The 56,126-nt window shown below is 63.9% G+C and carries 51 protein-coding genes (2 of these 51 only partly in view); 13 read left to right on the top strand and 38 right to left on the bottom strand.

Annotated elements, in window-relative coordinates; all coding sequences use genetic code 11:
- On the bottom strand, positions 1-16 hold the 5' end (the start) of the coding sequence (gene lpxO, locus J3B00_RS18455; RefSeq protein WP_209869897.1) for a lipid A hydroxylase LpxO. The gene continues 884 nt to the left of window position 1, outside the view; only the first 16 of its 900 coding nucleotides appear in the window; its start codon is at positions 14-16; the stop codon falls past the left edge of the window.
- A 215-nt stretch (positions 17-231) separates the two neighbouring features.
- Here lpxO and thpR point away from each other — a divergent pair, with 215 nt between their 5' ends.
- The gene (thpR, locus tag J3B00_RS18450) at positions 232-777 is read left to right on the top strand and encodes an RNA 2',3'-cyclic phosphodiesterase (protein WP_209869893.1); all 546 of its coding nucleotides are present in this window, start codon (positions 232-234) and stop codon (positions 775-777) included.
- A 6-nt stretch (positions 778-783) separates the two neighbouring features.
- On the opposite strand, the gene J3B00_RS18445 is transcribed toward thpR, so the two are convergent.
- The 4 genes from J3B00_RS18445 to J3B00_RS18430 all read right to left on the bottom strand — a co-directional run bounded on the left by J3B00_RS18445 (position 784) and on the right by J3B00_RS18430 (position 5,832).
- A complete protein-coding gene (locus J3B00_RS18445) occupies positions 784-3,219 on the bottom strand; it encodes a TonB-dependent receptor (RefSeq protein ID WP_209869890.1) in 2,436 nt (811 codons plus the stop codon).
- 92 nt (positions 3,220-3,311) lie between these two features.
- Positions 3,312-4,289: a FecR domain-containing protein gene (locus J3B00_RS18440; RefSeq protein WP_209869887.1), complete on the bottom strand. Its 978-nt coding sequence runs from the start codon at positions 4,287-4,289 to the stop codon at positions 3,312-3,314.
- Positions 4,286-4,792 carry a sigma-70 family RNA polymerase sigma factor gene (locus J3B00_RS18435; RefSeq protein WP_209869884.1) on the bottom strand — a complete coding sequence of 169 codons (507 nt, stop codon included), beginning with the start codon at positions 4,790-4,792 and terminating at the stop codon, positions 4,286-4,288. The genes J3B00_RS18440 and J3B00_RS18435 overlap by 4 nt, the downstream gene beginning before the upstream one ends.
- A gap of 134 nt (positions 4,793-4,926) precedes the next feature.
- Positions 4,927-5,832: an AraC family transcriptional regulator gene (locus J3B00_RS18430; RefSeq protein ID WP_209869881.1), complete on the bottom strand. Its 906-nt coding sequence runs from the start codon at positions 5,830-5,832 to the stop codon at positions 4,927-4,929.
- 180 nt (positions 5,833-6,012) lie between these two features.
- Between J3B00_RS18430 and J3B00_RS18425 the strand changes: the two genes are divergently transcribed.
- Entirely contained in the window at positions 6,013-7,065 is a 1,053-nt protein-coding gene (locus J3B00_RS18425) for an NAD(P)-dependent alcohol dehydrogenase (RefSeq protein WP_209869879.1), read from the top strand.
- Positions 7,066-7,263: 198 nt separating this feature from the next.
- Here J3B00_RS18425 and J3B00_RS18420 read toward each other — a convergent pair whose 3' ends face one another.
- Positions 7,264-8,580 carry a hypothetical protein gene (locus tag J3B00_RS18420; RefSeq protein WP_209869875.1) on the bottom strand — a complete coding sequence of 439 codons (1,317 nt, stop codon included), beginning with the start codon at positions 8,578-8,580 and terminating at the stop codon, positions 7,264-7,266.
- A gap of 209 nt (positions 8,581-8,789) precedes the next feature.
- Here J3B00_RS18420 and J3B00_RS18415 point away from each other — a divergent pair, with 209 nt between their 5' ends.
- Complete coding sequence (locus J3B00_RS18415; protein WP_209869872.1) at positions 8,790-10,004, top strand: sugar transporter; 1,215 nt, start codon at positions 8,790-8,792, stop codon at positions 10,002-10,004.
- A gap of 26 nt (positions 10,005-10,030) precedes the next feature.
- Here J3B00_RS18415 and J3B00_RS18410 read toward each other — a convergent pair whose 3' ends face one another.
- From J3B00_RS18410 to J3B00_RS18400, 3 genes are all read right to left on the bottom strand, one after another.
- Positions 10,031-10,615, bottom strand: a complete 585-nt coding sequence (locus J3B00_RS18410) for a LysE family translocator (RefSeq protein WP_209869869.1) — start codon at positions 10,613-10,615, stop codon at positions 10,031-10,033.
- Positions 10,616-10,665: 50 nt separating this feature from the next.
- Positions 10,666-11,496, bottom strand: a complete 831-nt coding sequence (locus J3B00_RS18405) for an AraC family transcriptional regulator (RefSeq protein ID WP_209869867.1) — start codon at positions 11,494-11,496, stop codon at positions 10,666-10,668.
- Positions 11,497-12,015: 519 nt separating this feature from the next.
- Positions 12,016-12,948: a LysR family transcriptional regulator gene (locus tag J3B00_RS18400; RefSeq protein WP_209869865.1), complete on the bottom strand. Its 933-nt coding sequence runs from the start codon at positions 12,946-12,948 to the stop codon at positions 12,016-12,018.
- A 128-nt stretch (positions 12,949-13,076) separates the two neighbouring features.
- Here J3B00_RS18400 and J3B00_RS18395 point away from each other — a divergent pair, with 128 nt between their 5' ends.
- Positions 13,077-14,261 (top strand): MFS transporter, encoded by a 1,185-nt coding sequence (locus tag J3B00_RS18395; RefSeq protein ID WP_245362584.1) that lies wholly within the window; start codon positions 13,077-13,079, stop codon positions 14,259-14,261.
- A 36-nt stretch (positions 14,262-14,297) separates the two neighbouring features.
- Here the strand turns inward: J3B00_RS18395 and J3B00_RS18390 are convergent, their stop codons facing one another.
- Both J3B00_RS18390 and J3B00_RS18385 read right to left on the bottom strand, forming a co-directional pair.
- Positions 14,298-15,452: an aminotransferase class V-fold PLP-dependent enzyme gene (locus tag J3B00_RS18390; protein WP_209869860.1), complete on the bottom strand. Its 1,155-nt coding sequence runs from the start codon at positions 15,450-15,452 to the stop codon at positions 14,298-14,300.
- A gap of 208 nt (positions 15,453-15,660) precedes the next feature.
- Positions 15,661-16,587 (bottom strand): LysR family transcriptional regulator, encoded by a 927-nt coding sequence (locus tag J3B00_RS18385; RefSeq protein WP_209869857.1) that lies wholly within the window; start codon positions 16,585-16,587, stop codon positions 15,661-15,663.
- A 140-nt stretch (positions 16,588-16,727) separates the two neighbouring features.
- Here J3B00_RS18385 and J3B00_RS18380 point away from each other — a divergent pair, with 140 nt between their 5' ends.
- Both J3B00_RS18380 and J3B00_RS18375 read left to right on the top strand, forming a co-directional pair.
- On the top strand, positions 16,728-17,957 hold the full coding sequence (locus tag J3B00_RS18380) for an acyl-CoA dehydrogenase (RefSeq protein WP_209869854.1): 1,230 nt from the start codon (positions 16,728-16,730) through the stop codon (positions 17,955-17,957).
- A 191-nt stretch (positions 17,958-18,148) separates the two neighbouring features.
- Positions 18,149-18,628, top strand: a complete 480-nt coding sequence (locus J3B00_RS18375; RefSeq protein WP_209869851.1) for a GNAT family N-acetyltransferase — start codon at positions 18,149-18,151, stop codon at positions 18,626-18,628.
- Between the two features lie 37 nt (positions 18,629-18,665).
- Here the strand turns inward: J3B00_RS18375 and J3B00_RS18370 are convergent, their stop codons facing one another.
- The 4 genes from J3B00_RS18370 to J3B00_RS18355 all read right to left on the bottom strand — a co-directional run bounded on the left by J3B00_RS18370 (position 18,666) and on the right by J3B00_RS18355 (position 23,893).
- Positions 18,666-19,757, bottom strand: a complete 1,092-nt coding sequence (locus tag J3B00_RS18370; RefSeq protein WP_209869848.1) for a TerC family protein — start codon at positions 19,755-19,757, stop codon at positions 18,666-18,668.
- A gap of 154 nt (positions 19,758-19,911) precedes the next feature.
- Positions 19,912-21,219: a substrate-binding domain-containing protein gene (locus J3B00_RS18365; protein ID WP_209869845.1), complete on the bottom strand. Its 1,308-nt coding sequence runs from the start codon at positions 21,217-21,219 to the stop codon at positions 19,912-19,914.
- 84 nt (positions 21,220-21,303) lie between these two features.
- Positions 21,304-21,900 (bottom strand): cupin domain-containing protein, encoded by a 597-nt coding sequence (locus J3B00_RS18360; protein WP_209869842.1) that lies wholly within the window; start codon positions 21,898-21,900, stop codon positions 21,304-21,306.
- Between the two features lie 40 nt (positions 21,901-21,940).
- Positions 21,941-23,893 carry an FAD-dependent oxidoreductase gene (locus J3B00_RS18355; protein WP_209869839.1) on the bottom strand — a complete coding sequence of 651 codons (1,953 nt, stop codon included), beginning with the start codon at positions 23,891-23,893 and terminating at the stop codon, positions 21,941-21,943.
- Between the two features lie 191 nt (positions 23,894-24,084).
- Between J3B00_RS18355 and J3B00_RS18350 the strand changes: the two genes are divergently transcribed.
- The 6 genes from J3B00_RS18350 (at position 24,085) to J3B00_RS18325 (ending at position 28,115) form a co-directional block, all read left to right on the top strand.
- Complete coding sequence (locus J3B00_RS18350; protein ID WP_209869836.1) at positions 24,085-25,128, top strand: ABC transporter substrate-binding protein; 1,044 nt, start codon at positions 24,085-24,087, stop codon at positions 25,126-25,128.
- A 59-nt stretch (positions 25,129-25,187) separates the two neighbouring features.
- Complete coding sequence (locus tag J3B00_RS18345; protein ID WP_209874973.1) at positions 25,188-25,943, top strand: class II aldolase/adducin family protein; 756 nt, start codon at positions 25,188-25,190, stop codon at positions 25,941-25,943.
- Between the two features lie 138 nt (positions 25,944-26,081).
- Entirely contained in the window at positions 26,082-26,966 is an 885-nt protein-coding gene (locus J3B00_RS18340; protein ID WP_209869833.1) for an EamA family transporter, read from the top strand.
- A gap of 54 nt (positions 26,967-27,020) precedes the next feature.
- Positions 27,021-27,341 (top strand): YbjQ family protein, encoded by a 321-nt coding sequence (locus J3B00_RS18335; RefSeq protein WP_209869829.1) that lies wholly within the window; start codon positions 27,021-27,023, stop codon positions 27,339-27,341.
- Positions 27,342-27,477: 136 nt separating this feature from the next.
- Positions 27,478-27,666 carry a hypothetical protein gene (locus J3B00_RS18330; RefSeq protein ID WP_209869826.1) on the top strand — a complete coding sequence of 63 codons (189 nt, stop codon included), beginning with the start codon at positions 27,478-27,480 and terminating at the stop codon, positions 27,664-27,666.
- A gap of 143 nt (positions 27,667-27,809) precedes the next feature.
- A complete protein-coding gene (locus J3B00_RS18325) occupies positions 27,810-28,115 on the top strand; it encodes a hypothetical protein (protein WP_209869823.1) in 306 nt (101 codons plus the stop codon).
- Positions 28,116-28,905: 790 nt separating this feature from the next.
- Here the strand turns inward: J3B00_RS18325 and J3B00_RS18320 are convergent.
- On the bottom strand, positions 28,906-29,238 hold the full coding sequence (locus J3B00_RS18320; RefSeq protein WP_209869819.1) for a hypothetical protein: 333 nt from the start codon (positions 29,236-29,238) through the stop codon (positions 28,906-28,908).
- A gap of 285 nt (positions 29,239-29,523) precedes the next feature.
- Entirely contained in the window at positions 29,524-30,663 is a 1,140-nt protein-coding gene (ampC, locus tag J3B00_RS18315) for a class C beta-lactamase (RefSeq protein WP_209869816.1), read from the bottom strand.
- 114 nt (positions 30,664-30,777) lie between these two features.
- On the opposite strand from ampC, the gene J3B00_RS18310 reads away from it, so the two are divergent.
- On the top strand, positions 30,778-31,788 hold the full coding sequence (locus J3B00_RS18310) for a bile acid:sodium symporter family protein (RefSeq protein WP_209869813.1): 1,011 nt from the start codon (positions 30,778-30,780) through the stop codon (positions 31,786-31,788).
- Positions 31,789-32,034: 246 nt separating this feature from the next.
- On the opposite strand, the gene J3B00_RS18305 is transcribed toward J3B00_RS18310, so the two are convergent.
- From J3B00_RS18305 to J3B00_RS18205, 21 genes are all read right to left on the bottom strand, one after another.
- The gene (locus J3B00_RS18305; protein ID WP_209869810.1) at positions 32,035-34,458 is read right to left on the bottom strand and encodes a TonB-dependent receptor; all 2,424 of its coding nucleotides are present in this window, start codon (positions 34,456-34,458) and stop codon (positions 32,035-32,037) included.
- A gap of 33 nt (positions 34,459-34,491) precedes the next feature.
- Entirely contained in the window at positions 34,492-34,986 is a 495-nt protein-coding gene (locus J3B00_RS18300) for a RidA family protein (RefSeq protein WP_209869807.1), read from the bottom strand.
- Positions 34,987-35,005: 19 nt separating this feature from the next.
- On the bottom strand, positions 35,006-36,568 hold the full coding sequence (locus J3B00_RS18295; RefSeq protein ID WP_209869804.1) for an FAD-dependent oxidoreductase: 1,563 nt from the start codon (positions 36,566-36,568) through the stop codon (positions 35,006-35,008).
- A gap of 475 nt (positions 36,569-37,043) precedes the next feature.
- On the bottom strand, positions 37,044-38,144 hold the full coding sequence (locus J3B00_RS18290; protein WP_209869801.1) for an LLM class flavin-dependent oxidoreductase: 1,101 nt from the start codon (positions 38,142-38,144) through the stop codon (positions 37,044-37,046).
- 30 nt (positions 38,145-38,174) lie between these two features.
- Entirely contained in the window at positions 38,175-39,509 is a 1,335-nt protein-coding gene (locus J3B00_RS18285; protein WP_209869798.1) for an LLM class flavin-dependent oxidoreductase, read from the bottom strand.
- Between the two features lie 219 nt (positions 39,510-39,728).
- A complete protein-coding gene (locus J3B00_RS18280) occupies positions 39,729-41,351 on the bottom strand; it encodes an ABC transporter ATP-binding protein (RefSeq protein WP_209869795.1) in 1,623 nt (540 codons plus the stop codon).
- Positions 41,348-42,247: an ABC transporter permease gene (locus tag J3B00_RS18275; protein ID WP_209869792.1), complete on the bottom strand. Its 900-nt coding sequence runs from the start codon at positions 42,245-42,247 to the stop codon at positions 41,348-41,350. The genes J3B00_RS18280 and J3B00_RS18275 overlap by 4 nt, the downstream gene beginning before the upstream one ends.
- A gap of 3 nt (positions 42,248-42,250) precedes the next feature.
- Positions 42,251-43,201: an ABC transporter permease gene (locus tag J3B00_RS18270; protein WP_209869789.1), complete on the bottom strand. Its 951-nt coding sequence runs from the start codon at positions 43,199-43,201 to the stop codon at positions 42,251-42,253.
- On the bottom strand, positions 43,198-44,826 hold the full coding sequence (locus tag J3B00_RS18265) for an ABC transporter substrate-binding protein (protein ID WP_209869786.1): 1,629 nt from the start codon (positions 44,824-44,826) through the stop codon (positions 43,198-43,200). The genes J3B00_RS18270 and J3B00_RS18265 overlap by 4 nt, the downstream gene beginning before the upstream one ends.
- Before the next feature lie 161 nt (positions 44,827-44,987).
- Complete coding sequence (locus tag J3B00_RS18260; RefSeq protein WP_209869783.1) at positions 44,988-45,782, bottom strand: class II aldolase/adducin family protein; 795 nt, start codon at positions 45,780-45,782, stop codon at positions 44,988-44,990.
- A 26-nt stretch (positions 45,783-45,808) separates the two neighbouring features.
- The gene (locus J3B00_RS18255) at positions 45,809-46,753 is read right to left on the bottom strand and encodes a D-isomer specific 2-hydroxyacid dehydrogenase family protein (protein WP_209869780.1); all 945 of its coding nucleotides are present in this window, start codon (positions 46,751-46,753) and stop codon (positions 45,809-45,811) included.
- Entirely contained in the window at positions 46,750-47,886 is a 1,137-nt protein-coding gene (locus J3B00_RS18250) for an acyl-CoA dehydrogenase family protein (protein WP_209869777.1), read from the bottom strand. The genes J3B00_RS18255 and J3B00_RS18250 overlap by 4 nt, the downstream gene beginning before the upstream one ends.
- Positions 47,887-48,065: 179 nt before the next feature.
- The gene (locus tag J3B00_RS18245; RefSeq protein WP_209869774.1) at positions 48,066-48,956 is read right to left on the bottom strand and encodes a LysR family transcriptional regulator; all 891 of its coding nucleotides are present in this window, start codon (positions 48,954-48,956) and stop codon (positions 48,066-48,068) included.
- 106 nt (positions 48,957-49,062) lie between these two features.
- Positions 49,063-49,626, bottom strand: a complete 564-nt coding sequence (locus J3B00_RS18240) for an NUDIX hydrolase (protein WP_209869771.1) — start codon at positions 49,624-49,626, stop codon at positions 49,063-49,065.
- A 2-nt stretch (positions 49,627-49,628) separates the two neighbouring features.
- Complete coding sequence (locus tag J3B00_RS18235) at positions 49,629-50,381, bottom strand: GntR family transcriptional regulator (RefSeq protein ID WP_209869767.1); 753 nt, start codon at positions 50,379-50,381, stop codon at positions 49,629-49,631.
- Between the two features lie 91 nt (positions 50,382-50,472).
- A complete protein-coding gene (locus J3B00_RS18230; protein ID WP_119141404.1) occupies positions 50,473-50,862 on the bottom strand; it encodes a carboxymuconolactone decarboxylase family protein in 390 nt (129 codons plus the stop codon).
- Positions 50,863-51,088: 226 nt separating this feature from the next.
- The gene (locus tag J3B00_RS18225) at positions 51,089-51,574 is read right to left on the bottom strand and encodes a flavin reductase family protein (protein ID WP_209869764.1); all 486 of its coding nucleotides are present in this window, start codon (positions 51,572-51,574) and stop codon (positions 51,089-51,091) included.
- Positions 51,575-51,588: 14 nt separating this feature from the next.
- The gene (locus J3B00_RS18220) at positions 51,589-53,070 is read right to left on the bottom strand and encodes an aldehyde dehydrogenase (protein ID WP_209869761.1); all 1,482 of its coding nucleotides are present in this window, start codon (positions 53,068-53,070) and stop codon (positions 51,589-51,591) included.
- Positions 53,067-53,900: an alpha/beta fold hydrolase gene (locus J3B00_RS18215; protein ID WP_209869758.1), complete on the bottom strand. Its 834-nt coding sequence runs from the start codon at positions 53,898-53,900 to the stop codon at positions 53,067-53,069. Before J3B00_RS18215 ends, J3B00_RS18220 begins: the two co-directional genes overlap by 4 nt.
- Before the next feature lie 66 nt (positions 53,901-53,966).
- A complete protein-coding gene (locus J3B00_RS18210) occupies positions 53,967-54,557 on the bottom strand; it encodes an amino acid synthesis family protein (RefSeq protein WP_119141396.1) in 591 nt (196 codons plus the stop codon).
- Between the two features lie 1,013 nt (positions 54,558-55,570).
- Positions 55,571-56,126, bottom strand: partial view of an LLM class flavin-dependent oxidoreductase gene (locus J3B00_RS18205; RefSeq protein ID WP_209869755.1) — the 3' portion only. Its footprint extends 488 nt past the window's final position; 556 of the gene's 1,044 nt are visible here — the last part of the coding sequence; the start codon falls outside the window, past its right edge; its stop codon occupies positions 55,571-55,573.

The raw sequence follows: 56,126 nt of genomic DNA, 5'->3' as shown, positions 1-56,126 counted from the left end.
CGAGTGCAATTTTCATGAACGGATACTTGTCGAAAATGGCCATGCGCCATGGCGTAAGCCCGCCAGCATAAACAATCGTGATACGACTTTGTACTTCTTGTTACTTCGAATCCGGTGGACTTTGGTGTAATGGGCTACAGCTTGCGCAAACGTTTCAACTGGCTTTTTGGCCCTTGAACGGGTAGGCAAACGGTACACTCAGGCAGTCATTTCAATCTTCGAGGAGCGCCCATGGCCAAGGAAGCCCGCCCCAGCGGCACCCTTTTCAAGCGACTGTTCTTCGCTTTGCCAGTCAGTGATGCCCAGCGCCGTGACATCGGCCAATGGCGGCGCGACCTGGCGCTGCGCAGCGGCAAGCCGGTGCCGGCGGATAATTTCCACCTGACCCTGCTGTTTCTTGGCAATGTCGACGTCGCACAGGTGCCCGCGTTGTGCGCCGCAGTCGACGCTATCAAGCGACCCGCGGCGCCCTTGCGCGTTGTCCTCGATCAACTGCAAGTGTGGCCGCGGCCTGGGATCCTGGTGCTGGAAGCGCAACAGACACCGCCGGCGTTGCGCCAGCTGGTGTATGCCCTTGAGCAGGCCGCACTGGCGCTGGGCATTGCCCAGGAAAAGCGCGAGTACCGCCCGCACCTGACCCTGTCCCGGGATTTTCCCGGGCAGGTACCTGAGGCCGCGACTGCAGCCGACTTCTACCTGACGGCCCGCCACTTCACCCTCTACGAGTCGCGCAAGGGCCGCTACTGGCCGCTGGCGCAGTGGCCCCTGGCGGACTGATCAGGCTCAGAACTGCGGCGTGTACTTGACCGTCAGCATGAAGTTGCGCGGCTCGCCATAGTTGTTGCTGCCGTTGAGCTGGTTGAAGCCGGCCACCCAGTACTTCTTGTCGAACAGGTTGTTGGCGTTCACGGCGAGGTTCACCTCAGGCGTCAGCTGGTACGCCACGCGCCCACTCCAGACCGTGTAGCCCGGCACCTCGTAGGTGCGCTCGTAACCGAGGGTGTGGCTCTGGGTGGTAAAGCCCAGGCCGGTGCTCCAGCGCTGGCCGTCCACCGGCAGGGTGTAGTCGGCCCAGGCGCGCAGCATGTGCTTGGGCGTCCACTGGCTGAAGGTGCGGCCTTCGTTGTCCGGGTCGTCGATGAACTTGGTGGTGTTGTAGGTGTAACCGGCGAACAGCTGCAGGCCGCTCACCACCTCACCGCTGATCTCGGCTTCGACACCTTGGCTGCGCACCTTGCCCGAGGCCATCGAGCAGTACCAGCCGTCGCACTCCTGGCCGGAGGCGAGGTCGGTGACAGCACGGTTTTCCTGGTCGTAGCGGAACACCGCGATCGAGGCATTGACTCGCCCATCGAGCAGCTCGCCCTTGAGGCCGGTCTCGTAGTTGCTGCCCACGATCGGCTTGAGCGGCGCATTGCCCAGTGCGCGTTCGGTTTGCGGGACGAACACGTCGGTGTAGCTGGCGTACCAGGACCACTCGCGGGTCAGGTCGTAGACAAAGCCGGCGTACGGGGTGACTTCGCCCGACTCGGTCATGCGGCTGGTGGGGTAGCGGGTACCGGGGTCGGTCGGGTTGTTGAAGTCGATCGAATCCCAGCTGTAGTCAAACCAGCTGACGCGGGTGCCTAGCACCAGGGTCAGGTCTTCGGTTGGCTTGACCCGCCAGGCGCCGTACAGGCCCTTTTGCCGAATGTCGTAGCTGGCCTCGTTGTGGCGACCGATCGGCCCCTGCAACAAGCTGTCGCGGCTCGGTTCCGGGCGGTTGTGGTCGATGTCGAAGATGTTGCCGCTGCCGGCAAAGAATTTGCGCCAGTAGGCGTCATCGGAGGTCAGCTTGGCGTAGTTGCCACCCAGGGTCACTTCGTGGGCCACAGAGCCGGTATCGAAATGGCCGACCACGTTCATGTCCAGGCCCAGCTTGGTATTGTGGAAGTCGGTAATCCAGTCGGCATAGCTCACGCCGTCACCGTTAGGCTCCAGGCCCTCGTCGGCGGTCTGCACGCGCTGATGGGTAGAGGTATTGGTCTCGTCCATGCGCACGGCAGCAGCCTTGAAGGCCCAGTCGTCGTTGAAGCGATGTTCCAGGTCCAGGTAATAGGTGGTGACGTCGGTCTCGGCGCGGCTCCAGCGGGCACCGGTGTACGTCGAGCGTGGCAGGTCGACCGGCTTGCCGGTGGCGTAGCGCGGGATGCCGCGCAGCATCGGCCGCGACTCTTCACGGCTGTAGCTGATGCCGCCGCCAATCGTCGTCGAATCGTTCAGGTCGATGTCCAGCGCACCATACAGCGAGTGGGTCTTGCCCCACTGGTAATCGATGAAGCTGTCGCTCTGGTCTTCGTCGAGGACCATCCGCCCACGCACGTTGCCGCTGCTGGTCAGCGGCCCGCCGGCGTCCAGTTGCAGGCCGTAATGGTCCCACGAGCCAGCTTTACCGGTGATGGCCACGGTCGGCGTGGCCTGGCCGCGCTTGCGCACCAGGTTGATTGCGCCACCAGGGCTGCCGGTGCCCTGCAGCAGGCCGGAGGCTCCCCGCAGGATCTCGACGCGATCAAAAAACACCAGGTCCTGGGTCGCCCAGTTGCCCAGTGAATAGTTGTTGCGCTGGATCGGCACGCCGTCGTATTGCCAGTCGTCGATCTGGAAGCCGCGCGAGGTGATGACCATGCCTGGGCCGATGCCTTGGGCACCGACCAGGCCGGTGGTGTGGTTGATCGCGTCCTTGAGGTCGGTAATGCCCTGGTCGTCGAGCTGTTTGCGGGTGATCACCGTCACCGACTGGGGAATTTCCTTGAGGGTGTGGGTACCCTTGCCGAGGGTCACTGCCCGCGCCGCATAGGAGCCGCTGCCTTCGCTGGTGGCATTCAGGTAGTTGTCGGTGACGCTGGTGGCGCCCAGCTCCATGACATCGCCGCCGACGCTGGCCGGGGCCACGCTGAAGTGGCCGCTGCTGGTGACCCGCAGTTGCAGGCCGCTGCCGGCCAGGGCTGCTTGCATGGCCTCTTCGGCGCTCATCTGGCCGATCACTGCAGGCGCTTGCTTGCCGCGTACCAGATCCGGCTCCAGGGCGATGATGTGGCCGCTCTGGCTGGCAATGCGGTTGAGCGTGCTGGCCAGGCTTGCCGCCGGCAGGTTGAACGACAGGGTCTGCGCCTGGACGAGGGCACTGAGGCTGCTCAGGGCGACGACGAGGGGCAGGGCGCGGGGCCAGTTGTTGTGCACGGTGTTCTCCCGATTTGATATTGGCTGTCAGGAGATAGGTGGGACGAGAAACAAAAACCGGACACCGTTGTGAATGATTTGCAGAAATATTTTCATTTTGCCGATTTGGCGCCAATCAAGGTCAGCCACGGACCGTACCTATTGACGTGGATCGGCAGGGTTTCAGCCAGTGCGGCCAAGGCCTGCTGCGGCTGGCCAAGGGGAAACACGCCCTGCACGCGCAGGTCGCGCAAGCCTGGCGCCAGGCGAATGTAGCCGCGTTGGTACGGGCGCAAAGCGTCGATCACAACGTGCAGCGGCTCATCGAGCACTTCCAGCCTGCCCTCGATCCAGGCGGTACGTTGCCCTTGCTCGCTGTCCAGCCGTTCAATGCCCGCTGGCCGCAGCAGGGCGGCCTGGCCCTGTTGCAAGTCTTGGTAACGGCCATCGGCCAAGCTGGCCCGCACACTGTGTTCCAGCACCACCACACGTGTTGCGGCTGCTTCCTGGCTGACTAGAAAACGTGTGCCCAGCGCTTGTACCTGGCCTTGCGCGGTACGCACGCGCAAGGGCCGGCGTGGGTCGCGGGCCACCTGGATCAGCAACTCGCCGTGGCGCAGGACCAGCAGCCGTTGCTCGCCATCGAACTGCAGGTCGACGGCAGTGGCGCTGTTCAGGCTCAGTTGGCTGCCGTCAGCGAGAACGAACGTGCGCCGTTGGCCGGCCGCGGTGTGCAGGTCGGCCAGCCAGTCCTGGGTGGCGTCACTGCGCCAGCCGGCCCACAAGCCGCCTCCGAGCAGGCCGAGGCCGGCCAGGCCGCGCAGCACCTCGCGGCGCGAACGGGTCGGTTGCAGCAATAACCGACGGGCTTCGCCAGCCTGGCCAGGGGCGCGCTGATCAAGCGCGCGCAGCGCCGCGCACGGACGGCCAAGGCGCTGTTGCAGGCGGTCCCAGGCTTGCTGGTGACGTGGGTCTTGGCCCAGCCACTGCTCCAGGCGGCGCAGCAGTGCGCCGTCGGGCGTGCGGGCGTTGAGCTCGACCATCCAGTCGATGGCCTGCTCGGTGACGCTGTCCAGCGGGCGCGTACTCATGGCTGCAGCTCACTCAGGTAGCACTGGCGCAGGGCCTGCTTCATGTAGCGGCTGACGGTGCGTTCAGACAGCTGCAGTTTGCCAGCGATCTCGACGTAGCTCATGCCGTCGAGCTGGCTGTAGAGAAAGGCGGTCTTGACGATGGCGGGCAGGCCGTCGAGCACCTGGTCGATGCTGATCAGCGCCTCGATCAGCAGCAATTGCTCCTCGGCCGAGGGCGCGACCTGCTCGGGCAGATGGGCCAGACGCTCGAGGTAGGCCAGTTCCAGTTGGCGGCGGCGGTGGCGGTCGAAGATCAGCCGGCGGGCGATGGTCGAAAGATAGGCGCGCGGTTGCTCGATGGTGTCAGGGTCAACCCGCGCACCGAGCATCTGGCAGAACGCTTCGGCCGCTGTGTCCTCGGCATCGGCACGGTTGCGCAGGCGTTTATGGACGTGTTGCAGCAGCCAGCGATGATGGTCGCTGAAGAAGAAGCCCAGCTTGCGGGTCGAGGTGCTGTCCAACGCCTGGTATCCGGTTGTGAGTGTGAATCGTTCTCAATGGTAGCCGGGTCGTTTGTCCTCTCGCAATGGGCGCGATCATTTGCTTGAAAAAGGGGCAGCACTCAATAGCCGCGGCCAAGTAAGAGACTCGCGGCTCACACCGGCAGGCTCTGATAAGGCTGTTCATCCCCCGGGCTATGCGCGAACTGGCGTTTGTACTCGCGGCTGAACTGCGAGGTGCTCTGGTAGCCCACCCGGTGCGCCGTCTGCGCTACCCCGAGGCCTTCACCGATCAGCATTTGCTGGGCCTTGAGCAAACGCAGGCGCTTGAGGTACTGCATCGGTGCCATGTCGGTGCAGCGCTTGAAGTGCTCATGGAAGGTCGACACGCTCATGTTGGCGCAACTGGCCAGCGCCTCGACGCTCAGTGGCTCGGCGTAATGCTCGCGCAGGTAGGCCAGCGCCGCAGCGATACGGGCGAAATGCCCCTGTTGTTCGACCAACGCCCGCAACACCCCGGCCTGGGGCCCGCGCAGTGCGGTGTAGAGCACTTCGCGCACCCGCGCCGGGCCGAGCACCTTGGCATCCAGCGGATCCTGCAGGCACTGCAGCAGGCGCTCGACGCTCTCGCGCATCGGCGCATCGAGGGCCGCCGAGGTCATCGATTGCGGGGTCTGCGCCTGTACCGCCGCATCCGGCGCCAGTGCCATGTGCTGCACCAGTTCGCCGAGCACCGCGCGATCGATATCGACGGCTACCCCCAACAGCGGCGCATCGGCGGTGGCGAAGGTCTCGCACATGAACGGCACCGACAGCGCCTGCACCAGGTAGTGCCCCGCGCCGTACTCCAGCGTGCGCGGGCCCAGACGTGCCAGTTTGCTGCCTTGAGCGAGGATCATCAGGCTCGGCTCATAGATCTGCGGGCTGCTGGCCACGTAATGGTCCCAACTCAGGACCTGCACCTGGGGCAAGTGCGTGGGGACAAAGCCGGGGCGGCTGGCCAGGCTGCGGATCAGCGAGCAGAGCGGGGCATTGGCGTCGACGTGGCGAGTGAGCTGCATGAGAGACCAGAGTAGAGAATCAGACACTGGCATTGTCGCAGATTGATGGTGTGGCGCCAGGTGGTGATAGGCAGGATCGGAGAATCAGGCACGCATACCGGAGGATCGGCTGTGGCCCTGCAGGTGCAGGATCTGGAAAATATGCTGCCTGAATCGTTTCACTTTATTGAGAGGTCCCGCATGTATACCGCGATCGGTTACGCCGCCCAAACCCCGACCAGCCCGCTGGCTCCCATGACCTTCGAGCGCCGTAGCCCGCGTGCTGATGACGTCGCCATCGAGATCCTCTACTGCGGTGTGTGCCACTCCGATATCCACCAGGCGCGCAATGAGTGGGGCATCGCCGTGTACCCGTTGATGCCGGGCCACGAGATCGTTGGCCGGGTCACCGCTGTTGGCGCCAAGGTCAGCCAGCACAAGGTGGGTGATCTGGTCGGTGTGGGCTGCATGGTCGACTCTTGCCGCCACTGTGAAGCCTGCGCCAAGGATCTGGAGCAGTACTGCCTGGAAGGTCCGACCATGACCTACGCCACCCCCGACCGCGTCGACGGCAGCAACACCATGGGTGGCTACTCCAACAGCATCGTTGTCAGCGAGCACTTCGTCCTGCGCATTCCTCAGGGGCTGGACCTGGCCAGCGCGGCGCCGATCCTCTGCGCCGGCATCACCACCTACTCGCCGCTCAAGCACCATGGCGTGGGTCCGGGGCACAAGGTCGGTATTCTCGGCATGGGTGGCCTGGGCCACATGGGCATCAAGTTCGCCAAGGCGCTGGGCGCCGAAGTGACGCTGTTCACCCGGTCTGCGGCCAAGGCTGAAGAAGCCCGTCGTCAGGGCGCCGATCACGTCATCGTGTCTACCGATGCCGAGCAGATGCAGGCGGCGGCGGGGCGCTTCGACTTCCTCCTCGACACCATCCCGGTGCAACACGACCTCAACCCCTACCTGGAAACCCTCACCTTTGACGGTGTGCACATCCTGGTCGGGCTGATCGAGCCGGTCGAGCCACCGGTGCATGCGGCCAACCTGGTGATGAAGCGTCGGGTGCTGGCGGGTTCGCTGATTGGCGGTATTGCCGAAACCCAGGAAGTGCTGAATTTCTGTGCCGAGCACGGAATTACCTGCGATATCGAGATGCTGGATATCCGCAACATCAACCAGGCGTATGAGCGGATGATCGTTGGTGATGTGAAGTATCGGTTTGTGATCGATATGGCCACGTTGAAGGGTTGAAGCCAATCAGTTAAGGAGCCGGGGCTGCTGCGCAGCCCATCGCGACACAAGGCCGCCCCCACGCCGATCGTGTATGCCTCGATTACATGGCAAGCGCGATCACTGTGGGAGCGGCCTTGTGTCGCGATGGGCGGCAAAGCGGCCCCGGCATTTTTAAGTGAAAAGCATTAGCGCAAGCCCGGCGAAGTGCTGAGCTGCCTACCAGGCCAAAGGCTTGTCCAGCCCCTTCCAGAACAACCAGCGGCGCACTTCACCGTGCTCTGCAGTACCGATCTGCCACTCCGGTCGACTGCTGTCCAGGGCAATCACCGAGATGAACCCGGCATGGCTGGCCGCTACCAGGGTTTGTCCATTGGCACTGATGTCCATCGCGCTGATGGTCGAGCCAAGGTAGTGCTGCCAGTGCTCGCTGCCGTCTTCAGTGAACGCGCGCAGGTAACCGTGGGCGTCGCCCACGATGTACTCGCCTTCGCGCCACACCCCGGCATAGACCCGCGCACCATCCTGCACCAGCGGTGTACGCGGGTCGTCGCTGTAGTATTCGGTGTCCAGCCCAGGCAGGTCGGCGGTCTTCACCCCGAGCGTGCCACCGTTGTAGAAGTGGCAGGCGTTGACGATCAGATGATCGCCACGCGCGTTGAACAGGGCAAAGTGCGGGTACTCGCCACCGGGGCCGATGTCGGCAAGCGGCTGCAGATGCTCGTCCAGCACCAGATGCCGGCTGCATTGCTCGCCGATGGCGATCAGCCGGCCATCGGCGCTGATCGCTCCATGTTCCATGCTCAGGCCGAGGCCGATGTCATCCGGATCGGTACCTTCGACGAGCTCCTCGAGGATCGACTGTTCGTCACGCAACAGGCGGGTGGCGCCATCAGCGGCCAGTACGAAGATCCCCTCGCTGCTGACCAGCAATACCCGCTGGCCATCCGGAAACGGCGTCAGGCTGGTGGGCGTCGGCGGCAGGTCGAGCGGTTCGAACGGATAGCCCGGCGGCAGCCCCTCGAGGCCATTCGGCCAGGCCAGGCGGGCGACTTGAGGGCCGCCCCAGCCGTCGGTAATGCGCACGCACTCGGCATTGGCCAAGGCAAAGTAACGCCGTTGCGGGCAGCGGCCGAAATGCTCGACGCCAATCACCGGGGTGACGCTGCGGCCATCGATGCGCACCACTTGGCCTTTTTCATAGGCCATGCCGATGCGCGCCAGCAAGCTGCCGTCATCGAGCAGCAGAACGCTGGCGATGCCTTGCCCGTGCGCGTCGAGCAACGGCAGCAGGGGCTGATGCGCCGGCGGCCAGGCCTGCCGAAAGGCGAGGCGTTGCGCCTCGTCGATGTGCGGCTGGTTGACCGCTTGCAAGGCGGCTTGCCAGGCTGGCAGCAGATGCTCGGTGGCAGGCGCTGCAGGTTCTTCGAGGTCGTCCCAGCCGTGCGTGCGGCCCTCCGCGACATAGCGGTTGATGGCCTGGGCATAGGCGGTGACGGCCTGTTGCCACTGTTGCTGGGCGTGCTGCGTGTCCATGGGCAGAAGGGGCTCCCTGTTAAATGTGCCGCGGTCGGTCGGGGTAAACGCGCATGGTACTCCGCTTGCGTCGCGGTTGTGAGGCCCGGACGGTGCGCGTACCATGCCGGGCATCCATCCAATAATAGTTATCCGCACCCGCCAGAGAGTCATCTCGCTGGCTGGCGCGGGCGTCTTCGTCTTGTTTTCTGGAGTTGTATCCCTCGTCCATGAATGGTCCGATCCCGACATCAATGCCCGCCCCGGTGGGCGGCGGTAGCTGGCTTAGCGTCATCGCGCTGGCGCTGGCTGCGTTCATCTTCAATACCACCGAGTTCGTCCCGGTGGCGCTGCTCAGCGACATCGGCCGCAGTTTCGACATGACCACAGCACAGGTCGGCCTGATGCTGACCATCTATGCCTGGGTAGTGGCACTGGCCTCGTTGCCGATGATGCTGCTGACGCGCAACGTCGAGCGGCGACGCTTGCTGATGTTCGTGTTTATCGTGTTCGTCGTCAGCCACCTGTTGTCGTGGCTGGCGCAGAGCTTCGCCATGCTGCTGGTCAGCCGCATCGGCATTGCCTTGTCGCATGCGGTGTTCTGGTCGATCACCGCGTCACTGGCCGTGCGCGTGGCGCCGCCGGGGCAGCAGTCCAAGGCGCTGGGGTTGCTCGCCACCGGTACCACCCTGGCAATGGTGCTGGGCATCCCGCTGGGGCGTGTGGTCGGGGAAGCGCTGGGCTGGCGGGTGACCTTTCTCAGCATCGGCGCGGTGGCACTGGCGACCATGCTCTGCCTGATGAAATCGCTACCGCTGCTGCCGAGCCAGAACTCCGGTTCGCTGCGCAGCCTGCCGGTATTGTTCAAGCGACCGGCGCTGGTCATCACTTACTTGCTGGTCACCCTGGTGATCACCGCCCAGTTCACCGCGTACAGCTACATCGAACCGTTCGCGCTGCATGTGGCACAGATCGGCGGTGACCGCACGACCCTGCTGCTGTTGCTGTTCGGCGGTGCCGGGCTGTTCGGCTCGGTGTTGTTCAGCCGCTACAGCGATCGCTATCCGCATGGCTTTCTGGTCGGTTCGATCGGCTGCCTGGCGGCGTGCCTGCTGCTGATGCTGCCACTGTCGGGCAGCTTCAGCGTGTTCGCCGTGCTGAGCATGTTGTGGGGGGTGGCGATCCTCAGCTTCAGCCTGGCCCTGCAATCGAAGACCCTCAAGCTGGCGTCGGATGCCACCGATGTGGCCATGGCGCTGTTCTCCGGCATCTACAACATCGGCATCGGCGGTGGTGCATTGCTGGGCAGCATCGTCAGCAGCCAGCTGGGCGTGGCCAATATCGGCCTGGTGGGCGGCAGTGTCGCGCTGTTGGGGTTGCTGATTGCCGTGGCCAGCACTCGGCGCTTGCGTGAGGCAACGGCGCCCGCGCCGCGTTCGATTTGAGTGGTGGCGGTGCGGCTGCTACCGATTCAGGCCAGCAGCGCCGACCAGGCTGAAACGATCAGCAACCCTGCCAACAGCTGATTGAACCGCCGCAGGCGCTGCGGCGACTGCAGCCAGCGCGCGCTGCTGACGCCAAGCAACGCCCAGGCGGTCGTGCAAGGCAGGGCGATCAGCAGGAAGATCAACGCCAGCTGCCACACGGGCTGGTCTGGTGCGGCAAACACGCCAATCACCGCCATGGCCATCAGCCAGACCTTGGGGTTGATGATCTGCAACGAGGCTGCGCTCAGCGGCCCGAAGCTCTGCTGCGCCGAGGCCTGCAACGGGTCCCCCGCGCTGCGCAGCAACTGCCAGCCCAGCCAGCTCAGCCATAGCACGCCCAGCCAACTCATCAGTTGTTGTGCTTGCGGGTGGTTCAGCAGCACTTCGGCCAGCCCGAGCCCCACCACCCAGACCATTGCCGCCGCTGCCAGGCACGCGGCGAGGATCGGCGCGACGCTGGCGCGTAGGCCGCAGCGTGCGCCGTGGGCGAGGATCAGCAGGTTGGTTGGCCCAGGGCTGATGCTGGCAACCAGGGCGAACAGGACAAACGGCAACAGCGACTGCAGCATGACAAACAACTCCATATGATCGGAGCGCCATGCTCGCCGTTGGCGGCGGTTCAGTCTGGAAGCTTTGTGCAGCGGCGACGGTAATCGGCGGGGGTCAGCTGATAGGCGCGGCGGAACCAGCGGCCAAGGTGGCTCTGGTCGGCAAAGCCCAGCGCGGTGGCCACTTCGGCCGGGCTCTGCCCGCGCGCCAGCAATTGCCGCGCGCGGACCACGCGCAGTTGCACGAGATAGGCATGCGGTGCCATGCCGAACGCTGCCTTGAAGGCGCGGGTCAGGCGGAAGCGGTCGACGCCGCAGGCCAGGGCCAGTTCGTTCAGGCCGATGTCCTGATCCAGGTGGGCATGCAGATAATCACGCGCCACTTGCGCGGATAACGGCAGGCGCGGGTCTGGATTGAGCCGTTTGCGCCAGTGCAAGTGCTGGGTAAGGCAGGCCAGCAAGTCGTCCATGGCTGTTTGGCGAATGATCCGCATCTCCTCGCCGTGCAAGGCCTGGAAAGCGCGAAAGGTGGCGCCGGCCAGGCGCGCGTCGCGGCACAAGGTATCGGCAAACCCGGGCAGGCCATTGGCGGGTGCCTGCTCGAACAGCGCGCGCACCTCGGCCTCCAGCCAGTTCGGGTCGAGGTACAGCGTCGAGTAGGTAAAACCGTCTGCGGTCGGTGCGTGGCCGTCGTGAATCTCACCAGGCTCAAGCAGGAATACCTGGCCAGGGGTACTGAAGTGGCGGGCGCGGCGGCAGTGAAACTGCTGCACGCCTTGCTCGGTGAGGCCCACCAGGAAGCTGTCGTGCCAGTGTGGGTCGTAGGCATGCCCGGTGAAATGCGCGCGCACCGACTCGATGCCGGTATCGGCGTCCTGGGCGAGGTCGATCCAATTGCTCATGGCGGCGGCTGCAGTGTCGAGGGGGGGCTTACTGTAGCGCAGCAGCGAGTGCCAGGTTTAGAACGAATGTGCATCTGCGCTGCTCCTGATTTTCGCCGTGTGCGCGGTCCCTGTGAGAACAACTGTCTTGCACCAAACTTCAAGCTGGCGCGGTCTCTCTGTGGGAGCGGCCTTGTGTCGCGAAATGAGGGCGCAGCCCTCACCAGCTGACTCACAACCACACACGATCCCAATGCGGATAATCGCCGGTTTTGCTTACCAGGCCTGCACGTTTCTTCGGCGCACTTGGTGGGATGAACCCAGGTAATGGTGACCGGATTGCAGTGGGCGAACGGATCGTATCTGGAGGTGACGCAGGTGAGGGCTGCGCCCTCATTTCGCGACACAAGGCCGCTCCCACAGTGATCGCGTTAACGTTTAGGTTTGTGCAAGACAACTGCCCCCCGCAGAGTCCGCGCATGCCTCAAGACTGGCGCTGTGTCTGTGGGAGCAGCCCCGGCGCATGCGCCTGCCTGCCGGTCAGCGCTGCTGTGTCGGGTCGAGCAGCGGCGTCAGGCGCTCGCTCAACGCCTCGACCAGGGCGCTGACCTTGGGCAGGTGGCCGCGGTTGCGCCGCCAGGCCAGGTGGATCGGCAGGCCTTCGCTGGCAAAGCCGGGCAGCACTTCGACCAGCGTGCCCTCGTCGAGCTGGCGCTGCACCAGCCAGGTCGGTAGCTGGGCAATGCCATGCCCGGCCATGATCGCCATGAGCTGGCCTTCACCGTCGCCAATCGCCAAGCCTCCCGGCATGGCCTTCATCTCATCGACCCCGTGCCGGCTGCTGGCAAAGTGCAGGTCGAGGGTGCTGCCGTCGACGCAGGCATACAGCACGCAGCCGAGTGCACGCAGTTGCTCCTCGTCGGCGGGCGTGCCGTGCTCGGCGAGGTAGGCGGGCGAGGCACACAGCACCAGGCGCTGGCTGCCCAGGTAACGATGCTCGATGCCCGCGGGCCAGCGCTGTGGCCCGCCGATGCGTACAACGATATCGACCGGGTCTTCACTCAGGTCGACAAACCGGTCGGAGAGGGTGATGTGCGGTTGTAGCCGCGGATGGGAGCGGGCAAAAGCCAGCACGGCTGGCAGGGCGTGCAGGCGGCCAAAGCTTGCCGGCAGATCGATGCGCAGTTTGCCGCACGGTTCCTGCTGTTCATCGTGCAGGGCCAGCTCGGCCTCTTCGATTTCGGCCAGTACCCGCGTGCAGGTGCGGTAATAGTCAGCCCCGGCATCACTGAGCAGCAGGCGTCGGGTGGTGCGCTCGAACAAACGCACCTGCAGGCGTTTCTCCAAACGTGCAACACCTTTGCTCACCGCAGAGCTGGTCAGGTGCATGCGTTCGGCGGCGGCGATGAAGCTGCCCGCGTTGGCCACGTTGACGAAGAATTCGATGTCTTTCAAGCGCTCGGTCCCCGGCATGCTGTACCCATGATTACTGAATCAGATTCATCTAATTGCGGAATAACTACCCGTAATGAGAACACGATTCCCGAGTAAGCTGGCAGGCTTTTCACCCTATGAGCCTGACACCGATGCAAACGAGTTCCATGACCGCCCCCGCGGTTGCCGTACCAGCACCGCGCACGGGCCTGGCGATTCTGTTGTTCGCCGTAGGCGGCTTTGCCTTGCTGACCACCGAATTCATCATTCTCGGTTTGCTGCCGGGGCTGGCCCGTGATCTGGGCCTGTCGATTGCTGCCGCCGGCCAGCTGGTCACCCTGTTTGCCGTGACCGTAATGCTCTGCGGGCCGTTTCTGACCGCCTGGCTGTCGTCGTTCGAGCGCAAGCCGCTGTTCATCGCCATCGTGCTGGTGTTCGCTGCCTCCAACGCATTGGCCGCCATCGCGCCCAACGTCTGGGTACTGGCGCTGGCGCGCTTTGTCGCGGCGTTGGCGCTGCCGGTGTACTGGGGCACCGCCAGTGAAAGCGCTGGGCAGTTGGCCGGACCAGGGCGTGAAGGTTGGGCCGTGGCCAAAGTCTACCTGGGTATCACCGCTGCGTTCGTCTTTGGTATTCCGTTGGGTACCTTGGCCGCTGGCTTGGTGGGCTGGCGCGGCAGTTTCTGGCTGCTGGCCGGGCTGTGTCTGCTGGTGGCGCTGCTGATGTGGGTGTTCTTGCCGAAATTGCCGGCCGTGCCTGCCCGTGCGGATGGCGTGCGGCAAACGGTGATCCTCAAGGACCGTCGCTTCATCGCCCATGTACTGCTGTCGGCGCTGGTGTTCACCGCGATGTTCACCGCCTACACCTATCTGGCCGAGATGCTTGAACAGGTCGCCAACGTGCCCTCTGCCGATGTTGGCTGGTGGCTGATGGGCTTTGGCGTGGTCGGCATGCTGGGCAACAGCCTGGCCGGGCGTATCGTCGACCGCAGCCCGCTGGCAGCGACGGTGCTCCTGCTGGTCATTCTCGCCTTGGGCATGGGCGTGGTGACGCCGGCGGTCTCCAGCCCAGCGTTGCTGGTGTGCGCGCTGGCCCTGTGGGGCGTGGCCTACACCGCCTTGTTCCCGGTGTGCCAGGTGCGTGTGATGCAGGCGGGTGCCAAGGCTCAGGCCTTGGCCGGGACCTTGAACGTGTCTGCGGCCAATGCCGGTATCGCGCTCGGCGCGGCCTTGGGCGGGCTGGTCATTCAGGTGTTGGGCACGGCCGCGTTGGGCTATGTCGCCAGCGCGGTTGCGGGTTTGGCAGTGATCGCCACGCTGGCGTTGCTGGCAGCCAGCAAGGCTCGCACCTGACTACGCCCGTTGATCGGTCTGCCTAGCCCGCGTGAGTTACCACAGTGCCACGGCTGCCGCGCCCAGCACTCGCGCGAACAGCGCAATCGCGGTGTCGACGTCTGCCTCGCTTGTATAGCGTCCAAGGCTGATACGCACGCTGCTGCGCGCCTGCTGCTCGCTCAACCCAAGGGCCAGCAGTACATGCGAAGCGGCATTGCTGGCGGAGTTGCACGCCGAGGTGGTCGACAAGGCCAGCTCGCCGGCCAGCGCCGCGCTGTTGAAGCCGTTGGCCTCGATGCGCAGGTTGAGCGTGTTGGGGATGCGCTGCACCGGGCAGCCGTTCAGCGTCACGCCTGGTAGCGCCAGCAAGCCTTGGCGCAAGCGCTCGGCAAGCTGATGGATCCGTTGCTGTTCGCCTTCGCCGGGTTTGCCGGCAAGCGCGAACGCGCTGCCCATGCCGACGATCTGATGGGTGGCCAGGGTGCCGGAACGCAGGCCGCCTTCATGGCCGCCGCCGTGCATCTGCGCGTGCAACTGCGCGCGGGCGCGCGGCCCTACATAAAGCGCGCCGATGCCTTTGGGGCCATAAACCTTGTGCGCAGAAAAAGACATTAGGTCGACCGCTTGCCGGCCCAGGTCAATCGCGACTTTGCCCACCGCCTGGGCGGCGTCCACATGCAGCAGAGCGCCATGCTCGCGCACCACCTCACCGATTGCAGCGAAGTCAGTCACAGTGCCCAGTTCATTGTTCACGGCCATCAGCGAAACCAGCCGGGTGTCTTCGCGCAGGGCCTGGCGCACGGCTTGCGCGCTGATCAGGCCGGCGGCATCCGGCATCAGCCGCGTCACGGCCCAGCCTTGGCGCTCCAGTTCGGCCGCGGTGTCCAGTACCGCCTTGTGTTCCAGTTGGCTGGTGAGCAGGTGCCCAGGTTGGCCAGCGCCCTGGGCAATGCCTTTGAGTGCCAGGTTGTTCGATTCAGTGGCGCCTGAGGTCCAGACCAGGTCCTGCGGCTGTGCGCCGATCTGCTCTGCTACCTGGCGCCGGGCCTGCTCCACCAACTGGCGGGCAGTCTGGCCATAGGCGTGGCCGCTTGAGGCCGGATTCCCAAAGTGGGCATCGCGGCCAAGGCAGGCGAGCATGGCCTCGATCACCCGGTCATCGACCGGGGTGGTGGCGGCGTAATCGAAGTAGAGCGGGGCGCTGGGCATGATAGGGCGAGTCCGTGCATGTCGCCTTGGGTCGGCGATCGTTGCAGTCATGCTACCCGGCGCGCTGCGAAATACTTTCCTAACTACTTGGGCTGTTTGAAAGATCAGAGAAAAATTTTCTTACCCTGAGGCTTTTTCTAGAACATTACCGTCAAGCATGCCCGTTCGAGGCTTGCAGTCTTCCCGAAATCGCCCTATGTACACGCCATCAGGCAATCTCGAGCTTCTTTTCTTCTTCTGCCAGCACTCGTTCGCTCAACTCGATGATCTGCTCGCGCATCCAGCGATTGGCCGGGTCCTGATCGGTGCTTTCGTGCCAATACAGGTGGGTTTCCAACGCCGGGACTTCTACCGGCAACGGCAAGTGGCGCAGTTGGTGGCGACGGGCAAAGCGCTCCGGCACGGTCATGACCATGTCGGTCTGCTGCAGAACCTGCGAAGCCATCAGGTAGTGCTGCGAGCGCAGGGCGATCTTGCGTTGCACGCCCATCTTGCCCAGGGCCAGATCGACGTAACCCAGGCCGTTGCGTCGGCTGGAAATGTGGATATGGGTCATGCCCAGGTAGCTGTCGAGGGTCAGCTTGCTCTCTGCCAACGGGTGACCCTGGCGCAGGGCGCACACGTAACGGTCCTGCATGAGCTTGACGTGCCGCACCTGCGGATCGGTATTGAGCGGTGCATCGACGGCGAAGTCCAGGCGCCCGGCGGCCAGCTCCTTGGTTGTCTCGCGACGCTTGCACAAGAAACTCTCGATCATCACCGCCGGCGCCAGGCGGCGCAGGCGCTGGAACAGCGGCGGCAGGATCACCGCTTCGGTGAGGTCGGTCATGCTGATGCGAAAGGTCTTGTTGGCCTGTTGCGGATTGAAGATACGGCTCTCTTGCACGGACACACGCAGCAGCGACAGCGCATTGCGCACCGGGCCGATGATGTTCTGCGCCATCGGCGTCGGCACCATGCCTTGCGCAGTGCGTACGAACAGCGGGTCGTTGAAGGTCTCGCGCAGGCGCGACAAGGCGTTGGACACAGCCGGTTGGGTAATACCGACGATCTGCCCGGCGCGGGTCAGGTTGGCTTCGGTATAGATCGCGTCGAAGACGATGAACAGATTGAGGTCAACCTTGCTGAGGTTCATGAGCGCCGCTCGTTGTTGGAATTATGGCGCGATCATATATCGGTTATGAATGTTTATACACGCCGAAAATAGACTAGGTGGATCGGCGAGGCGTGCTCTAGTCTCTGCCCCATGTTCTTCAGCCCGTGAAGGTAGCCCCAATGGATTTCGCCTATTCGCCCAAGGTCCAGGCACTGCGTGAGCGCGTCAGTGCGTTCATGGACAGCCATGTCTATCCGGCAGAGCCGGTGTTCGAACGCCAGGTGGCCGAGGGCGATCGCTGGCAACCCACGGCGATCATGGAGGAGCTCAAGGCCAAGGCGCGTGCCGAGGGGCTGTGGAACCTGTTCCTGCCCGAGTCGGAGTATGGCGCGGGCCTGAGCAACCTGGAGTACGCACCCTTGGCCGAAATCATGGGCCGTTCGCTGCTTGGCCCGGAGCCGTTCAATTGCTCGGCGCCTGATACCGGCAACATGGAAGTGCTGGTGCGCTATGGCAGCGAGGCGCAAAAGCGTCAGTGGCTCGAGCCGCTGCTACGCGGCGAGATCCGCTCGGCGTTTGCCATGACCGAGCCCGACGTGGCGTCGTCCGACGCGACCAATATGGCCGCCACCGCTGTGCGACAGGGGGACGAATGGGTGATCAATGGCCGCAAATGGTGGACCTCCGGCGCCTGCGACCCACGCTGCAAGGTGATGATCTTCATGGGCCTGTCCGACCCAGAGGGGCCGCGTCATCAGCAGCATTCCATGGTGCTGGTGCCGACCGATACACCGGGGGTGAAAATCGTCCGGCCGTTGCCGGTGTTCGGTTACGACGATGCGCCGCACGGTCATGCCGAAGTGCTGTTCGAGAACGTTCGGGTGCCTTATGAAAACGTACTGTTGGGCGAAGGGCGCGGTTTCGAGATTGCCCAGGGGCGCTTGGGGCCAGGGCGTATTCACCACTGCATGCGCTCGGTCGGCATGGCTGAGCGTGCCTTGGAATTGATGTGCAAGCGTTCGGTGGAGCGCACTGCCTTTGGCCGGCCATTGGCACGTCTTGGGGGCAACGTCGACAAGATCGCCGACTCGCGGATGGAAATCGACATGGCACGGCTGCTGACCCTCAAGGCGGCCTACATGATGGATACCGTCGGCAATAAAGTGGCGCGCAGCGAGATCGCCCAGATCAAGGTGGTCGCGCCCAATGTTGCGCTGCGGGTGATTGACCGGGCGATTCAGATGCATGGCGGGGCGGGCGTCAGCGGTGATTTCCCGTTGGCCTACATGTACGCCATGCAACGCACCTTGCGCCTGGCCGACGGGCCGGACGAGGTACACCGGGCGGCGGTCGGCAAGTACGAGATTGGCAAGTATGTGCCCAAGGAACTGATGAATGTCGGGCATTGATGGCGCAGTTGGGCTACAGTCGAGCACATGATCCATACAGCCCGTTTGCCGATGATGTGCACCTGCATGACCGCCTCTGGCGGGCCATGAGGTTACGGCTGCGCAGCAACCCCGTTTAAAACCTGAAGGCCCCGCCAGCGATGGACGGGGCTTTTTGTTGCCCTGTCCACGCACAGCCATGGAGACAGAGCATGTTCGAAATTCGCCGCGCCACCCGTAACGATGCCCAGATTGCCCTCGATATTCGCCGGCTGGCCATCCGTGCACAATGCATCGGGCCCTACAGCCAAGCCGACATGTTTGTCTGGACCGAGGTCTCGCTCAGCGAGTGGTTCAGTGACCTGGTGGCGGCGCATTTCCACCTGGTGTACGTGCAGGGCCGGGTGGTCGCTACTGGCATGCTCGACAGGGAGCAGCGAGAAATCGGCGCGATCTTTGTTCACCCCGAGTACATGGGGCGAGGCATTGGTCGATGCTTGCTCCTTCACCTTGAAGGACTTGCGCTAAAGGCGCAGTTACCGGAGATCAAGCTCGATGCGACGCTCAATGCCGTGGCGTTTTACCGCTCGTGCGGATTTGTTGGAGAAACGACCTCTGTCTACCACTCGCCTTCAGGGTTGCAACTGGCCTGTGTGCCCATGGTGAAAGTGCTTGGGCCGGCTAACGCGTAGTCGTAATGGTCGCTCCTGAACTACTCAAACATGCCCCTCAGACCCGCAAACGCGGGTCTTTCTTTTCTTCATTACTCGGCTTCTGAATCGGCTGAGCTGATTTGCCAGACGCACTATCATCAGCTACCACAACATCCTCACGAGGCCCGGCAGCCTGAGCGCCCCGCGTCTTGAACAACGACAACAGCACGCCACCCAGCAACAACCCGAACGTTACCCCCAACGACAGCAGTGCCGGCACGCTACCTACCAACCCGTGGTAGAAGATCTTGCAGCCGATAAATATCAGCACCAGCGCCAATGCGTATTTGAGATAGACGAACCGATGCATCAATGCGGCCAGTGCGAAGTACAGCGAGCGCAGGCCGAGGATGGCGAAGATGTTCGAGGTGTAGACGATGAACGGGTCCTGGGTGATGGCAAAGATCGCTGGCACGCTGTCGACGGCAAATACCAGGTCGGCCAGTTCGATCAGCACCAATGCCAGGAATAATGGGGTGGCGTAGCGCAGTGCCTTGCTCTGGCCAGGCGGGGTGAGGCGCACGAAGAAGTGCGCGCCATGAATCTCGTCGGTGACGCGCATGTGCCGGCGCACGAAACGCAGCACCGGGTTATTGGCCAGGTCCGGATGGCTGTCCTCCTTGGACAGGGCCATTTTTATCCCGGTGATCAGCAGGAAGGCGCCGAACAGGTAGAGCACCCAGGCGAAGTTCTGCACCAGTGCCGCGCCCACGCCAATCATGATTGCGCGCAGGACCACCACCCCGAGAATGCCCCAGAACAGCACACGGTGTTGATAGCGGCGGGGGATGGCAAAGAAGCTGAAGATCATCGCCATGACGAACACGTTGTCCATCGACAGCGACTGCTCGACCAGGAAACCGGTATAGAACTCCAGTGCCGACTGCGCGCCCAGTTCGAACCACACCCAGACACCGAACAAGACACCAACGCTGAAGTAGCCCGAATACAGCAGCAGGCTTTCGCGCATTTCGATTTCGCGGTCCTTGCGGTGCAGCACGCCGAGGTCGAGGACCAGCAGACCGACCACGATGGCAACGAAGACCAGCCACAACCAAGTGCTGGTGCCAAGAAATGGAGTAGTGAGATAGGTGTATAGAGCCGTCATGAGCCCCTCCTTGATTGTCGACGTTGCATGGCAACAGTGATCCGACATGGCGGCGTGGCAGCCGTCAGAGGGGCCCGGTATCACATGGGCTAAAGCCTAGACCGGATGGCGGAGGCTGCCGAATGGCAGGGTGTTACATTTCTTTGCCTGGATCTCAGTACACCCAGACTTCGACCCGGCGGTTACGCAGACGGCCTTGCTCCACGTCGTTGTCCGCCACCGGCAGTTCATCGCCCATGCCTGTCACTTCCCTGACCTCCACGCCATCACGGGCCAGTTCGCGGCGCACCGCCATGGCCCTGAGCCGCGACAAAAGGGCGGCTCGCCCTGGGGTTTCCTTGGGGTCGCCAAAGCCGACCAACACCGCTTTGTTGTGCAACTTGCCCGCCTGACGCAGATAGTCGGTCACCCGACGTACATCGCGCAGTGCCTTGTTATCGAGGCTGGCACTGCCTTGCTGAAAGCGGAAGTTCACCGTCAGGCGCTGCGCCTCATCGACCAGGCTACGGTAGCGCGGCGGCATGTCGGCCTGCTGGGGGACAGCCAGCGCCTTGACCTGCTGGGAGACGAAGCCCTGCTCGGCGACGATCACCTGGCCCGCCGGGCTCTGGGCGAAGTCGGCCAGCGCGCGTGCCAACGCAGTGGGGTGGTCTGGCAGGTAGAAATACAGCCGGCGGGTCAGCGGATAGTCCTCGCTCGCCACCAGCGCTCGGCTCGGTGGCAGTGCCGGTGCATCACCTTCGGCGATGGCCAGGACCTTGGCCCCATGCACTGCAGCCAGGCTGCTGAAACCGATGGCCTGGCGATCAGCCTTGACCCGCTCGGCCAGCAGTTCGCTGGATTCGAAGCGCAGTGCGCTGGCAGCCAGTTTGCGCTGATGAACATCCAGCACCAGTGCCTTGAATGTCTCGAAGGTGCCGGAACGATTGTCCCTGGTGTACAGCCGGATGGCCCCGCCCGGCACGCCCAGTTGTTCCCAGCGCGAAATCTGACCGGAGAACACCTGTGCCAGTTGCTCGGTGGTGAGTTTGGTCAGCGGGTTGTCGGGGTGGACGATGAGGGCCACCCCGTCCAGACCGATTATCTGTTCGCTGCTCGCACTGCGCAGGTCGCCCAGTGCGCTCAGACGGTCGGCCTCGCTATCGCTGATGGGCCGCGAAGACGCGGCCAGGTCAGCGTCGCCGCTGCCGAGTGCGGCGAATCCGGTGCTTGAGCCGTGGGCCGCGATGCTGATACTGATCGGCAGGCGGTTGCGGTCGTGCGCGCTGATCCGGGTTTCATTGGCGACCGCGCCAGGCTTGCGCTCGAGGGTGCTGGCGCCCTGCGCCTGAAGCATGCCTTGGACCAACGCTGGGCCCAACGAGGCACCGATGGTATTCGAGCCTTGCAGGCGCAACTGGGCCGGCTCGGCCACGGCCAGCAGGGGAAGCAGCAGCAACAGCAAGGGCAGGAGGCGGGGCATGCCGAAGACCTGTGGCACAGAGATTCGGCGCAGATTACGACAGTTGAATGACGGGTAGATGACAGTGAGTGGCGTGGCCCGACACTAGAACGTGGGCGGCGTGATCACCCAGATCACCACGGCATCGACCTCTCCTGGGTTACCGTAGCGATGCGGTTCCTGGCTGGAGTAACTGAAGCTGTCCCCTTCATTGAGCTGAAAGTGACGGTCGCCGACCCACAGCTCAAAACACCCCGACAGCACGTAGCCGGCTTCTTCCCCGTCGTGGCTGTAGCTCTGCTGGCTGTAGGTCCCCGGCGGAAACCGTGAATGCAGCATCTCCAGCTCGCGGTTGGGTTGCGGTGTGAGCAACTGGTCGACGATGCCATCCTCGTAATGCACGCTCAGCCGGCTGTTGCGGCGCACCACATACCCTTGGTCTTCCGGTGCGGTACTGGCCTCGCTGGCGAAGAACCACTGAATGGTCACGCCCAGGCTGCGGGCGATATTGAACAGCGCCGGGATCGACGGGTACGACAGGTTGCGCTCCAACTGGCTGATGTAGCCTGCGGTCAGTTCGCTCTGTTGCGCCAGGTCTGCCAGGGTCATGCCGCGGCGCTTGCGCAAGCCGCGGATGCGGGTGCCGAGAAACTGCGGGGCGGCTTCTGCGGTAAGCGGCGGCGTCTGTGATTGCTGGCTCATGGCACGTCGGTCCATCGGGAAAGCGCCAGTATGACCAGCCTCAGAGCGACCAGGCAACCGTCAGCCCATCGTGGATCGCCTCCTCGGCCGTGCGTGGGGCCAGGCAGTCGCCGATCCGGCGGACCTCCACCAGGCCGGCCAGCTCATCGGCCAGGGTGTCCAGCGGCTGGTGGCCGAGGCACAGTACCAAGGTGTCGATGCACTCGAAGATCATCGGTTCGCCGCTCGCCGTGTGTAGCAAGTACACCGTATTGTCGTCGCAGCCATAGAGGCGAGCGTACGGCGTGATAGGGATGCCGAGCCGATGCAGCTCGCCGGCCAGGTGATCGCGGACATACAGCGGCAGGCTCTCACCGCAATGGGTGCCATTGACCGCGAGATGCACCTGATGGCCCTCGCGCACCAGGCGCTCAGCGATGCCGGGGCCGATCCAGTCACTGCGCCAGTCCACCACCAGCACTGAGCGACCGACTGTGACCTGATTGCGCAGGACCTGCCAGGCATCAACCACTTGCAGCTCGCCGCTACGTTCGAACTCTGGCCAGTAGGGCGTGGCGCCAGTGGCCGCAATGACCAGGTCAGGGCGCTCGCGCTCGACCAGTGCGCGGTCGACACGTGTATTACGTACTACGCGTACATCCGCCAATTGCATCTCCCGTTGCAGGTTGGTGCTGGCCCCGCCGAACTCGCTGCGCCGCGGCAGCAACTGCGCCAGCAATACCTGGCCACCGAGCTGTGCGGCGGCTTCGTAGAGTGTTACCTCATGGCCTCGGGCAGCCGCCACTGCGGCCGCTTTCATACCCGCGGGGCCACCGCCAGCGACCATGATGCGCTTGCGCACGGTGGCCGGCTGGGATGTGCCGTACTGCAGCTCGCGGCCGGTCTCCGGGTGCTGTATGCAGGAGATCGGCAGGCCGCGGTGGAAGTGGCCGATACAGGCCTGATTGCAGGCGATACAGGCACGCACATCTTCGACCTGACCGTGTTCGGTCTTGTGCGGCATCAATGGATCGCAGATCAGTGCTCGAGTCATTCCGCAAACATCGGCCTGGCCGCGGGCAAGGATCAGTTCGGCTTCTTGCGGTTGGTTGATGCGTCCGGTGACGAACAGCGGAATCTGCAGGTGCTGCTTGAAGGTCCCTGCCTCGCGGGCCAGGTAGGCCGCTTCGATGGCCATGGGCGGCACGATGTGCACCGCGCCGCCCAGGCTCGCTGATGTGCCGGCAACAATGTGCAGATAGTCGAGCTGGTCTTGCACTGCTTCGGCCGCCGCCAGTGACTGCGCTTCGTCGAGGCCATCGAGATCGCGCTCATCGGCACTGATGCGCAAGCCGACGATGAATTGCTCATCGGTGGCCGCGCGTATCGCTGCCAGCACTTCGCGCAGAAACCGCAGGCGCTGCTCCAGCCCGCCGTTATAGCCATCGTTGCGGCGGTTGACCCGTGGGTTGAGAAACTGCGCCGGCAGGTAGCCGTGGCTGGCGACCACCTCTACGCCGTCAAGCCCGGCCTGGTGCAGGCGCCTGGCTGCGCTGGCGTAACCCTGGACGATTTCGTCGATCATCGCTTGGTCGAGTGCACGCGGCATCACCCGAAAACGCTCGTTGGGGACTGCCGACGCCGAGTAGGCCACCGCCAGCAGGCCATCGGCCGACTCCATGATCTCGCGCCCCGGGTGAAACAGTTGCGAGAGCACCAGTGTGCCGTGCGCATGGCAAGCCTCGGCCAGCTGTCGGTAACCGTCGATGCAGCTGTCATCGGTCGCCATCAACACATGCGAGGTATAGCGGGCGCTGTCATGAACGCCAGCCACCTGCAGCACGATCAGGCCGACGCCGCCCTCGGCCCGTGCCCGCTGATAGGCGATGAGGCGCTCGTTGACCAGGTTATCTGTGGGCAGGCAGGTGTCATGCCCGCTGGACATGATGCGGTTCTTCAGCTGTTTGCCGCGGATCTGCAGGGGTTCGAACAGGTGAGCAAAGGCGGTCGGCATGGGTGCAGGCTCCGGAGCGATGTCATTATTGTTTTACTCATCAAAGTGTAGCCTCAGTAAAAAATCAACTTGTTTTTTTACTGACTGCCGACTAGCGTTGCCCACACCCCTGGCCCAAAGGGGCACCCTCACAACAACAAGAAAACGGGCCTGCGCCGTCCCTGCGCAGGCACCGGCAGGAGGAACCACCCATGCAAGCATTCCCCCGCAGATCAGCCCTGTGTGCAGCGCTCTTGACGCTTGCACTCGGCAGCGCACAGGCGGCGCCGCAGATGGTCGTGGTCGGCTACGGCGGCGCAGGTCAGAAGGCCCAGGATGTGGCGATCTTCCAGCCGTTCAGTGCGCAGGAGGGCAGCAAGCTGATCCAGAGCGAATACAACGGCGAAATGGCCCGCATCCAAGTGATGGCCGACACCGGTAATGTCGACTGGGACGTCGTACAGATCGAAGGCCCGGACCTTATGCGCGGCTGCGAGGAGGGCATCTATGAGCCGCTGGACTGGCAGAAGCTTGGTCACGCCTCCGAGCTGATTGCCGATGCTGCCCAGGAGTGCGGTTCGGCGGTGTTGGTGTGGAGCGTGGCGATAGCCTACGACAAAGCCCGGCTAGCCCAGGCGCCGACGTCCTGGGCGGACTTCTGGGATGTACAGAAGTACCCCGGCAAGCGCGGCCTGCGTAAACGTGCGGTGTACAACCTGGAGTTCGCGCTGCTCGCCGACGGCGTCAAGGTAGAAGATGTCTACCAGGTACTGTCGACGCCAGCCGGGGTCGACCGCGCCTTCGCCAAACTGAGCGGGCTCAAGCCCTATATCCAGTGGTGGGATGCCGGCGCCCAACCAGCGCAGTGGCTGATGGCCGGGGACGTGGTCATGACCTCCACCTACAGCGGCCGGATCGCGGTCGCCGCCCAGCAAGGCAGCCCGCTGGCGGTGGTCTGGCCGGGCAGCCTGTATGGCATGGACTACTGGGCGATCATCAAGGGTTCCAAGCATACCGATCAGGCCCGGCGCTTCATCAGCTACGCCAACCAGCCGGATACGCAGGTACGCTACGTCGAGCAGATTCCATACGGGCCGACCAATACCAAGGCGGCTGCCAAACTGGATGCAACGCTGGCCAACTGGGTACCTACGTCGCCGCAGAACCTGCAAGGGGCGCTGGCAATGAACGTAGCGTTCTGGGTCGACCATGGCGAGGAGCTGGAGCAGCGCTTCACCGCTTGGGCGACCAAGTGAGGTAGATTCTGTCGGGGCCGCTACGCGGCCTCACACCCTTGAGAACAATAACCATGACAATGACCTCCACCGAGAAGACCCTGCGTGAAGAGCTGGCGGCCTGTTACCGACTGATCGCTCACTTTCGCATGACCGACTTGATCTTCACTCACATCTCATTGCGTATACCAGGGCCTGAGCACCATTTTCTGATCAATCCCTACGGGCTCATGTTCGACGAAATCAGCGCCTCCAGACTGGTCAAGATCGACCTCGACGGCAACCCTGTCGAGCCTTCGCCATACCCGGTCAACCCGGCCGGTTTCGTCATCCACAGTGCCATCCACGCGGCCCGTGACGATGCCCAGTGCGTGCTGCATACCCACACCCGGGCGGGCTGCGCCGTCGCCGCGCTGGAGTGCGGGCTGCTGCCGGTCAACCAGATTTCCATGGAGTTCTATGGCCGGGTCGCCTATCACGGGTACGAAGGGGTGGCGCTGGACCTTGATGAGCAACAGCGGCTGGTAGCCGACCTGGGCCAGCAGCCGGTGATGATTCTGCGTAACCATGGTTTGCTGACGGTCGGGCGCAGTGTCGCCGAGGCGTTCTTGCGCATGTACTACCTGGAGAAAGCCTGCGAGATCCAGCTGGCCGCGCAAGCTGCCGGGCAGCTTGTGCTACCGGCGCATGAGGTGTGCGCGCATACCGAGCGGCAATTTAACGCCCCGACGCTACCGGCCAAGCAGGGGCAGCTGACCGACCCCGACGCGCTGCAGTTGGCCTGGGCTGCGCTGTTGCGCTTGCTCGACAAGGTTGCGCCCGATTATCGAGATTGATGCCAGCACAGTGATCGGTTCACCAGCATCTGCAAACTGTTGCGTAACCCTGTCCTGCAACTGTGCCGGTCCCCGCGCCGCGATTGCCCTTATGCTGTTACGAAATATGTCTATAACAGCTTGAATAAGGAAGTCGCCATGCCCGTCAAGGACCTGCTGATCGCCCTGGTGGTGATCATCGTCTGGGGAGTCAACTTCGTGGTGATCAAGGTCGGCCTTGATGGCTTGCCGCCAATGTTGCTCGGTGCTTTGCGCTTTCTGTTGGTGGCGTTCCCCGCGGTGTTTCTGGTCAAGCGTCCGAACCTGCCCTGGCGGTGGCTGATCGCCTATGGCGCGACGATCTCCCTCGGCCAGTTTGCCTTCCTCTTCCAGGCCATGCATAGCGGCATGCCGCCGGGGCTGGCGTCATTGATCCTGCAGTCACAGGCGTTTTTCACGCTGGGTTTTGCCGCGCTGTTTCTCGGCGAGCGGTTGCGCCCGGCCAGCCTGGTCGGCTTGCTGGTCGCGGGTGGCGGGCTGGCCCTGATCGGCAGCGAAAACAGCAGCCACGTGCCGTTGATTGCGCTGCTCCTGACCCTGTGTGGCGGCGCGATGTGGGGTATGGGCAATATCATCACGCGGCGCTTTGGTTCGGTGAACCTGGTGGCGCTGGTGGTGTGGGGCGGGCTGATACCGCCGCTGCCGTTTCTCGCCTTGTCGTGGATGCTTGAGGGGCCAGAGCGCATTGCTCATGCGCTGAGCCATCTCGGCTGGAGCTCGGTCCTGGCGCTGCTGTTCCTTGCGTACGCCGCAACCATGCTCGGTTACACGCTGTGGAGCACGCTGCTCTCGCGCCACCCGGCAGGCAAGGTGGCGCCGTTCTCGTTGCTGGTGCCGGTGGTCGGCCTGAGTTCTTCGGCGTGGTTGCTCGACGAGCGCCTCACTGCGCTGCAGGGCTGGGGCGCGTTGCTGGTGATGCTGGGGTTGCTGATCAATGTCTTCGGCCCGCGTCTGGGCCAGCGATTGCGCGCGGCGATTTGCTAAGATCGCGCTCTTTGCCCCGGCCATCAGGACCGGGGCCGCACGAGGAGCGCTAGCATGATCATTTCCACCACCAGCCAGCTCGAAGGTCGTCCGATTGCTGACTACCTGGGCGTGGTCAGCGCCGAATCGGTGCAAGGGATCAACTTTGTGCGCGATTTCTTCGCGCGTTTTCGCGACTTCTTCGGCGGCCGCTCGCAGACCCTGGAGGGCGCTCTGAAGCTGGCCCGTGAGCAGGCCACCGAAGAACTGATCGCCCGGGCACGCCAGTTGCACGCGGATGCGGTGGTCGGTGTCGACTTCGAGATCAGCATGCCGTCGGTACAGGGCGGCATGGTCGTGGTATTCGCCACCGGCACGGCGGTACGGCTCAAGTAAGGCCAAGTGCCACTGGTCGGGCATGGGCGTTTTGTCCGGGCGGTCCGAGAATGACCGGCTAGTCTCAGTTCAGCAAACCGTGGTTTACCGAGCAAGCGCGCTGCTTGCCGACACGGTCAATCTGGGGAGACAGGGCATGAGCGAATCCTTTTTCGAAGACTTGAATGATGCATTTCCGATCAACAGTCAGGTGCGTTGCGGCCAGGCCGCGTTCCGCCTGGGCTTTGCCAACATGACACTGGATGAATCGGAACAACTGCAGCCTGCCGCCTTGCAGCGCAGCAAAAAGGGTCGCTTTACCCCGCGGGTGCCGACCAAGAAGTAAGCCAGCACAACACCGCCCCGCTTAACGGCGGGGTTTTTTTTGCGTTTGTTGATCCTGCTCATGGCATTGGTGTGTAGCGCTCGCGTGCGTCTCGATGCTGTGGTCTTCTTGCGCGGTATTTCGGAAATGGAGGATTGATTGCGATGCGAATCAGGGAAGAGACCTATTGGCAGTGGGCCGATACGCAGTTGCATAGCCGCAGCCACGATGAAGCGCTCAGCGACGGCACCAGTATCGATGTGCAGGTACGCCTGTCGCGGTTGGGCGCCACGCAATTGTTCATCGGCTTGTATGCCAGGAATGGCAAGGCGTTGCTGGAGGAGTATTACCCGACGCGGCCAGGTGAAACCATGACCCGGGCGTTGGTCTGGGGTGTGGAGCGGGGGCGGGCCCTGGCGACTGGGGCTTTGGCTTTACCGCAGAGGGTGGCGCAGCGGCTTCAGGCGTGACGTCTGCGCATATCCTGTAGGAGCGGGCTTGTCCCGCGAAGAGGTCGGTACAGTCACCGTGGTGTATGGCACCGGCTTTGCCGGTGTTCGCGGGGCAAGCCCGCTCCTACAGGGTTTACCTGACCCTTTGGACTGCACATATCCTGTTGGAGCGGGCTTGTTCCGCGAAGAGGCCGGTACTGCCGCCGTGGTGTATGGCACCGGCTTCGCCGGTGTTCGCGGGGCAAGCCCGCTCCTACAGGGTTTACCTAACCCTTTGGACTGCACATATCCTGTTGGAGCGGGCTCGTTCCACTAAGAGGCCGGTACAGTCACCGTGGTGTATGGCACCGGCTTCGCCGGTGTTCGCGGGGCAAGCCCGCTCCTACAGGGTTTACCTGACCCTTTGGACTGCACATATCCTGTTGGAGCGGGCTCGTTCCGCGAAGAGGCCGGTACTGCCGCCGTGGTGTATGGCACCGGCTTTGCCGGTGTTCGCGGGGCAAGCCCGCTCCTACAGGGTTTACCTGACCCTTTGGACTGCACATATCCTGTTGGAGCGGGCTGGTTCCGCGAAGAGGCCGGTACTGCCGCCGTGGTGTATGGCACCGGCTTCGCCGGTGTTCGCGGGGCAAGCCCGCTCCTACAGGGTTTACCTGACCCTTTGGACTGCGCATATCCTGTAGGAGCGGGCTCGTCCCGCGAACACCGGCAAAGCCGGTGCCATACACCGCGGTCCCTGGTAAGGGCGCTAACCCACAATCAAAAAAGCCCGGCCTTGCGGGCCGGGCTTCAATTAACGCTGTAAAGCTCAATTGAGTGGGTCGATCACCTTCACAGCCTGCCGCTCACGGGCAGCGGGCCACTCTTGTTGCAGTGTCTCTAGCACACGGCCAACGAACTCGGTGTCGGCGGCGGCCTTCTTGCCAACAAAGCCTTGGCCGCGGCGGTAGACCTTGAACCGTGCACGCATGCTCGGCAGGTGCGTTTCGAATTCATCTTCAACGCTGTTTGGCGGCAGGCGGTCGAGGCGTACCTCGCCAGTCTGGCTGAGCCACAGCAAATGGTCGTCGAGGCTGTCCTTGCGTGCAGCGAACAGCTGGGCCAATTGGTCGATAGTCGGTTTGTCGTTCAAGTTCATCATAAAGCCCCCATTACCCGTCGATTAGTGAGTTCACACTGGGCGCTACACCATGTAGCGCACTTTCAAGGCTGCTACAGCAGCATTGCAACAGGGGCTTTCTCACGCTGCCTTTTGGACAGTTCCCTCTCCACGGACGGCCTGCGTTACCGCGCAGGCCGTCTGGAACACCCTTGCCACCGCTCCCGATCAGGGAGACAGCCTCATCATGCCCAAGCGCGATAAACGGCGTCAACCGTTTTGTAGTGAATATTTTTTGTCACTACATCTTGTCGGGCAATCCATTTCCTACAGCCCGGAAAGGATCCGATATGCCGCCTCAACCCGGGCCTCGTTGGGGTAGTTGCGGTTGGCAAGCAGGGCGATGCCGACGCCTTTGGACGGGATAAACGCGACGTAGGCGCCAAAGCCTGCGGTGGCGCCGGTCTTGTTGTACCAGGCGGCAGGTTGTGGCGGGCTGGCCGGGGTCAAACGGGTGGTTACCTGAGGCTCGTGGACCATACTGGCGCCGTTGCCCTTGAGCAGAGTGTCGAGCGCCACCGGATACGCGTAGCGCTCCCAGCCAAGACTCTGGGTCATGTCACCGACCTTGAAATACCCGGTATGGGTGAGGGCGATAGCGCGCTGCTGGACGGGCGTCAGGGTCTCAGGTTGCAGTTGCAGGCGCACATAGTGCAGGGCATCGACGATGTTGGTCTTGATGCCGTAGGCCTCGTCGGCGAACACGCCTGGGTTGACCCGCACCGGGCGATCCTCGGCGTCGTAGCCTTGAGCGTACAGGCTCTGCGCCTCGGCGGGCACTTGCAGGTAGGTGTGCTTGAGGCCCAGTTGCGGTAGCACAGACTGGCTCATCAGCTGGGCGAACGGTTGTTGCTGGGCGCGTGCCGCCAGGTCGCCAAACAGCCCCAGGCTCGGGTTGGAATAGCAGCGTCGGGTGCCGTGCTCAGTGCGTGGCTGCCATGCCTGATAGAAGGCCAGGGCCTGGGCGTCGGTGGTGACCTCGTCGGGAAACTGCAGCGGCAGGCAGTCAGCGCTGTAGGCGCCGAACTCGAGCACGCTGGCCCGGCCAAGCGGGGCGTTGGCCAAGGCCGGCTGGTAGCGACTGGCAGGTGCGTCTAGATCGAGTTTGCCTTCGGCGCTGGCCAGGGCGGCGAGGGTAGCGGTGTAGGTCTTGCTCAGCGAGCCGACTTCGAACACGGTCTCGCGGCTGACCGGTTGCCGTTCGGCCTTGTTGGCAACGCCATAGGTGAAGTAGTGCGGCTGGCCGTTGGCGAAGACTGCCACGGCCATGCCGGGCACGGCGTGTTCGCGCATCAGCGGTTCGATGATGGCATCGACCTGGCGTTGCAGGTCATCGGCCAGGCTTTGGCTGCTGGCAAACGAGCAGGCCAGGCCGAGCACGGCGAGGCAAATACGGGAGTGGCGCATGAGGTTACCTGTTCTTGTGCTGGAGACAGTGTCCGTTGGGCGACACTGGCGGGAGTTCCAGCGTTAGCAAGGACGGGCGGCAGACCTTATCGTCGTGCTCTGCACGCTGACAACATGGAAACTGTTATGAAGTATTTGCGCATGCTGTTCGACAACTTCACCTTGGCCCTGCTCGGGGTGGTACTGATAGCTACCTTCCTGCCCTGTTCGGGCGAGGGCGCGGTGCTGTTTGGTTGGCTGACCAACCTGGCCATCGGCCTGCTGTTTTTCCTGCACGGCGCCAAACTGTCGCGCGAAGCGATCATCGCCGGCGCCGGCCATTGGCGCCTGCACCTACTGGTGTTCTCTTGCACCTTTGTCATGTTCCCGCTGCTCGGCATGGCCTTCAAGCCCTTGTTCGTGCCGATGGTGGGCAACGAGCTGTACCTGGGCGTGCTGTATCTGTGCGCTCTGCCGGCCACGGTGCAGTCGGCCATCGCCTTCACCTCGCTGGCCCGCGGCAACGTACCTGCGGCGATCTGCAGTGCTGCGGCATCCAGTCTGCTGGGTATCTTTTTGACGCCGTTGCTGGTGATGCTTCTGCTGGGCGCTGCGGGTGATACCGGTTCGGGGCTGGATGCCGTGCTGAAGATCACCCTGCAACTGCTGGTGCCGTTCGTCGCAGGGCAGATCGCGCGGCGCTGGATTGGTGACTGGGTCAAGCGCAATGCGCGCTGGCTGAAAGTGGTCGACCAGGGTTCGATCCTGCTGGTGGTCTACACCGCCTTCAGTGAGGCGGTGGTGACCGGCTTGTGGCACACCGTTTCGCCTCAGCACCTGGCCGGGCTGTTCGCGGTCTGCGGGATTCTTCTGGCGGTGGTGCTGCTGGGCACGCGGGTGCTTGGCCGGGCGCTGGGCTTCAGTGTGGAGGACCGCATCACCATCCTCTTCGCTGGCTCGAAGAAGAGCCTGGCCACCGGCGTGCCGATGGCGCAGGTGTTGTTCGTGGGCAGTGGCATCGGCGCGATGATCTTGCCGTTGATGCTGTTCCACCAGATCCAGCTGATGGTCTGTGCGGTGTTGGCGCAGCGCTATGCCAGTCGCAAGGAGGATGTGCAGGTTGGCGAGCAGCAGGCAGTCAAGTAGCAAATTGCGCGGTTCTTCGCGGGGCAAGCCCCGATGTCAGTCAGTTAAGAAGCTGGGGCCGCTTTGCGGCCCATCGCGACACAAGGCCGCTCCCACAAGTATCGTGCATGCCGCTGTCTAGAGGGCAGGCGCGGATATTGTGGGAGCGGCCTTGTGTCGCGAAAGGGCTGCAAGGCAGCCCCAGATCCGTCGAGCAAGTCTCAACTGACTGGCATTGGCGCAAGCCCCGCGAAGAGCTCCTCGAATTCAGAAGGTGTAGGTCGCCCGGCCGAAGTAGTAACCGCCGGTAAACCCATACGGCGAATACACCCCGTAGCCCTTGACCATGGTCTTGCTGCTGGGCGCCTGCCGCTCGGGGTAGACATCGAACAGGTTGCGCGCGCCAATCGCCAGTTCCAGATCCTTGGTCAGCTGATAACCCACGTCCAGGTCAGTGATCCAGCGTGCCTTGTACTCGCGATCCAGCGAGCGGTCGCTGGCCGCATTGACCTCCTTCCAGGAGCCGTAGCGGGTCAGGCCGAGGTTTACCCGGTACTTGTCCAGTCGCCAGTTGGCCCCGAGGATCAGCTTGGTGTGCGGCTGCACCTCGGTGAGCAGGTTGCGCGCCTCGCGGTTCATCAGCTCATACGGCGCGCCGAGAATGTTGACGTTCTGCTTGTAGTCGAGAATCTCGGTGTCGTTCCAGTTGAACGCCGCAGTCCATTTCAGCGCGCCGGCGCCGCCGAGGTCCTGGTCATAGCTGCTGACCAGGTCGAGGCCCTTGGTGCGGGTGTTGGCACCGTTGGTGAAGTAGCTGCCGCCCGAAGTCGAGTCGATGCCGTTGTCGAGCAAGGTCTGGGTCACTTCTGGCCCGAGCAGGGTGCCGGTGAGGGTGATCCGGTCGCGCACGTTGACCACATAGGCATCGGCGCTAAAGGCCAGGCGATCACTCGGCTGCCAGGTCAGGCCGAGGCTGTAGCTGGTGGATTTCTCCGGCTTCAGCGACTCGGCACCGAGCGCCTGCGCGGCAGCGGAGTCTACCGGCAGCACGCCATAGTTGATCGACTGGTAGACGCCGTTGACTACCCCGTAGGTGGTCGAGCGGGCGCTGAACAGGCTGTTGGCCAGGGACGGTGCGCGGAAACCGTTGCTCACCGTGGCGCGCAGCGCCAGTTGCGGGGTGAACGCGTAGCGGGTGGTCAGCTTGCCGCTGCGTGTGGCGCCGATGCCGCGGTCGTAGTGCTCGTAGCGCAGCGCCGCACCCCAATACCACTGAGGCAGCGGATTGAAACCGACATCGACGTAGCTGGCGTAGCTGTTGCGGCTGGCGCTGGTGGCTTCGGCGGGAGAAATGCCGTTGGTGACCTGGGCGCCAGAGGCTGCGCAATTGTCAGGGCTTATGCAGTAGCCACCGTCTGCCCAGCTGGCCCAGTCCCCCGCTTTTACCTGGTAGCTGTCGCGCCGCTGCTCAAGGCCCCAGGACACGTCCAGCGGTTTTTCCAGGCCGATGTCGTAGCTGCGGCGCAGGTCGAGGTTGCTGGTCAATTGCGATGCGATCCAGGTCCCGGACTCGAAGTCATTCGGCGTGGCCTCACCCAGCGATGCGTTCTGGTTGTTCCAGGTGCCTTGCTCGGCCTCGTTGCGCCCATAGGTGCTGGACAGGTCCCAGTCCCATTCACCGACCAAACCCTTTGCGCCGAACGCGGCCTGGAAGTCGTGCTCTTCGATGTACCAGGTCGGGGTGTAGCCAGAGGGATAACCGTTGGGGCCGGTGGTGATCGTGTTGACGATGGTCGGCAGGCGGAAATTCTGGCCCTGCTCGGCCTTGCGATATGACCAGGTGGTGAAGGAGTACAGGCTGAGGTCGTCGTTTACCGGCAGTTCGGCATTGTAGCCCAGGGTCAGCAGGTTGATCTTTGGCGTGCCGTAACCGCCATAGGTCGACTTGCCGGCCTTGTCCAGCGCTTCGGCGGTGCTGTAGCCGTTGGCGCTGGCCTTGTTGTCGTCGTTCTGGCTGCGGGCGTCCAGGGCGAGCTGGAGGATGCCGTCGCGACCGATCTCGAAGCCCTTGTTGAGGCTCTGCTGCACGGTCTGTTTCTTGCCGTCGTAGCCTTGCCCGGCAGTGGTCACGGCGGTGCCGCTGGTGTCGGCCTTGAGGATCACGTTGATCACCCCGGCAATGGCGTCGGAGCCATACTGGGCGGCGGCGCCGTCGCGCAGGACTTCAACGTGGTCGATGGCGCTGATCGGGATCAGGTCGAGGTCGGCCGGGGCGGCGCCGGCATTGATCCCGCTGATGTTCAGGGTGGCGCTGGTGTGGCGGCGCTTGCCGTTGACCAGCACCAGCACCTGGGCGGCATTGAGCCCGCGCAAGTTGGGCGCGCGGGCCATGCCGCTGGCGTCCCAGCCGGTTTTTTCCGGCAGGGTCAGCGACGGCACGCTGGCGCTGAGTGCTTCCATCAGGCCGGGCTTGCCGGTTTCTTGCAGTTGCTTGGCACTGATCACGTCGATCGGTACCGGGCTGGTGGTCACGGTGCGTTTTTCACCGCCGCGGTTGCCGGTGACGATTACCGTGCCCAGGGAAGAGGCGGCGGCCTCGGCGGCCTGCAGAGCCTGGCCGTGCAGGCAGCTGGCGAGGGCGACGGGGAGCAGTACGGGGAGACGCGCGGCAGTGGTCAAAGGGTGCTTCATACAGATCATTCCTTGTCTGGCAGCGTGACGCACTCAGGGCGCCTTGGCTGCGATCGCTTCGATTTCGACCAGGGCGCCGGGCAATGGCAGGGCCACTACCTGGAGGGCGGTGCGGGTGGGCTTGCGTGGCTGTTCGGCGGTGGCGAAGAACTCGGTGTAGGCCGCTTGCAGGCCGGCGAAGTCGAGCTGGTTGGCTTTGTCGGGATCACCGACCAGGAACACCCGCAACTGAACGATATCGCCCAGATCAAGGCCTTCGCTGCGCAGGGCGTTACGCAGTTTGTTGAGCACCGAACGGGTCTGGGTTTCGGTGTTGCCGTAGGCGGCGATGCTGCCTTTGGCAGCCTTGGGGTCGGCCACATCGGGCAGGGTGCCGCTGACAAAGGTCAGTTGGCTGCCGGTGGGCACCGTTACCAGTTGCGAGATGGGAAAGTTCGAGCCCGGTGGGTCGATGCGGCGAATGCCGTCGGCGTGGGCAGTCAGGGTCAGGCTCATGAGAACTCCGGCGAGCAGGGACAGGCGTGGCATGGTCAGGCTTCCTTGACGATCAGGCGGCGGCGCCGCGGGTTGACTGGGCGGCGTGTTGAGCGATCTGGCCGACTACCCGGCGGGCGGACTCGGCAGCGCTGTTCTGCCAGATGCCGACCCCGCCATGGGCGAGCGCGTCACTGGCCAGCCAGGTGCGTCCCTGAGGCCGGTTGAGAATGTCGTAGGCCGGCTGGGCGACCTCGTCGTGGACGATCCACGGGCTCTCGCTGAAAGGGATCTTCGACCAGTTGATCGCCAGCGGCCGGCCGAGCTTGTGGCTGTGCCCGGGGTGCAGCGATTCGACGGCCTGGCGCGAGGAGGCGATCTGCGCGCTGAGCGCCTTGGCGGCGAACTGTTCGGCGACCGCGCCGGTGTTGTAGGTGGCCACCAGCACGCCTTGGGCGCTGTTCAGCCGGTCGCTCGGGTACCACAGGGTGCGGGCTTCGTGATTGATGTAGGAGAGGCCGCCATAGATCTGGAAGTCGCTCTCCCAGAAACGCGGTGACTGCCAGGCGACTTTGTTGGCTTTGTCGCCTTCGGCCTGGCCCAGCGCCTTGCGCACCTCGGCGCTGAAGTTACTGTCGAGGCGGGCCAGCAGGGGCAAGGGCAGGGTGACGATGGCGTAGTCGGCCTGTTCGACCTGGATACGCCCGGTACGCCGGTCGCGCCAGGTGATCTGGCTGCCATTATCGCCGGTGCGCACACTGGTCACTTCGGCGCCCAGCTGCACGCTGTCCTTGACCTGGCGGTAGAACGCCTTGGGGATCTGGTCCATGCCGCCGACCGGCTGGAACATGGTCGACGAGAATTCGGGGATTTCGTCGAACACCAGTGGCAGCAACAGGTTGTTGTCCAGCAGTTGCTCGAGCGGTACCGGTTGGCGCTGGATCGGTGTCTGGTCACCGGCCCCGGCGAAGCGGGTGTAGCCCGAGCGCACCGAGCCACGGTATTGCTGCTCGGCATCGAGGTCACCGTACACCTTGAGAAACTCCAGCAGCGCTTTGCGCTGTGGCGCACTGAGCTCTTTGTCGAGGCTGTTGCGGTTGACGCTGCGCGCCAGCAGTTCGCTGAAGTGGCCGCGGGTATCATTGACCGCCTGGCGCAGCAGCAGGGGTGGCCGGCTGAGGTCGGGTTGGGCGAGGGCGTTGCGGCTGCTGTTGACCAGCACCTGCAGCTCGACACCCAGTTCGCGGCAGTAGCCGAGGATGGTCAGGTGGTGGCTGGGCAAGCGGGCGGCACCGGCGTTGAAGAACAATCCCTGGTCGAATTCGACGGTCTGGCTGCTGCCATCGTTATGTTCGATGCGATCGCCGCCGCGCAGCGTCCAGACTCGGCCGCCGACGCGCTCGCGGGCTTCCAGGACCTTGACCGAGAAGCCGGCCTTGCGCAGTTCGTAGGCCGATACCAGGCCACTGATGCCGGCGCCGACGATGACTACACGCTTCCCGTTGCCGCCGTTGGCGGCCAGTTGCAGGGGTTCGAAGGTAGCGGCGAAGGCATTTTGCCCAAGTGCGCCCATTGCTGCCGAGTAGCCACCGAGGGCGGCAAGGCGGGCGATTAAATCTCTGCGGGACAATCCCATGTCACGAGCTCCGAAAAAGTGTGAATCGGATTCGCGCAACGGGTCGGGAAGGGTCGAGGTAGACGGCAAAAGCCCGACGGCGGTTGGCGGAAATCCATTTGCCTCCGCCAGGTTGGGGGTCGGTTTACAGAACTTAATGCGATTTCAACTTTATGTGAAAGGCTTTTTAGTTCTAAGTTAATTATGCTTTTTTTGAATATTATCTTTTAATAAAATCTGAAATACTGATTTTAAGTGTGCCAAGCCGGTTGCGGGCTTGCCCCAGTGCCAGTCGGGTAAGAAGCTGGGGCCGCTTTGCGGCCCTTTCGCGACACAAGGCCGCTCCCACGCCGGTCGCGCATGCCCTTATTTACAGAGCAAACGCGGACAGTGCGGGAGCGGCCTCGTGTCGCGAAAGGGCTGCAAAGCAGCCCCAGATCAGGCGGCCAAGTCTTACCTGACTTGCCCCGCGATAGCATTCAGTAAGGCAATCAACTCAAGCGCGGCGAACGCTGCGCTCAGCCTCCCGCTGCTCGACCAACCCACGAATCCGCGGCAGCAACTGCTGCCCATATTCGACCGCATCGCGCAGCTGATCAAAGCCACGGAACAGGAAGGTGGTGACGCCAAGGTCGTAGTAAGCCAATGCCGCCTCGGCGACCTGGTCGGGCGTACCTACCAGCGCAGTCGAATTCCCCGCCGCCCCGGTCAACCCGGCAATCTCCGTCCACAACCGGGTGTCATGCACCTTGCGCTGGCTGGCCAGCTCGACCAACCGCTCGGAGCCGGCATTGCTGGTGCCGAAATGCTTGTCGCGACGCTTGCCCTGGCGCTGGCCAATGTTCACCCGGGCATCCTCGAGAATACGCTCGGCGCGGTCCCAGGCCTGCTCTTCGCTGGCGCCGAGAATCGGCCGCAATGACAGGCTGAAACGGATCTTATCCTCGCGCCCATAACGTGCCGCGGCTTTACGCACCTTGGCGATACGCTCGCGAACTTGCTCCAGCGGCTCGCCCCACATCATGTACACGTCAGCATGCTTGGCGGCGACTTCCACCGCCGCGTCGGAAGCGCCGGAGAAGTAGATCGGCAGGTGCTCGACCGGTTTCACCAGGGTCAGGTTGTCTTCCACCCGGTAATGCTCGCCGTGGTGATCGAACGGCTCGCTGCCGGTCCAGGTCTGGCGCAGCACCTGCAGGTATTCGTCGGTGCGGGCATAACGGGCGTCCTTGTCCAGGTAGTCGCCATCGCGTTGCAGGTCGCCACTGTCGCCACCGGTGATGACGTTGATCGAGGCGCGGCCGCGGCTTAGCTGATCAAGCGTGGCAAATTGGCGGGCGGCAAAGGTTGGCGCCTGGAAGCCCGGTCGGTGGGCCACCAGCAGGCCGATGCGCTCGGTCAGCGCGGCGACGTAGCTGGCGAGGATCATCGAGTCGGGGGCGCTGGTGTTGACTGCCAGCAGGGCCTTGTCAAAGCCGCCATATTCCTGGGCCTGGGCGAAAGCCTTGATGAAATCCAGGTCAACCAGGGGGCCGCGTGGCGCCTGTGATTCGCTGCCTTCCTGAGGGCCGATAAGGCCGATGAATTCGAGACTCATGGGTAAACGGTTCCTTGTCTGGAGCGTGGCTCAGGCCACGGCGTCTTGGCTGCGCTTGAGGGTGTTGCGGTTGGCCGGCACGGCCAGGCCGAAGTTGTCGCGCAGGGTGTTGCCCTGGTATTCCTCGCGCACCAGGCCGCGCGCCTGCAGCAGCGGCACCACCAGCTCGGTGAAGTACTGCAGGCCATCCGGCAGCAGCGAATTGATGATGAAGCCGTCGGCGGCGCGGTCTTCGAACCAGTCCTGGACCGCGTTGGCGACCTGCTCGGGGGTGCCGACGAAATCGCGGCGGGGGCGCGAGAAGCGCAGAGCGACTTCGCGCAAGGTCAGGCCGTGCTCGCGGGCCTGCTGCTTGATCTGGTCGGAGGTACCCTTGTGGCTGTTGCTGCCCAGCTCACCGAGGTCGGGGAAGGGCGCATCCAGTGCATGGCTGCTGAAGTCGTAGTCGTTGAATGGCCGGCCCAGAGCGACGATGGCGTCCTCGATGCTGACCAGCTCGACCGCCTGCTGGTAGCGCTGCTCGACTTCCTCGGCATCGCGGCCAATGATCGGCCGAATGCCGGGCAGGATGAACAGCTCGTCGGGGTTGCGGCCATGGCGCGCGGCGCGTTGCTTGAGGTCCTGGTAGTAGTTGCGCGCCTCGCTGAACGACTCGGGGCTGACGAAGATCGCGTCGGCGTTCTGCGCGGCGAAATTGCGCCCGTCCTCGGACACGCCGGCCTGGAAGATCAGCGGTTGGCCCTGGCGCGAGCGCTGGATGTTCAGCGGACCTTTGACCTTGAAGAATTCGCCCTGGTGATTGAGCGCGTGGAGCTTGTCCGGGGCGAAGAATTCACCGCTCTGTTTGTCGCGGGTAAAGGCGTCGTCTTCCCACGAATCCCACAGCCCTTTGACGACCTCGACGTGTTCGCGAGCGATCCGGTAGCGCACCGCATGCGGTGGGTGCTCGGCCTTGCCGAAGTTGTCGGCGGTGCCCGACAGCCACGAGGTGACCACGTTCCAGCCGGCCCGGCCACCACTGATGTGATCCAGCGAAGCGAACTGGCGGGCAACCTGGAACGGCTCGGTGTAGCTGACGGTGACCGTGGCCACCAGGCCGATGTGTTCGGTGACTGCGGCGAGGGCCGAGAGGATGGTCAGCGGCTCGAAACGGTTGAGGTAGTGTGGGCTGGATTTGGCGTGAATGTGCAGGCTGTCGGCGATGAAGGCGAAGTCGAACTTGGCGCCTTCGGCCAGTTGCGCCTGCTGTTTGTAGAAAGCGAAATTGACGCTGGCATCGGCCAGTGCCTCGGGATGGCGCCACTCGCCCCAGCCGTGGCCTACGCCATGGATCATGGCGCCGAGTTTGATCTGTCGTTTGCTCATTGGAGGACTCCGCGATTCAGTGCATGTGTGAGAGGCCTCCGCCGTGTAGGGGGTCGGACATGTGCTGAACATAGCGGGTGGGGCAGGGGGTTGTGAAAGGCTTTGTGGTTCTAAGCTAATTATGCAAATTGCTGATGTATTCTATTTGTAAATATGCGTTCTTTGTTTTTTTGAGATGGGGCCGCAAAGCAGCCCCAGGATTTCCAGCGCACCTCTGGCTCAGGCCGCCACCGCCCGCCGCCCCGGAATCGCCGCAATCAGTTCACGGGTGTAGTCACTCTCTGGCCGATCAAACACCTGCGCAACCGGCCCCTGTTCCACCACCCGCCCCTGGCGCAGCACCAGCACGTGGTCAGCCATGCTCGCCACCACTGCGAGGTCATGCGAGACCAGCACATAGGCGATTCCCAGTTCACGCTGCAGCTCATCCAACAGCTCGAGAATCTGCGCCTGCACCGACACATCCAGCGCACTCACCGGCTCATCAAGCAACAACAATTCAGGCTGCAAGGCCAGTGCCCGAGCGATCGCCACGCGCTGGCGCTGGCCGCCGGACAGCTCTCGCGGCAAGCGGTCCAGGTAGCTCAGCGGCAGGTGCACCCGGCTGATCAACTCGCGCGCCGCCTGCTCCAGCGCCGCGCCCTTGAGCAGGCCGAACGAGACCAGCGGCTCGACGATGCTGTCAAACACCGTAAAGCGTGGATCAAGTGCTGCGAAGGGGTTTTGCTGAACCAGCTGCATGCGCCTGCGCAGCGGCCGGAACGCGCGCCAGCCCAGCCCGGTCACGTCGTCACCGGCAAAGCGCACGCGGCCTGCACTGGGCGACTCCAGGCCCAGCGCAATGCGCAGCGCGGTGCTCTTGCCCGAGCCGGATTCGCCGACGATCGCCAGCGTCTGGCCGGGGTAGGCCTGCAGGTTGAGCCCTTCAAGGGCGGTAAAGTGCGTTGCCTGGCCGTTGACCCGAGGCAGCTCGAAGCGCTTGCCCACCTGCTCCAGGCTTAGGATGGGCGGACCCTGCAGCGCGGGTGTCGGGCGCGTTGGCCGCGGGTTGCCGAAGGCCGGCGCGGCGGCGAGCAAGGCGCGGGTGTAGGGATGTTGAGGGGCAGCGACGATCTGCCTGGGCGGCCCTTGCTCGACCAGTTCACCCTGCTTCATTACCAGTAAGCGGTCGGCCCGGTCGGTGGCAACGCCCAGGTCATGGGTGATGATCAGCAGCGAGATGCCGCGCTCGGCCACCAACTGTTGCAGGTGGTCGAGGATCTTGCGCTGCACCGTCACATCAAGTGCGCTGGTCGGCTCGTCGGCGATGATCAGCCGCGGATTGCCGGCCAAGGCAATGGCGATCAACACCCGCTGACGCATGCCGCCAGAGAGCTCGTGCGGGTACTGGCGAGCACGCAGCAGCGGGTTGTCCAGGCCGACCTGGCCCAGCAGCTCAAGGACATCGGCATCGACGGCGGGGTAACGCCGGCCCTGGGCCAGGATCAGCGCTTCGGCAATCTGCTGGCCGATGCGCAAGGTCGGGTTGAGGCTGACCATCGGGTCTTGCGGTACCAGGCCGATGGTGCGCCCGCGCAGTTGGCGTTTTTGCTGTTCGTTGGCGTGGGTCAGGTCTTGGCCGTCGACACGCAGCTGGCCGCCGTCGATCTGCGCATTGCTGGGCAGCAGGCCGAGCAGGGCGTTGGCCAGGGTCGACTTGCCCGAGCCGGACTCGCCGACGATGGCCACCGTCTCGCCTTGGCTGAGACTGAATGACAACTGCCGTACGGCCTGCGTGATCTGGCCGGCAAAGCGATAGCTGACAGCGAGGTCGCGGACCTCGATCAAAGCCGGGGTGCTCATCGTTGTTGCTCCTCGAAGGTTCGCGCCAGGTGATTGAGGCTGAACACCACCGCCACCACGAACAGCCCAGGCAGCAGTGATACCCACGGCGCGGTGATCAGAAAGTGCCGGCCATTGGCGATCAGCGTGCCCCACTCGGCAGCCGGTGGGGCCGCGCCAAAGCCGAGAAAACTCAGGCCGGCGGTGGCCAGGATTGCCGCGCCGAAGTCCAGCGTCGCCAGCACCGCGACCGGGCCCCAGGCGTTGGGCAGGATGTGCCGCAGCAAGGTCCGCGCCCAGCTCGCGCCACCCAGGCGGGCGGCCTCGACGTAGGGCAGGGTCTTCACTCGCAGTACTTCGGCGCGGGTCGTGCGGGCAAAGCCCGGAATGATGCCGACGCCGACCGCAATGGCCACCGGCACCGTGCCAAAGCCGATCGCGGTGACGATCGCCAAGGCCAGCAGCAGGCCGGGCAGGGCCAGCAAGACATCGACGATACGCATGATCACGGCATCGATGCGCCCGCCGGCAAAGCCCGACAGCACGCCCAGGCCCAGGCCGCCGAGCAGGGCGATGCCCACCGCCAGCAGTGCGGCCTGCACCGACAGACTTGCGCCGTAGACCACCCGGGTGTACAGATCGCGGCCCAGTTCGTCGGTACCGAACCAGTGCAGCGCACTTGGCCCGCTGAGTTTTTCAAGCGGCGAGGTGGCGTACGGGTCGAAGCTGGTCAGCCAGTGCGGGACCAGCGCTGAAGCCAGGGCGAACAGCACGATCAGCAGCGCCAGGCTGAAGCCTGGACGGCGCAGCAGCGGCGCCAGGGTTTGGCTGACACGTTGCAGGCGCGTGCGCCGGCGCCAACTGGGCGCACTGGCAGCGACCTGCCCGGAGGCATATGGACGGGTATCGGTGGTCATGGCTTACGACACCTTTGGCGAGTGAGTGATGCGCGGGTCGAGGTATGGATAGAGCAAGTCGACGATCAGGTTGACCAGCACAAAGGCCGCTGCGGAAACGGCAACGATGGCCAGCACCACGGGAATGTCCTGGCGCAGCACCGCCTCCTGGGCCAGACGGCCGACGCCGTTACGCGAGAAAATCGTCTCGACCAGCACCGCGCCCGACACCGTGTTGCCCACCTGCAAGCCGACCAGGGTGAGAATCGGCAGCGCCGCGTTACGCAAACCGTGGCGTGCCTGCACCTGGGCACGGCTCAGGCCCTTGGCGAACGCGGTGACGATGTATGGCTCCTGCCACACGCCTTGGAAACCACGCATCAGCACCTGGGCATACACCGCGGCACTGGGGATGGCCAGGGTCACGGCAGGCAGCACCAGGCTGTCGAAACCGCGGCTGCCGGTGGCCGGGAACCAGCCCAGGCCAAAGGCGAAGACCTGGATCAACAACAGGCCCATCCAGAACACCGGCACCGAGAAGCCCAGTGAGGGCAGCCGGCTCAGGGCAACCTTCAACGGTTGCCATTGCAGGTAGGCCGCGAGGTAGGCCAGGCCAACCCCACCCAGCAGCGACAGGACAATCGCCAGCCCTGCCAGTGACAAGGTCTGCGGCAAGCGTTCGGCAAGTAGCGCGCTGACCGGGCGGTTGAGCGACAACGACTGGCCGAGGTCGCCATGCAGGGCGCGCCAGAGCAGGTCGAAGTACTGCTCGAACAGGCCCTTGTCCAGGCCATAGTAGGCCTTGGCCTGGGCCAGGTCGGCAGGCGACAGGCCATCGGCTTCCATGCCCGAGGCACTGAGCATGATCGCCAGGGTATCGCCCGGTAGCAGGTAGAGGATGAAGTAGGTGATGGTATAGGCGCCCCACAGCACCAGCAGCGCCTGGCCGATGCGTCCGATCAGGTAGCGGCTCATGGCTGGCCGACCTCGATGTCACTGAGGAAGGCGAAGCCTTCGGCGGTCCAGCGGAAGTCCTTGACCCGTGCCGAGGTGGCGGCCTGCCAGACCCGTTCGTAGAGTGGGAAGGCCGAGCCCTCGTCGATCAGCAGGTCCTGCAATTGGCCGTAGGCCTGGGCGCGTTGCGCGTCTTCGGTGGCGGTGATGCCGTGGTCGAACAGCGCCTGCGCCTTGGCCAGCACCGGCGCTTCGTAGGTGTTGGTGGCCAAGGTGGCGCTGTTGGCCGCGCGCGGGTCGAGGATGGTCTGCAGGATGATCGGGTCGGCGCGGGTCATGTAGGTGGAGGTCAGGTCATAGTTGCCCGAGGCGTTGCCGGCTACCCACTCGGCGCGGGTCAGCACGTTCAGCTTGAGGTCGATGCCGACCTTGCGCAGTTGATCCTGGACCAGCACGTCGCCGGCACTTTCCGCCGGGGTGAGGTTGTAGCTCAGGGTCAGGCGCTTGCCGTCCTTGTGCCGGTAGCCGTCGTCGCCCTTGCTCCAGCCCGCGGCGTCGAGCAAGCGTTCGGCGCCCTGCGGGTCGTAGGCAAGCTTGTCGGCCTGGGCCTTGAAGTACGGCGTGGTGACGTCGTACACGCCACTGACCACCGGAAATTCGGCGTTGTACACGGTGTGGGCGTAGCTGGTGCGGTCGATGGCCTTCTGCAGCGCCAGGCGCACCTGACGATCGGCCAGCAGGCGCTCGCCGCGGGTGTTGGGGTAGAGGTTGAGGGCCGGGCCTGGCAGCGAACGGCTCTGGATGGTGGCGCCCTTGGACTGGAACAGTTTCAGGTCGACTTCGGAGAACGGGTTGCGCGGCCACAGCACGTCGGCCTTGCCCTGCAGGAACAGGCCGTTGCGCACGCTTTCTTCGGCGATGTAGCTGATCTCGACCGCATCCAGGTGGGCGGCGCCCTGGTTTTTCACGTTGGCCGAGGCCCAGGCGTAGTCTGCGCGTTTGACCAGGCGAGCGCCGACTTCCGGGGTGTAGTGTTCGAGCACGAATGGCCCGGTGCCGATGATCTTGCCCAGCGAGCGCTCCTGGGCGGTGAGCTGGTAGGAGGCTGGGGCGAGAATTGCCAGGTTGGTGGTGGAGGTCGCTTGCAGGAAGCCTGCGTTGGGGCGCGACAGCACCAGGCGCACGGTGAAGTCATCGACCACTTCGGCGTGGTCGTAGCCGGCCAGGTAGGTGGCGCCGAAGGTGGCAGGCAACTGCTTGGCGAAGGCGTTGTTGCTGTCGAAGGCAGCCTTGACGGCCTTGGCGTCGAAGCGTTCACCGTTGCTGAAGGTGACGTCGTTGCGCAGGTGGAAGGTGTAGCTGAGGGCGTCGTCGCTGATCTCCCAGCTTTTCGCCAGCCAGGGGATGATCTTGCCGCTGGCAGGGTCTTGGTCGGTCAGCGATTCGGCGACGTTGCGCAGCAGTACGCGGTGTTCGAGCCAGTAGACCTGGAACGGGTCGACGCTGACCAGGGTGGTGTTGTCGCCCCAGAAGGCGATGTTCAGGGTCTTGGCGGTGGCGTCGTCACTGGACGGTGAGCAGGCGGCAAGGCCGAGCGTCAGGGCGCATGCGGCCAGGACGCCTTTGGCGAGGCGGTGTGGGGTCATGGGGTTGTTCCTTCAAGTCCGGGGCGGGTTACCAAGCAGGCGTTGTGCTGGTTGGGCCGGCCTCTTCGCGGGGCAAGCCCGCTCCTACAGGATTGATGCTGTTACGAAAACCCTGTAGGAGCGGGCTTGCCCCGCGAAGAGGCCGGCTCTGACGACAAAAATCACTCCTGGTAATCACGCCCCTCACGGTCCAGCTGACGAATCAGCGCATCCCAATGCCGCTGGATGCCTTCCCCCAGCCCGTCGGAAAACCGCTTGGACTGTTCATGCACCTTGGCAATTGCCGCCGGCGACGCATGCAGCAGTTCGGCATTGCCGCCGGCCTGCGCCGCCACCTGGATATTGCAGGCGCGTTCCAGCCCGTGCAGCTCGCGGAACGCATGCTCGACACTGACCCCACCCGTAAGCAGGCCATGGTTGCGCAGGATCAGGATATTGCTCTCGCCCAGGTTGGCCACCAGCCGCTCCTGCTCGTCGAGGTCGAGCGCCACGCCCTCGTAGTTGTGGTACGCCACGCGGCTGTAATAGGCCAAGGCGTGCTGCGAGAGCGGCAACAGGCCGTCGCGTTGCGCCGACACCGCCGCGCCGTCGCGGGTGTGGGTATGCAGCACCGCTTTGAGGTCGTGGCGGGCACGGTGAATCGCGCTGTGGATGACATAGCCGGCCTGGTTGATGCCCAGGCCCAGCGGGTCGTCGATGATGGTCCCGTCGACATCCACCTTGACCAGGTTGGAGGCGGTGATCTCGTCGAACAGCAGGCCGAAGGCATTGATCAAAAAGTGCTCTTCCGGGCCCGGCACCCGCGCCGAGAAGTGCGTGTAGATATGGTCGGTCCAGCGGAACAGTGCGGCCAGCCGATAGGCGGCGGCGAGCTTGACCCGCACTTCCCACTCTTCAGGGCTGACCCGTTGGCGTACGGACTGGGTGGCGTGGCTGACGACAGAAAGTGAACTCATGGCAATCTCCGAGAAAGGGGGCAGGGTCAGTAGCCGCGCTGGGCGTCGACCAGGTTGTGCAAGGGTTGTTGTTCGCGGTACCGGCTGAAGTTTTCCAGGAAGCGCTCGAGGAACACCGGGTAGCCGTCCTCGGAGATCGCCGAGGTGTGCGGCGAGAGGAATACCCGCGGGTGGTGATACAGCGGGTGGCCGGCGGGCAGCGGTTCCGGCTCGGTGACGTCGAGGCTGGCGCGGCCGATCAGGCCGCTGTCGAGCGCTTCGAGCAGGGCCTGCTGGTCGAGCAGGCCACCGCGGGCGATGTTGATCAGGTGCAGGCCGGGGCGGGCGCTGGCGAGTACCTTGCGATCGACCAGGCCGCGGGTGGCGGCGGTCAGCGGCGCGGCAATGACCAGGTGGTCGGAGCCGGCGAACAGTTGCTGCAGGTCTTCGGCGCGCTGCACCCCGGGCACCTCGGCAATTGGCTGGCCCGGCCGGCTCAGGGCCAGCACGTGCATGCCCAGCGCGTTGGCCTTGCGTGCCAGGCTTTGGCCGATGCTGCCGAAACCGAGGATGCCCAGCGTGCGCCCCCGCACTTGCGCCAGCGGCGTCAGGCGCCAGTCGGCGTCCTTCACCCACAGCCCTGGCAGTTGCTTGGCGGCGGCGAATACCAGGGCCAGGGCAAACTCGGCCACCTGTTCGGCATTGGCGCCCTTGCCGCTGGTTACCGGCGGCCCCTGGAACACCCAGTCGGGGTAGAAGTCGATGCCTGACGACACCAACTGGACCCAGCGCAGCGACCACGGCCAGCCTGGCGGCGGGGTGTCGACGCGGTTACCGCGCACGTTGATCGGACGCACGATGAACACATCGGCGGGCACCTCGAGGGTGAGCTGATCAGGTGCGATGTCGATCACCTCATGGTCGGCCAGCTGCTCGCGCAGTAGCTGGTTAACCTGTGGGTCGAGCTGGCTGGCGATGATGGAATGGCTCATGGGTGCACCTCTGCGAGCGCGGCGCGGCCGACCTGGCCGAGCACCACGTCGTCCTGTGGGGTATGGATACGGCTGCACAGCACGTCGCGGTAATGCCGTTCAAGCGGGTTGTGGCGCGACAGGCCGGGGTTGCCGGCGGCCTCGATGGCCAGCTCGACGGCCTTGATGGCGTTGCTGCTGACCAGGTGCTTGAGTTGCCCGGCGTGGGCTGCGTCGACCAGCCCGGCCACCGCCGAATCGAGCAGGCTGCGGTTGGCGAACAGCAGGGTGTCGATGCGCCCGACCACGTCCTGGAAGCGCGGCAGGCTGGCCAGCGGCGCGCCGAGGTTGCTCGGTGTACGGCTGTTGAGAAACTGCACCAGCCAGTCACGTGCGGCCTGGGCCACGCCGTCGTACAGCGCCGGCAGCAGTACCGACATCCACAGCAGGCCTTCGCCGTCGAGCTCTGGGCGCGGCGCGCTGGCCGGGCTGACGCTGACCGCGTGGTCCAGCGGGATCAGCACGTCGTCGAAGCGCACTTCATGGCTGCAGGTGGCGCGCATGCCGAGGTGGTCCCAGTCATCGACGATGGTGATGCCCGGGGTGTCCTTGTGCACCAGGAAGCCGCCGACCAGCGGGTCGCTGTCATCACTGCGCGCCCATACCAGGTACCAGCTCAGGCCGTGGCTGCCGGTGGAGTAAATCTTGCGTCCGGACAACCGCCAGCCCTCGCCGGTGCGGCGTGCCAGGGTCGCCGGCAGGCCGCCGCGGGCCGGGGTGCCGAGTTCTGGCTCGACCCGGAAGGCATTGATCAGTGCGCCGTTGTCGACCGCGTCGCGCGCTACCCGCAGGCGCAGCTGTTCCGGCCAGCGGCCTTGTTCCTGCAGGCGGAAGTGCTGCAGGTACTGCATGACCAAAATCAACGCGGTAGACGGGTCGCCCTTGCCGACGGCGGCGATTACCCGGCGTGCGGTCGCGAGGTCGGCGCCGCCGCCACCCAGGGCTTGCGGCACGGTCAGTCCGAGCAGGCCGTATTGGTGCAGCAGGCTGAAGTTGTCGTGGGGAAACTGACCGCTGCGGTCGTAGCGTTCGGCGTTGGCGGCCAGGGCTTGGGTCAGCTCGGCCAGGGCGCGATCGGATGGGGGGTGACTCATGGGCATTCATCCCTGGAACACGGTAGATTTGTTAGAACCGTATTCGTCTTGATGAAGGCTGTAAAAGTCTTTTTGGTTATATGCTAATTATTTGTTTGTGGTATTTAGTGATCTTGTTGTTATGCATTTTGTTTATTTGATGTTGGCGGCAGGGGGGCCGCTTCGCGCCCCCAGCGATGTCAGCCGCGCAAACGCGCCCCGGCGATCTCGCCGAACAGCTCCACCGGCTCCTGCAGGTTACCCAGGTAACGCGGATGGAACAGCCACAGGTCTACCTGCGGCTTGAAGTCACTGACGTTGACCACGTCCAGCTGATCCCGGTGCCGGCTGGCCAGCAGCAATGGCTCAGGCACCAGCCCCAGGCCCTGGCCGCTGGCAACCAGGCCCAACTGCAGGTCGGTGCCAAAGGTCTCCAGGTTGATCGACAACGACAGCCCTTGCTCACTCAGGGCGCGCTGCAAGCCTGCGCGAAAGCCGCAGCCGTCGGGGTTGAGGACCCAGCCGCGGGTGTAGCAGTCCTTGAGTTTGTAGCTGCGCTTGCTGGCGCTGCCCTTGGCCGCGACTACGCGCAGAGCCATGCGTCCGATCGACTGGTTGGCAATCCCTTCGGGGAAGATCTTGCCCGGTGGGAACAGCGCCGCCGCAGCGTCCAGCTCACCGTTCTCCATCCGCGCGATCAGGCTGCTGCCCCAGCCGCTGGTGACCTGGGTGCGCAGGTCGGGATAGGTATCCCGGATCTGCGCCAGGGCATCCAGCAGTACCACATCGCCGAGGGTTTGCGGCACGCCCAGGCGCAGGGTGCCGGATGGCGCGCCATCGTTGGCGACCAGCTCGCGCAGGGCATCGATTTCGCGCAGGATCGCCTTGCACTGGTCATACACGCGCAGACCCATCGGGGTCGGCTTGAGCGGTTTGGTGTTGCGGTCGAGGAGGGTGGCGCCCAGGTCTTCCTCGAAGTTCTGCAGGCGCCGCGTGATGGCCGGCTGGGTCAGCTGCAGGGCTTCGGCGGCAAGGTTGGTCGACTGGCAACGGATGACCGCCACGAAGGCGTCCATGTCATCGATTTTCATATTCGGCGCTCACATATTGAGACGGGGGAACATACCTCCCAAGAATAATCCTCGAATGCAGTCGCCACAACCGAGTTGCTCAAAATGGGGTGCCAGGCGAGCCAGCCTAGCGAATGAAGTGCACCTTGCCGGTGTCGTCATTGCCCATGTAGATCCCGTAGACCCCGGCTTGGCGCTCGAGGATATAACGCTCGAGGATCTGCCGGATCGCCGGGTAGTAGATCTCATCCCAGGGAATGTCCTCGGGCTCGAAGAACTTGTAGGCAAGGGTCTCCGGCCCGAACTGGCCGGTCTCTTCGGTGGCGATGGCGCGGAAGATGATGTACACCTCGCTGATCTTCGCCACGCTGAAGATCGAATAGGGCGAGACCACTTCGGCGTGCACGCCGGTTTCTTCCCAGACTTCGCGCAGGGCCGCCTGCTCGGTGGTCTCGCCCGCCTCCATGAAGCCAGCGGGGAGGGTCCAGGTGCCGGGGCGCGGGGGAATGGCGCGTTGGCACAGCAGGTACTTGCCCTCGCGCTCGATGATGCAGCCGGCGATGATCTTCGGATTGATGTAGTGGATGTAGCCACAGCCCGTGCAATGCAGGCGTTCGTGGGTATCGCCGGTGGGAACGCCCCGGGCAAGCTCTGTGGTGCAGTGCGGGCAGTAGCGCGGGGCGTTGGGCATGGTCAGCGGCCTATGCGAGGTTCCTTCAGGGCCAGGGGCTCGACGATGTCGCGCACCTTGGTGTTGTCATTCTGCTTCTGGCGCAGGTATTCCAGGGCGACGTTGGCGGCGGCACGTACATGGTCGACCGAGGCCTGGTGGGCGGCCTGCGGATCACCGCTCTTGATCGCCGCAACGATTTTTTCCATTTCCTTGTTGCTGGCGCCGCGACGGTTCTCTTGCGACACCGAGGTGGCCCGCAGGTAGCTGATGCGCGCCTGCAGTTGGCGCAGCTGGGTGGCGGCGACATGGTTGCCGGAGCCTTCCAGGAGCACATCGTAGAAGCCTTGCACCGAGTCGATCACCTGCTGCAGCTCACCTTCTTCGAGCGCCTCGCGGTTGACCTCGAGGGCGCGCTCCAGGGCGCGGATGTCCTTGGCCTTGGCATTGAGGGTAAACAGCTGGACGATCAGGCCTTCGAGCACGCAACGCAGCTCATAGATGTCGCGGGCATCTTCCAGGGTGATGATCGCCACGCGCGGCCCCTTGGCATCGGCGAACTCGACCAGACCTTCGGATTCCAGATGGCGCAGGGCTTCGCGGACCGAGGTCCGGCTGACCCCGAGACGGTCGCACAGATCACGCTCGACCAGGCGATCGCCCGGCAGCAGGTGGAAGTTCATGATCGCGCTGCGCAGTTTGTCGAGCACGATTTCGCGCAGGGTTACGGGGTTGCGGTTGACCTTGAAGCTGTCGTCGAGTGGCTGGCGTTTCATCAGGTGCGCTCTTTATGAGGCTGTTTGCGCCAACATCGCCGGAGCGCCACGAACCCGGGACGCTCCTTGCAGTGGGTCGAACAGCCTGCGGTTAACGGGTTGACTCCGCATCGGCTTCGGCGAACGCTTCGCGGGCCAGGCGAAAGCTGTCCACCGCCGCGGGTACGCCGCAATAAATGCCGACCTGGAGCAGGATCTCGCGAATCTGTTCACGGCTCAGGCCATTACGCAATGCGCCGCGAATGTGCAGCTTGAGTTCGTGGGGCCGGTTGAGCGCGGAAATCATGGCCAAGTTTATCATGCTGCGCTCTTTGAGCGATAAGCCATCGCGGCCCCAGACGTGCCCCCAGCAGTACTCGGTAACCAGCTCCTGGAGCGGTTTTGTGAACTCGTCGGCGTTCTGGATCGAACGGTTGACGTAGTCCTCGCCGAGCACCTGGGTGCGGATCTCGAGGCCTTTCTGGTATTTCTCGTTGCTCATGTGCCGGTACTCCGGAATTAAAACAGGGGCCGCGAACAAGGGTGAGGTTCGCCGCGGCCCCTAAAAAAGGTGGGGCTAGTGATTGCGCGGGCTGGCGCTGCCCCTGTAGGAGCGGGCTTGTCCCGCGAACACGGGCGGAGCCCGTGCCAGACACCCGCGTTCACCGGGCTGGCCTCTTCGCGGGGCAAGCCCGCTCCTGCAAGGTATCCGTCAGGTCCCGGGACGCTCAGCCCAACGGCGGCAGGGCGCCGAGCTTGCCTTTGTGATAGAGCATCGGTGTCACCGGCTCGGCCGGCAGCACCAGGTTCTTCACCGCGCCAACGATGATCGCGTGGTCACCGCCGTCGTATTCGCGCCACAGCTCGCACTCGATGATCGCCGTGGCCTTGGGCAGCAGCGGGTTGCCCAGCTCGCTCAGGTGCCAGTCGATGCCCTTGGCCTTGTCCTTGCCCTTGCCGGCAAAGGCATAGGCTTCGGCAGTCTGGTCGGCCGACAGCAAATGAATCGCGAACTGCTTGCTGTCACGCAGGATCGGGTAGGTGTCCGAAGCGTAGTTAGGGCAGAACAGCACCAGTGCCGGCTCGATCGACAGCGCGCTGAAGGCGCTGGCGGTGATACCGACGATGCCGCCGTCGGGGTCAAGGGTGGTCACCACCGTGACGCCGGACGGGAACGAGCCCATCACGTCTTTGTAGATGCCAGGTTCGATCATCTTGGCAGTACCTCTTAGCGCATCACGAAGGGGTCGGGCATCGGCGCGGTGGACAGGTTGATCCACACGGTCTTCAGCTCGGTATAGGCGAGCACCGAATCGATGCCGCTCTCGCGGCCATAGCCGCTGTTCTTGAAGCCGCCGATCGGCGCCATGGCCGAAACTGCGCGGTAAGTATTGACCCAGATGATCCCGGAGCGCACGTCCCGCGCCAGGCGGTGGGCACGGCCCAGGTCGCGGGTCCAGATGCCAGCGGCGAGGCCGAACTGCGAGTCGTTGGCGATGGCCAGGGCGTCTTCTTCGGTCTTGAAGCGGATCACTGCTGCAACGGGGCCGAACACTTCTTCCTGCATGATCTTCATCGAGTTGCTGTCGCACTCGAACAAGGTCGGCTCATAGAACCAGCCGTCACCCTCGACCTTGGCACGCTTGCCGCCCATGCGCAGTTTGGCGCCTTCGGCATTGGCCGCAGCTACCAGGCCTTCGACCACAGCCAGTTGCTGGGCGGTGGCCATCGGGCCCATTTCGCTCTGCTCGTCCTGCGGGTTGCCGATGCGGATGCGTTTGGCCCGTTCGATCAGGCGCTCGACGAATTCGTCGAAGATCTCGTCCTGCACCAGCAGGCGCGAGCCGGCTACGCAGCTTTGCCCGGAGGCGGCATAGATGCCGGCCACGGCGCCGTTGATGGCGCTGTCCAGGTCGGCGTCGGCGAAGATGATGTTCGGCGACTTGCCGCCCAGCTCCAGCGACAGCTTGGCGAAGTTTTCGGCGCTGCTGCGGACCACGTGACGGGCGGTGGCGGCGCCGCCGGTGAAGGCGATCTTGCGGATCAGCGGATGGCGGGTGAGCGCCGCGCCGGTGCTCGGGCCGTAGCCGGTGACGACGTTGACCACGCCCGGCGGGAAGCCGGCTTCAAGGGCCAGGCGGGCCAGCTCGAGGATGGTCGCCGAGGCGTGCTCGGAAGGCTTGAGAACGATGGTGTTGCCTGCGGCGAGTGCCGGCGCCAGTTTGATCGCGGTCAGGTACAGCGGGCTGTTCCAGGGGATGATCCCGGCCACTACGCCCATCGGCTCATGCACGGTGTAGGCAAACAGGTCTGGCTTGTCCAGGGGCAGGGTGCCGCCTTCGAGCTTGTCGGCCAGGCCTGCGGTGTAGTGGAAAAACTCTGGCAGGTAGCCGACCTGGCCGCGGGTCTCGCGGATCAGCTTGCCGTTGTCGCGGCTTTCCAGCTGGGCCAGGTGTTCCTTGTTTTCGGCGATCAGGTCACCGAGGCGACGCAACAGCTTGCCCCGCGCCGTGGCGGTGAGCCCGCGCCAGGCCTTGCCGTCGAACGCACGTTGAGCCGACTGCACGGCCAACTCGACGTCGGCTTCATCGGCATCGGGCAGTTGCGCCCAGACCTGGGCGGTGGCCGGGTCGAGGCTGTCGAAAGTCTTGCCACTTTGCGCATCCAGCCACTGGCCGTCGATGCACATCTGGAAACGAGCGAGGGTCATGCAACTATCCCCTTGGCGGATTCGGTGAGGGTGCGGGCGTGGCTGAGGAAGTCCAGCAGCATCTTGTTGACTTCGCGAGGCGCTTCCACCGGCATCATATGCCGTTGTTCGGCGAGGACCACACTCTGCGCGCCGGGAATGCGTGCGGCGAGCTGGCGGGTCATGGCCGGGGTCGAGCCCTGGTCGAGTTCACCGGTGGCGATCAGCGTCGGCACCTGGATGCTGCCCAGGTCGCCTTCGCGATACATGTCCTGGGTGGCGAACAACGAATAGGTGGTGTGATAGCCCTGCGGATCGTTGCTGGCCAGGATCTGGCGAATGGCAGCGACTTGAGCGGGGTTGGCGGCTTTGTATTCGCGGCTGAACCAGCGGTCGAGGGCGGCATCGACGTTGGCGTCCGGGCCCTGCTCGGCGGCCTGGGCGGCGCGGGCGATAACCCCGGCGCTCTGTTCCGGGCTGCGGTTGAACACGCTGTTGAGTACCACCAGTGCACTCAGCCGTTGCGGGTGATTGAGGGCGAAGGCGCGTGCGACCAGGCCACCCATGGAGAAACCGATCACGGTTGCCTGGGGAATCTGCAGGTGGTCGAGCAGCTCGGCCAACTGGTCGGCGTAGCCTTCCAGCGGGGTGTTGGCGGCAGGCAGGTGGCTCTGGCCATGGCCAAGCATGTCGTAGGCGATGACGCGGTAGTCGTTGGCCAGGCCGACGGTCTGCCCGCCCCACATTTCCTTGTTCAGGCCAACGCCGTGGATCAGCACTACCGGCTGGCCTTGGCCGGTCACCAGGTAGCTGGTGCCGGCGGGTGTGCGTTCAGCAACAGGCTGAATCATGAAGGGCGCTCCTTGAGCGTCGGGCGTGCACATGGCAATGGCACGCCCAGGCCCATGTATTAATTGTTATTGAGCTTTTTCGGCTGCCAGTTCTTCGAGATCGATGTAGCGGTTGCCGATACGCGGGTGCAGGCGGCCGCCGTCGGCCGCGCCGAGGACCACGACGATCTCGTCGGCGCGTGGTGCGTCTTCGATCTGCATCTCGAGGGTGATGTAGTGCGAGCGCAGGCCTTCGTCGTCCTTCTGCATCATCGGGATCTGGATCGAGGTGCCGGGGCCGCCGCGCTTGTTGGTGAAGCTCAGGTAGCTCTTGGCCTGGACGGCTTCGCGGTAGTGGTTGCCGAAGCGCAGGGTGTGGATCACGGCCGAGGCGTGTTCGATCTCACCGTCGGCGCCGACCACGGCGGCTTTGCCATAGGCTTCGATCTTGTCGGCACCGCCGATGGCGGCGATCAGGCGCTCGACCATCAGTGCGCCGAGCTCGGAGCAGTTGGCGCGGATTTCTGGCTTGAGGTCATCTACGAAACCGCGGCCGGCCCATGGGTTCTTGATCACCACGGCCAGGCCGACCATGGTCACCGGCTTGTCGGTGGCCTTGCCGCCTTCGATGCGGGTCTCTTCGGAGTAGGTGACGATCTTGCGGATTTCGAAACTCATGAGCGGCTCCTGTGGAGGGTTATCTGATCTTGTTGTCTGATGGTATACCATAATATTTGTTGTGCAAGAGGCCGCTTGAAATTTATCGGCTGGGGGGACGAAAGGTGATTTGTTGGGGGGGGGGCTGGTCGCGGGTTTACTTGCTGTCGGAGGATTGGCGGTTCTGTGGTTTTGTGGCTTGTGGGTTGGGGGCTTATCCATTTGATGTGGTCCTGGGCCTCAGCGCTTTCCGGCCATCCATGGCCTCCACCTCCCTACGCAAGACCTGCGCTCGGCCTCTTGAAGTCGCTGGTAGATCAAGAGCCAGATCAAGATCAAGATCAACAGCCAGGGCAACGGCAGGCGAATCGCTGCGCTCTCGCTTTGTTTATTTACCAGCGGATTTGTGGGGTGGCTGGCAGGGCTGCGCCCTGCGATTTGCATTGGCAGTGCCGGCCTCTTCGCGGGGCAAGCCCGCTCCTACAGGTACTGCGCCGAATTCAAAATCTGCGCCAACCCTGTAGGAGCGGGCTTGTCCCGCGAAGAGGCCCGAATATCCACCACACCTGCCACTATCGAAGACAACGCCAGCCCAGACGCCACCCGTAACTTCGCGACGTCAGGAGGCCGAGTGGAGGTCTTGCGCAGGGAGGTGGAGGCCATGGATGGCCGGAAAGCGCTGAGGCCCAGGATGGGCCGTACAGCGCGGTCCTCCCGGAGCAAGACCGGAGCGAGGGAACCCGTAGCGCAGCGGAGGGCCGGATGCAGGAGCAAGCGGTTTTTGGTTACTTTTTTCCAAGAAAAAAAGTGACCCGCCGTAAGGGCGGAAGGGGCCCGAAAAGCCACCACATCAAATGGATAAGCCCACAATTCCTAAGCCAGTAAGCCAAGCCAAGCCAAGCCAAGCCAAGCCAAACCAAACCAAACCAAACCAGCAGATCATCTCCCCGAACAATCCGCGAACAACCAAAAAAATGCCCGCTCCCGCACAGGCGGGAGCGGGCTGTTCCCGCAATCAATCAGGCAAAGGGAATTCAGTTGAACGCCGGCACCACTTCCTTGATGAACAGCTCAAGCGACTTCTTCTTCTCGGCATGCGGCAAGCTGTTGTCACACCAGAAACTGAACTCGTCGACACCCAGCTCCTGGTAGTACTTGATGCGCGCAATGATCTCTTCTGGCGTGCCGATCATGGTGTTCTTGCGGATGTTATCCAGCGCAAACGCCGGCACTTCAGCAAACTTCGATTCTGGACTCGGCTCGAGAAAGCCATTGACCGGCGTCTGCTTGTTGCCAAACCACGCATCAAAGGTGCGGTAGAAGCGCGAAATGGCCTGGGCACCGATCTTCCAGCCTTCCGGCTCGTCGGCACTGTGCACGTGGGTATGGCGCAGCACCATCAGTTGCGGGCGCGGCACGTCTGGATTGTTGTCGAGAGCGGCCTGGAACTTGTTTTTCAGGTCCAGCACTTCCTCGTCGCCCTTCATCAACGGCGTGACCATCACGTTGCAGCCGTTCTTCACCGCAAAGTTGTGCGAGTCAGGGTCGCGGGCAGCAATCCACATGGGCGGCATGCCATTCTGGACCGGC

Origin of the sequence: Pseudomonas sp. BP8, assembly GCF_017875955.1 — a bacterium.
In the GTDB taxonomy this organism is placed as follows: Bacteria; Pseudomonadota; Gammaproteobacteria; order Pseudomonadales; family Pseudomonadaceae; genus Aquipseudomonas.
Note: the sequence above shows the minus strand (reverse complement) of the source record. Positions and strands in the feature narration are given on the sequence as shown.

Bases quoted from the DNA above. Each gene is read 5' to 3' on its own strand.
- J3B00_RS18430 (WP_209869881.1), bottom strand. From the start codon at position 5,832: ATGCAGCTCACTCGCCACGTCGACGCCAATGCCCCGCTCTGCTCGCTG.
- J3B00_RS18440 (WP_209869887.1), bottom strand. From the start codon at position 4,289: ATGAGTACGCGCCCGCTGGACAGCGTCACCGAGCAGGCCATCGACTGG.
- J3B00_RS18285 (WP_209869798.1), bottom strand. From the start codon at position 39,509: ATGAGCAAACGACAGATCAAACTCGGCGCCATGATCCATGGCGTAGGC.
- J3B00_RS18210 (WP_119141396.1), bottom strand. From the start codon at position 54,557: ATGAGTTTCGAAATCCGCAAGATCGTCACCTACTCCGAAGAGACCCGC.
- ampC (WP_209869816.1), bottom strand. From the start codon at position 30,663: ATGCGCCACTCCCGTATTTGCCTCGCCGTGCTCGGCCTGGCCTGCTCG.
- J3B00_RS18225 (WP_209869764.1), bottom strand. From the start codon at position 51,574: ATGATCGAACCTGGCATCTACAAAGACGTGATGGGCTCGTTCCCGTCC.
- J3B00_RS18395 (WP_245362584.1), top strand. From the start codon at position 13,077: ATGACCGCCCCCGCGGTTGCCGTACCAGCACCGCGCACGGGCCTGGCG.
- J3B00_RS18240 (WP_209869771.1), bottom strand. From the start codon at position 49,626: ATGCCCAACGCCCCGCGCTACTGCCCGCACTGCACCACAGAGCTTGCC.
- J3B00_RS18385 (WP_209869857.1), bottom strand. From the start codon at position 16,587: ATGAACCTCAGCAAGGTTGACCTCAATCTGTTCATCGTCTTCGACGCG.
- J3B00_RS18370 (WP_209869848.1), bottom strand. From the start codon at position 19,757: ATGACGGCTCTATACACCTATCTCACTACTCCATTTCTTGGCACCAGC.
- thpR (WP_209869893.1), top strand. From the start codon at position 232: ATGGCCAAGGAAGCCCGCCCCAGCGGCACCCTTTTCAAGCGACTGTTC.
- J3B00_RS18280 (WP_209869795.1), bottom strand. From the start codon at position 41,351: ATGAGCACCCCGGCTTTGATCGAGGTCCGCGACCTCGCTGTCAGCTAT.
- J3B00_RS18375 (WP_209869851.1), top strand. From the start codon at position 18,149: ATGTTCGAAATTCGCCGCGCCACCCGTAACGATGCCCAGATTGCCCTC.
- J3B00_RS18290 (WP_209869801.1), bottom strand. From the start codon at position 38,144: ATGAGTCTCGAATTCATCGGCCTTATCGGCCCTCAGGAAGGCAGCGAA.
- J3B00_RS18300 (WP_209869807.1), bottom strand. From the start codon at position 34,986: ATGCCACGCCTGTCCCTGCTCGCCGGAGTTCTCATGAGCCTGACCCTG.
- J3B00_RS18360 (WP_209869842.1), bottom strand. From the start codon at position 21,900: ATGAGCCAGCAATCACAGACGCCGCCGCTTACCGCAGAAGCCGCCCCG.
- J3B00_RS18235 (WP_209869767.1), bottom strand. From the start codon at position 50,381: ATGAAACGCCAGCCACTCGACGACAGCTTCAAGGTCAACCGCAACCCC.
- J3B00_RS18340 (WP_209869833.1), top strand. From the start codon at position 26,082: ATGCCCGTCAAGGACCTGCTGATCGCCCTGGTGGTGATCATCGTCTGG.
- J3B00_RS18260 (WP_209869783.1), bottom strand. From the start codon at position 45,782: ATGAGTTCACTTTCTGTCGTCAGCCACGCCACCCAGTCCGTACGCCAA.
- J3B00_RS18420 (WP_209869875.1), bottom strand. From the start codon at position 8,580: ATGGACACGCAGCACGCCCAGCAACAGTGGCAACAGGCCGTCACCGCC.
- J3B00_RS18230 (WP_119141404.1), bottom strand. From the start codon at position 50,862: ATGAGCAACGAGAAATACCAGAAAGGCCTCGAGATCCGCACCCAGGTG.
- J3B00_RS18350 (WP_209869836.1), top strand. From the start codon at position 24,085: ATGCAAGCATTCCCCCGCAGATCAGCCCTGTGTGCAGCGCTCTTGACG.
- J3B00_RS18320 (WP_209869819.1), bottom strand. From the start codon at position 29,238: ATGATGAACTTGAACGACAAACCGACTATCGACCAATTGGCCCAGCTG.
- J3B00_RS18335 (WP_209869829.1), top strand. From the start codon at position 27,021: ATGATCATTTCCACCACCAGCCAGCTCGAAGGTCGTCCGATTGCTGAC.
- J3B00_RS18425 (WP_209869879.1), top strand. From the start codon at position 6,013: ATGTATACCGCGATCGGTTACGCCGCCCAAACCCCGACCAGCCCGCTG.
- J3B00_RS18220 (WP_209869761.1), bottom strand. From the start codon at position 53,070: ATGACCCTCGCTCGTTTCCAGATGTGCATCGACGGCCAGTGGCTGGAT.
- J3B00_RS18255 (WP_209869780.1), bottom strand. From the start codon at position 46,753: ATGAGCCATTCCATCATCGCCAGCCAGCTCGACCCACAGGTTAACCAG.
- J3B00_RS18345 (WP_209874973.1), top strand. From the start codon at position 25,188: ATGACCTCCACCGAGAAGACCCTGCGTGAAGAGCTGGCGGCCTGTTAC.
- J3B00_RS18400 (WP_209869865.1), bottom strand. From the start codon at position 12,948: ATGCCGGGGACCGAGCGCTTGAAAGACATCGAATTCTTCGTCAACGTG.
- J3B00_RS18365 (WP_209869845.1), bottom strand. From the start codon at position 21,219: ATGCCCCGCCTCCTGCCCTTGCTGTTGCTGCTGCTTCCCCTGCTGGCC.
- J3B00_RS18265 (WP_209869786.1), bottom strand. From the start codon at position 44,826: ATGACCCCACACCGCCTCGCCAAAGGCGTCCTGGCCGCATGCGCCCTG.
- J3B00_RS18275 (WP_209869792.1), bottom strand. From the start codon at position 42,247: ATGACCACCGATACCCGTCCATATGCCTCCGGGCAGGTCGCTGCCAGT.
- J3B00_RS18245 (WP_209869774.1), bottom strand. From the start codon at position 48,956: ATGAAAATCGATGACATGGACGCCTTCGTGGCGGTCATCCGTTGCCAG.
- J3B00_RS18415 (WP_209869872.1), top strand. From the start codon at position 8,790: ATGAATGGTCCGATCCCGACATCAATGCCCGCCCCGGTGGGCGGCGGT.
- J3B00_RS18295 (WP_209869804.1), bottom strand. From the start codon at position 36,568: ATGGGATTGTCCCGCAGAGATTTAATCGCCCGCCTTGCCGCCCTCGGT.
- J3B00_RS18305 (WP_209869810.1), bottom strand. From the start codon at position 34,458: ATGAAGCACCCTTTGACCACTGCCGCGCGTCTCCCCGTACTGCTCCCC.
- J3B00_RS18380 (WP_209869854.1), top strand. From the start codon at position 16,728: ATGGATTTCGCCTATTCGCCCAAGGTCCAGGCACTGCGTGAGCGCGTC.
- J3B00_RS18410 (WP_209869869.1), bottom strand. From the start codon at position 10,615: ATGCTGCAGTCGCTGTTGCCGTTTGTCCTGTTCGCCCTGGTTGCCAGC.
- J3B00_RS18270 (WP_209869789.1), bottom strand. From the start codon at position 43,201: ATGAGCCGCTACCTGATCGGACGCATCGGCCAGGCGCTGCTGGTGCTG.
- J3B00_RS18355 (WP_209869839.1), bottom strand. From the start codon at position 23,893: ATGCCGACCGCCTTTGCTCACCTGTTCGAACCCCTGCAGATCCGCGGC.
- J3B00_RS18325 (WP_209869823.1), top strand. From the start codon at position 27,810: ATGCGAATCAGGGAAGAGACCTATTGGCAGTGGGCCGATACGCAGTTG.
- J3B00_RS18330 (WP_209869826.1), top strand. From the start codon at position 27,478: ATGAGCGAATCCTTTTTCGAAGACTTGAATGATGCATTTCCGATCAAC.
- J3B00_RS18215 (WP_209869758.1), bottom strand. From the start codon at position 53,900: ATGATTCAGCCTGTTGCTGAACGCACACCCGCCGGCACCAGCTACCTG.
- J3B00_RS18390 (WP_209869860.1), bottom strand. From the start codon at position 15,452: ATGCCCAGCGCCCCGCTCTACTTCGATTACGCCGCCACCACCCCGGTC.
- J3B00_RS18310 (WP_209869813.1), top strand. From the start codon at position 30,778: ATGGAAACTGTTATGAAGTATTTGCGCATGCTGTTCGACAACTTCACC.
- J3B00_RS18405 (WP_209869867.1), bottom strand. From the start codon at position 11,496: ATGAGCAATTGGATCGACCTCGCCCAGGACGCCGATACCGGCATCGAG.
- J3B00_RS18250 (WP_209869777.1), bottom strand. From the start codon at position 47,886: ATGAGTCACCCCCCATCCGATCGCGCCCTGGCCGAGCTGACCCAAGCC.